This window comes from Corallococcus sp. AB032C (assembly GCF_003668935.1).
GTDB classification, from domain to species: Bacteria; Myxococcota; Myxococcia; order Myxococcales; family Myxococcaceae; genus Corallococcus; species Corallococcus exiguus.
Genome location: NZ_RAWP01000056.1, coordinates 1 through 56,696 on the forward strand (window position 1 = coordinate 1; position 56,696 = coordinate 56,696).

The window sequence follows — 56,696 nt, forward strand, 5'->3', positions numbered from 1 at the left end:
TTTGTATAAGAGACAGGCTTCGCGGACGGCCCCGCCGCCGCCCAATGACACGCCGCCGCCGGAGCCGTCCGCGAAGCCGCCGCCGCTCGTGGTGGGCATGACCATGTCGTCCACCACCAGCGCGGGCTCCTTCGCCGCGCCCGTGGGCAACACCGCCTACGGCAAGGCCAACGGCACCGCGAAGGCGCCCCAGGACGTGAAGGGCTACTCCGCGCCCAAGTACGTGCCCGTGTACCAGGTGGACACGGAGCCCTCCGTCGCGTCCGAGGTGAAGATTCCCTACCCGGACGAGGCGCGCCGCGCGGGCATCGAGGGCACCGTCACGCTCTCCATCACCATCGACGCGGAGGGCAAGGTGAGCAACGTGAAGGTCATCTCCGGGCCCGGCTACGGCCTCAACGAGGCCGCGCGTGACGCCATCCGCCGCTTCCGCTTCAAGCCGGCCATCAAGGGCGGCGAAGCGGTGGCCACGGAGATGAAGTACTCGTACACCTTCCTGCTGGACTGAAGGCACGCGCCCCGGAAGCTTCGGCCTGAGCCGTGGCTCCGGGGCGATGCGCCTACTGCGTCTTGAGCGCGCGGCGCATGATGTCGCGCAGCGCCGCCAGGTCCTCGTCCGGCATCGCGGCGATGAGGGGCGGCGGCGAGCTCAGCCGCGCCATCAGCCGGCCGCGCAGCTCCGCGCCGGCCTCCGTCAGCACCAGCATCTTCACGCGGCGGTCCTGCTCGCTGCTCTTGCGCTCCACCAGCCCGCGCGCCTCCAGCCGGTCCACCAGCCCCGTCACGTTGGAAGCGTCACACGACAGGTAGTTGGCGAGCGTGCTCATGGCGAGCGCTCCCTCGCCCAGCTGCCTCAACACGTGCGCCTGCACGGGAGACAGCTCGAACTCCGCCGCCAGCGCGGGGAAGTTGCGCATGTGCGTGTGCAGCAGCTCGAAGAGGAGCGTCCACGCCTGCTCCGGCAGCCCACTCCCACCCTCCGACAGGTCGGTGGTGGCCGTCGACCGGCGCATCACCTGCTCGCTAGGACCGTCGCTGAAGCCGTTCATAGTGAAGTTACGTTAAGTCATCGGACGCACATAAACAATTGACATCATCAACCATTGACCGCTACTACATTCCGCATATTCCAACATCCGACAGTGCGGAGTACTTTCACGAGGCCCTGGGGTCGGGTAGAGGACGCAACGCAGTCGTCCATTGGACGGATCCGCCTCGCGCTCCCGCGGGTCGGTGAGGAGGTCGAAGCGGTATGAGTACCTTTCTGGCGCTGTCCCTGTCGGCCACCCTGGCAGCGGCGCCCGTACTGACGCTGGATGAGGCACTGGAGTCCGCCCGCCAGCAGAACCTCGATTTGAAAATCGCCCAGGAGCGCTTCGAGCAGGCATCGCTCGCGACGCGCAAGGCCTGGTCGGGCTACCTGCCCACCATCACCGCTGGGGCCTCCATCACGCGCAACAACGTGGCGGCCATCATCCCGGCAGGCCCCATCGCTCCGGTGGACATCACCATCCAGCCGCTCATCCAGAAGGGTGCGCAGCTGGAGGCGCGGCAGGCCATCATCGCGCCTCAGCTGTGGGCGGGCATCGCGGCCTCCTACAAGTCCGTGCAGCTGGCGGAGCTGAACACGCAGACGGCGCGCCGGCAGGTGCTCTTCGGCGTGGCGCAGGCGTACTACGGCGCCGCGGCGCAGCAGGAAGCCCTGCGTGCGCAGGAGCGGCTGCTGGAGCTGAACCAGGCGCGGGAGAAGGACACCCAGGCCCGGTTCGACGCGGGCACGGTGACGCGCGTGGCGCTGCTTCGCGCCCAGTTGGACCGCTCGCGCGCGGAGCAGGACCTGGTGCGCGCGAAGAACGCGCTCGCGGGCCTGAAGCTGGCGCTGGGCACGCTCATCCAGCGCGAGCCGGAGTTCGACCTGGCCCCGCCGCCGGAGCCGACGGTGCCCGCGCAGGCGTCACCGGACGACCTGGTCAACCAGGCCATCCAGGAGCGCTCGGACGTGCAGGCCGCGGAAGTGGGCCTGAAGCTCAGCCGCATCAACAAGACGGGCGTCATCCTGAGCTACCTGCCCACGCTGGGCGTGACGGGCGCCTACCGCATCGCGAACGCGGCGGGCTTCACCGGCCAGAACGAGACCTGGGCCATCACCTTCGGCGCCAGCTGGACGCTGTTCGACGGCGGCCTGCGTGAGGCGAACCTCTCCGAGGCGTCGTCGCGCGTGCGTGAAGCCACCGTCACCCAGGTGCTGGCGCAGGCCCGCGTGAAGGAAGAGGTGCGTCGCTCCAAGCTGGACCTGGAGAACGCGCTGGCCAACCGCTCCAAGGCCGAGGAGGCCCTGGAGCTGGCGCGCGAGTCCAACCGCCTGACGGACGTGAGCTTCAAGGCGGGCGTCGCCACCTACCTGGAAGTCGCTGACGCCAACACCGCGCTCACCAACGCGGAAGTGGGCTTCGTGTCCGAGCGCCTCCAGGCCTCTCTCGCCGCGCTGCGCCTGCTCAACTCGCTGGGCTCCTTCGAGTCCGGTTCGGTGAAGAAGGAAGCGGCCGCCCTGGGCGCGGAGCCCGGCGCGGGCGCGCCGAAGTCGCAGCAGCCTGCCCAGGAGCAGCCGGCACCTCAGCAGCCCGCGCCCCAGCAGTAGGCGCGGGGTGACGTGCGATTCCCGGCGCCCGCTTCAGGGCGCCGGGTCCCCTGCCCTCCCGGGCGGGAAGCAGGTGCTTCGTTGTGGGGGTCCATCACCGGCCCCACCCTCCTCTGTAGGACCCGTTCCACGAGGAGGGAACCATGGCGGATGAATCCTGGGGCAACTGCAAGAACTGTCGGTTCTTCGCGGGCAACAGCGACGAGCCGAGCGAAGACGCGACGCAGAGCTGCAATCAGCCGGAGCTCCAGCAGTTCGCGCTCGTGGTCTCCGGCAACAGCGGCTGCAACGCCTACGAGGCCCGCACCGGCGAGACGGTGCCCGTCTACGAAGAGCCCGCGCCGATGCACTGAGGACTCGCGTGTCCCATCGGTCCTCGCGATGCCACGGCGGCCCTGTCGTTCAGGTGCCGGTGGCGTCGCGGACCTGGGGCAGCGCCGGTTCAGGCGGGTGCGCGTAGTAGATGCGCTCCATGAGCTTGCGCTGGTGCACGAGCGGCTTGTCGTACTTGTCCAGCCGCATGCCCTTGTGGCTGTAGGGCGTGTCCGCGACGGTGGAGATGAAGCGCGCGTCATCGCGCACCTCCCACCAGGTGAGCCCCAGCGCGGCCTTCGCCGCCACCGGCAGCAGGGGCCTCAGCGCGGGCACCGTCGTGCGCAGGAAGGAGAAGACGTGCAGGCGCGTGGTGCGCGCCGTCTCCGGCACGAAGAAGATATGCGCCTGCGTGATGAAGGGGCGCGGCGCTCCCGAGGGCTGGATCCAGCTGACGGTGTAGACGCTGCGCACCGGGTCGAAGCGCGTCACCCAGTCATTGCGGAAGAAGTCCCCCTTGCCCACCGCGAGCAGGCGCATGATGGGCGCGGGCCGCTGCGGGGCGCGGTAGTGCACCTCTGTGTGGTCGTCGTGGTTGTGCGCCTCGAACTCCACCGCGCCCGCCTGCGAGCCGCTCCACCCCAGCCGGGTGTGGACGAAGGGCGTGTGCTCGTCCTCGCTGAAGTTGTCGAGCGCCACGTGCAGCGGCGCCTGGAACAGCGTGGAGAACGTCCCGCCGAAGACGTAGTCGCCGCTGGCGAGCTCCGGCATCGCGGACTCGGGCGTGTCCGCGTGCGCGAGCCAGAGGTAGCCGTGGCGCTCCACCACCTGGAAGCTCTTCGCCTCGCAGTGGCGCAGCTCCGGCTGGCTGGGGTTGGTGCCGTGGCCTTTCGAGTCGAAGCGCCAGCCATGGTACGGGCACTGGAGCTGGCCCTCCTTCGTCACGAGGCCCTTCGACAGCGGCGCGAAGCGGTGCGGACACGCGTCCGACAGCGCCGCGGCCTTGCCGGAGGCGTCCCGGAAGAGCGCGTAGGCGTGGCCCGCAAGCTCCACCCGGACGGGCTGGCGGCGGAGCTGACGGGAGGGGAGCACCGGATGGAAATGCCTGACGACGTCGGGGGTAGGCTCCATGGCGCCAGCAGTATAGCGGGCTGTCGCGGTGGACCCCGGTGGGTCGCACGAAGACCTGAAGGTGTGGGAGGCCGGCCTCGCGGGTGGCATAGACTGCCCGGCCGTGAAAGCTCCCGTCCCTTCCCGCCGCCGTGCGCGCTGGTTCGCCGTGGCGACCATGGCCGTGCTGGTGGCGCTCGCCACGGGGGCATGGCTGTACGTGCGCGGCGCACTGCCGGCGCCGGTGCCCCCAGCAGCAGGGCCCTTCAGCTACACGGACTATGCGCAGGCGCTGAGCCACGTGCGCCCCAGCGGGGACCTGGACTTCGAGGGCCTCCGGCGTGACCGCGCGGTGCTGGAGCGCTTCGTCGCGTCGCTCGCGGCGGTGTCGCCACACCGGAAGCCGGAGCTCTTCCCGTCGCCCGAGGACGGGCTGGCGTACTGGATCAACGCGTACAACGCGCTGGTGCTCATGCAGCTCGTGGAGCGCTACCCGGCCGGCGTGGAGGCGTCCTGGTTCGGCCGCTTCTACTGGGGCCGCACGTGGCCGGTGGGCGGCGAGCGGCTGACGCTGTACGCCCTGGAGCAGCGCATCCTCCTGGGCGAGTACGCCGACCCGCGCGTGCACTTCGCCCTCTTCCGGGGGACGCGCGGCGGGCCCCGGCTGGACGGCGCCCCCTATCAGCCGGAGTTCCTGGACGCCCAGCTCAACGACGCCAGCCGCCAGTACGTGGGGGATGCGCGAAACGTGAAGCTGGAGGACAAGACCGTGCGACTGGCGCACCTGTTCGAGGACCGGAAGCAGGACTTCCTCAACGCGCTGCCGGAGGGCCGTGGCGGCAACGTGCTCCAGTTCGTCTGGGCCTTCCTGCCGGACACCTGCGAGGAGCGCCCGGGCTGCGACACGCGCGGCGACCTGGACCGAGCCTGCGGCCCCGACCTGGACAAGTGCCGCATCGCCTTCGTCCACGAGGACACCTCGCTGCCCGACGCCGCGAGCACCGCCGAGCGGCGCTGAGCTAGCGTCCCTCCATCGCGGACGAACACGCGGGAGGCAGCGGCGCATGACGATGGGAGCGGTGTGGCTGGCGACGTGGCTGGCGCTGGGGAGCGCGGACATGAAGTGGGAGCCGCAGGCGAGCGGGACGACGGTGCGGCTGCGCGGCGTGAGCGCGGTGGACAGCCGCGTCGCGTGGGCCAGCGGCGACAAGGGCACCGTCGTGCGCACCACGGATGGTGGAAAGACGTGGACGCGAGCCCCCGTGCCGGATGCGGACGGGTTGGACTTCCGCGACGTGGATGCCTTCAGCGACCGCACCGCCTACGTGCTTTCCATTGGCGCGGGTGACAAGTCGCGCATCTACAAGACGACGGACGGCGGCGCGCACTGGACGCTCCAGTTCACCAACACCGTGCCCGGGGCCTTCTTCAACGGCATGGCCTTCTGGGACGAACAGCACGGCATCGCGTTCAGCGACCCGGTGGACAGGCACTTCGTCGTCATCACCACGGAGGACGGCGGCGCGACGTGGAAGCCCGTGCCGCAAGGGGCACTGCCGGCCGCGCTCGAGGGTGAAGCGGGCTTCGCCGCCAGCGGCACGAGCATCGCGGTGTACGGCAAGTCCCACGTCTGGTTCGGGCTGGGGGGCTCCATCGCGCGCGTGCTGCACTCGGCGGACCGGGGCAAGACCTGGGGCATCGCGCCCACGCCGCTGGCCACGGGTGAAGGCGCGGGCGTGTTCTCGCTCTACTTCTGGAGCTCCATGGCGGGCGTCGCCGTGGGCGGCAACTACAAGCAGCCGGAGGTGGCCACCGGCAACGCGGCGCTCACGATGGACGCGGGCAAGCGCAAGTGGACCGTGCCGGGCACGCCGCCCGGGGGCTATCGCTCCTGCGTGGCCCCGTTCACGCCCGAGAAGAAGATGTGGCTCATCACCGTGGGGCCCACGGGTTCGGACGTGTCGAAGGACACGGGCAGGACGTGGGAGCCGCTGGACACCACCGGCTTCCACGCCGTGTCCACGCCGCCTCGCAAGCAGGACACCGCCTGGGCCGTGGGTGAGGAGGGCCGCATCTCGAAGCTCGTCTTCACGGCGCCGAAACAGCCGTAGCTCTGGAGAATGCGAGGCGCGGGGAGCCTCCTCCCCGCGCCGGGTGCTTCACTTCACCAGCAGCGCCGCGCCGATGATGCCGCTGTCATCGCCCAACTCCGCGTCGGCGATGAGCAGGCCCTCGCGCGACACGCGGGACGACCACTGCTGCACGCCGTCCAGCACCTGCCGCTTGATGCCCGGGCAGTGCGTCAGCACACCGCCGCCCAGCACCAGACGCGACGGGTTGAGCACCGTCACGTAGTTGGCCACCGCGAGCGCCAGGAACCGCGCCGCGCGGTCGTGGATCTCCTTGGCCTTCGCGTCCCCCGCCTCCGCCGCCGTCTCCAGCGTCACCGGGGTGATGGTGTCCGGGTCGTCGTGGGCCAGCGTCTCCAGCACGCGCGAGCCGCCGGACGCCAGGAGTTCCTTCGTCTGCGCGATGAGGTTGTGGCCGCCCGCGTACGCCTCCAGGCAGCCGTGCTCACCGCAGCCGCACAGCCGGCCGCCGGGCACCACCTTGATGTGGCCCAGCTCGCCCGCCACGCCGCCGCCGCCCTGCACCAGCCGCCCGTCCGCGATGATGGCGCTGCCCACGCCGGAGCCCACGAACACCACCAGGATGTCCTGCGCACCGCGACCCGCGCCCGCGTGCAGCTCGCCCCACGCCGCCGCGGACAGGTCGTTCACCACCTTCACGTCGAAGCCCAGCCGCTTCGTCAACATCGCCGCCAGCGGTACGTCGCGCCAGCCCAGGTTGGGCGCCACGGAGATGACGCCCGTGTCCTTGTGGATCTGCCCCGCCGCGCCCACGCCGCAGCCGTCCACCTTCACGCCGGACTGCTTCACCGCCTCTTCCGCCGCCTGGGCGATGGTCTCCACCACGCCCTGCGGCTTGCGGTCCTGCACCGCCACCTTGGCGCTCGCGAGGATTTCACCCTTCCCATCCACCACCGCGGCCCGGGCGAACGTCCCGCCCAGGTCGATTCCCAGCGTCGGCATGGCCAGCTCCCTCCCTTACGTGCGTGTGCTTCGCGTGGAGCGCGAAAGGCTCAGGCGCCGACTTCCTTCTGCGCCTGGGCGACCGTCTTCTCGATGAGCGCCTGGATCTCCTTCACGCGGGCCTCCGTGCTGGCCTCGTAGCGCAGCACCAGGATGGGCTGCGTGTTCGACGCGCGGATGAGGCCCCAGCCGTCCTCGAACGTCACGCGCACGCCGTCCACGTCCACCACCTTGTGGCCCGCGTCGCGGAGGATCTCCGTGGCGCGCTTCACCATGGCGAACTTCTTCTCCTCCGTCGTGTCGAAGCGCAGCTCGGGGCTGGCGAAGGTCTTCGGCACGTCGGAGAGCAGCTGCGACATGGACTGCTTCTCGTGCGTGAGAATCTCCAGCAGGCGCGCGGACGCGTACACCGCGTCGTCGAAGCCGAAGTAGCGGTGCTTGAAGAAGATGTGACCGCTCATCTCGCCGGCCAGCTCCGCGTGCTCCTCCTTCATCTTCGACTTGATGAGCGAGTGGCCCGCCTTCCACATGATGGGCCTGCCGCCGTGCTTCGCGATGTCGTCGTACATCGTGTAGCTGCACTTCACCTCGCCGATGATGGCCGCGCCCGGGGACTCCTTCAGCACGTAGCGGCTGAAGAGCACCATCAGCTGATCACCCCAGAGCACGTTGCCCTGGTCGTCGATGACGCCGATGCGGTCGCTGTCGCCGTCGTACGCGATGCCGACCTCCGCCTTCACTTCCTTCACCTTCTTGATGAGGTCCTGGAGGTTCTCCACCACCGTGGGGTCCGGGTGGTGGTTGGGGAAGTCCGCGTCCATCTCGCAGAACAGGGGCACCACGTCGAAGCCCATGCTCTCGAACAGGGGCACCGCGATGGCGCCGCCCGTGCCGTTGCCCGCGTCGATGACGATCTTCATCCCCTTGCGGCCCACCTTCACCGTCTGACGGATGAAGTGGTTGTAGGGCGTGATGATGTCGAAGGGCGTGACCTTGCCGGGCTTGTTCGAGGTCGCGAAGTCCTTGGCCTCGATGAGGCGGCGCAGCTCCTTGATTTCAGGGCCGTGGAAGGTCGTCTTGCCGGCGCCAATCTTGAAGCCGTTGAACTCCTTCGGGTTGTGGCTGCCGGTGATCATCGCCAGGCCGTCCACGGGCAGCGTGTTCGCCGCGAAGTAGGTCAGCGGCGTCGGGACCACGCCCACGTCGTAGACGTCCAGGCCGGTAGCGGTGAGGCCCTTCGCGAGCGCGTCGCGGAAGCGCGTGGAGGACTCGCGGCAGTCGCGGCCCACCGCGATGGAGGTGCCGCCCTTGCGGCGGATCATGGTGCCCAGGCCCAGGCCCAGGAGCTCCACCACCTCGATGGTGAGGTCCTTGTCCACCAGGCCTCGGATGTCGTACTCGCGGAAGATGTGCGCGTTCATGGCAGTGTCCCCACCCTCGACAGGAACCGGGAGGGCGTAGCGGAAGGCGTCGGACACTACACGAGCGGGCCCGGGGGCTGCACACACCCGAACGAGCCCGGCTGACTGTTGAACGCCCGGCCCCTCCAGGAAGGGCGGAACCTACCCCCGGCAGGGGCTGATGGCCCCCATCAGACCATGGCCCCTGGGGCCTGGGCCCCGGCGCCTACTGGTACCCGCCGCAGCAGCGACTGGTAGTGCTTCAGCCAGGACGTGTTCAGCGGGTCCAGCTTGAGGGCCTCCGCGTAGCGCTCCAGCGCGGCCGGGACAGCCCGTTGGACCTCCAACGCATGTCCCTGGGTGAAGAGGGCGCGGGCCTTCTTCTCCACCTCCGGACGGGCGGCGAGGAAGGCGCTGCGCAGGGCCTCCATGGTGGGCTCCGGGACGCCCGCGGCGACGCAGCGGGCAAGGCCGCCCACGTTGCCCCGGGTGGCGTCGTAGCCCACGCGGGAGAGCGGATCGCCGAGCATCCGCTGCGCGGCCAGCACGCGCACGCGCAGGGCATCCAGGGCCTGGCGCTGCACGGTGGGCACCGGACGGTGCTGGAAGGCGAGCAGGCGGCGCAGGGCGGCCTGGGCGCGGCGGTGGATGTCGCCAAAGTCGGCGTCGTGCTTCGCGCCCAGCAGCGTGTAGGGGTCCCGGGCGACGGCCTCCGCGCGGGACAGCATGCGGGCAAGCTCCCCATCGGGCGCGGGCTCCGCGTCCTCCATGAGGGCGCGGGAGAGCAGCCGGCCCAGCGCGGGGAACTCGTCGGAGAAGTGGACGAAGACGCCCGCGGGCACGTTCCAGGTGCGCGCCTCGTCGAAGGTGACGTGGCGGACGACGTCACAGGCGCCCAGGGCCGTCTCACCCCGGAAGGACACCTCCACTGTCAGCCGCGCGGCGAGCGGGGGCAGTGAGCCCTGGCACTCGGCGAAGAGACCTTCGGGGGCGACGTCGCTCACGGAGACGGACTGGAGGACTTCGCCCGGCTTCAGGCCCAGGCGCACGCGCAGGTCGGCGGGCGCGTCCGTGCGGGGCGCGGAGGCCTCCAGGGGCGGCAGGGCGTTCACCAGCGGAATGGGCGCGTCGTCATGGACGACGTCCACCAACGGAATGGGCGGAGGCGACAGAATGGACACGGGCTCCAGCGACGGCGCCAGGGTCATGAACGGGATGGCCGCGGCGCCCAGCGTGGACGTGGGGTTCATCGCGGGCTGCGCCGTGACATCCAGGGGCGAGGCCGGATCCACCAGCAGGATGGGCGCGGCTGCCTGAAGGGAGTTCAGCGTGACGATGCCGAGCTTCATCGTCTTGGCCGGCGCGTTGGGCACGAAGCCCTCGGCCGGCGGCTCCGGTTCAGCGGACCCCAGCAGCGCCACGGCGGAAGCCCAGAACGCGGCCACCTCCGCGCGCATGTCCCCCTCACCGGGGCGGGCGTTGGACGGCACGCCATGCGCCGCGCGCAACGCCGCATCCTCCACGGACGAGGCGGCCATGCCCCATTCGGGCACGTCCTCGACGATGTCGAAGTCGTCCGCCGCGTCGTGCGTCTCGGCAGGCTCCTTCGTCGTGGCGACCACCTCCACCGCATCGGACACATCCTCGGGAGCATCCGCGAACGCGTTGCGCACCGGCGCCTTCCGGCCCAGCGCCTCCGCGAGCGCGGCGCGGAAGGCCCACGCGCTGTCGAACCGCTCCTCCGGCTTCGCGGCCAGCGCGCGCAACAGCACGGTGGACAGCGCGGGCGGCACGTTCGGGTTGATGGCGTGCGGCGGGAACAGCGTCACATCCGCGGAGCGCCCCAGGCCGAACGGCAGCCGGCCCGTCACCAGCAGGTAGCCCGCCACGCCCATCGCATGCACATCCGCGCGAGGGCTCCGGTTCATCCCCTCGCACTGCTCGGGCGCCATGAACGTGGGCGAGCCCACCGTCACGCCCTGAGTGCGCTCCTCCGGCGACAGCGCCGCTTCCCGCACCGCGCCCGCGCCGAAGTCCCGCACCCGCACGCGCCGCTCGCCCTTCGCGTCGCGCGTGATGAACATCGAATCCAGCGTGAGGTCCCCATGCACCAGACCCCGCGCGTGCGCCGCCTCCAGCCCCGCGAGCGCCTGATCCAACACCTCGCCCACCTCGGCCGGAGACAGCGGCAGGGGCATCGCGCTGAGCGACTCGCCCTCCGGCGCCTCCAGCAGCACGCAGGGCAGTCCTTGCGGACCGGGGCGCACGTCCAGCACGCGCGCCACGTGGCGGTGCACGACGTTGCGCTGCGCCAGCGCCTCCGCGATGAACCTCGCGCGCACGGCGGGACGGGCCGCCAGGTGCGCGTGCAGCACCTTCACGGAGAAGCGGTGCCCGGTGGGCACGTACTCCGCCAGGTACACCGACGCCACCGCGCCCACCTCCAGCCGGCGCTTCAGCATCAGCGGCCCGTGCCGCTGACCCTCCAGCGAATCCCCCGACACCAGAGGCCGGGCAGCGACGGGGCACGCCTCCCCATCCCGGTGTTCGCCCACGCAGCGCTTGCAGCCCATCGCCATCCCCGCCTGTCGCCCCGGAAATGGGGCGGACCCGGGATGGACTTGCAACCCGCGCGCCTCGTGCCCGGGGCCCGCTTTCGTCCGGACCACGACACTCCAACACCCGCGAGTGCCAGCAAACCCCGCAAAACGAACCAGGGCCCCCTGTAGAAACGACAGGGAGCCCCGGGAAGAAATGTGTGGGGTGAAACAGGAGGCGAAGTCGCCTCCAGGCCTACAGCAGCTTGGTGCGCTTCCGGGCCTTGAGGGCCTCGACGACCTTGCGGACGTCCTGGCTCTTGTCCTTGGGGACCACGAGCACGGCGTCACCGGAGTCCACCACCACCACGTCGTGCATGCCCACGACGGACAGAGTGCGCTTGTCGGACAGCACCACGCAGTTGGTGCAGTCCACCAGCACCGCGTCACCGGAGACGACGTTGCCCTGCGCGTCGGCGGGGCGCACTTCGGGGATGGCTGCGAAGGAGCCCACGTCGGACCAGCCGAAGTCGCCGTCCAGCACCGCGATGTTCTCCGCCTTCTCCATCACGCCGTAGTCGATGGAGATGGAGGGCAGCTTGGGGAACACGCGCTTGAGCACGGCCGGGAAGGTGCGCTTGCCCGCGGCCTTCTGGAGCGCGTCCAGGCCCTTCTGCATCTCCGGCATGTGCTTCTGGAAGGCCGCCAGCATCACGTCCGCGCGGAAGACGAAGATGCCGCCGTTCCACAGGTAGTCGCCGCCGGCCAGGTACTCCTGCGCCGTCTTGAGGTCGGGCTTCTCCTTGAACGCCTTCACGCGGCGGCCGCCGCCGTCCAGCGCGGCACCGACCTGGATGTAGCCGTAGCCCGTCTCCGGGCGCGCGGGCTTGATGCCCAGCGTGACGATGTGGCCGCCTTCCGCGATGCGCGCCGCTTCCGCGAGCGTGCGCTGGAAGCCCTTCACGTCCGCGACGTGGTGATCCGACGGCAGCACCGCGAGCACGCCCTTGGGGTCGCGCGCGGCGACCTGGAGCGCGGCGAGCGCGATGGCGGGCGCGGTGTTGCGCGCCACGGGCTCCACCAGGAGGTTGCCCTTGGGCAGCCCCTTCACCAGCTTCAGCGCCGTCTTCGCGTGCACGGGGCCGCACACGATGAAGGTGTTCTTCACCGGCGCCAGGCCCTTGAGGCGCTGGGCGGTGTCGGTGAGCAGCGGCTGCTTGGAGGCCAGCGGGAGGAACTGCTTCGGACGGGCCTGGCGGGACAGCGGCCAGAAGCGGGTGCCGGAGCCTCCGGCCATGATGACGGGGTAGAGGGCCATATACGGGTGCGAGCTCCTAGGGGCGCACGCCGGCCCATGGCCTGGCGCGCACGGCGGCGCACCATAGCGCGTCGCGCCAGCGGAGGAAGGGGGCCCGGCCGCCTACCCTCCGAGGGATGGGGCGCGACAATGTGGGCAGAGTTTTGACCCGCCCCCGAAAAGCCAGTCTCATGCCTCGGCGTTGAGCCTCAAGCCCACATCCACCGGATGGACGCTGGCCTTCACCGTGCTGCTGGCGGTGGGGTTGTCCCTGGCGCCATTGCCGGAGAAGTTCCGCCCCCTCCCCAGCCTCCGTCAGGAAGGTTCGCTCGGGCCCAAGCTGGCGGCGCTCGTGCTGCCCGCGTCCCTGCGCGGAGTGAAGGCTCCGCGCCCGCCCTCGGACACCATGGTCCCGGACGCTCCGCCCACCGCGGTCGCGGAAGCGGACACCGCCGCCAACGATACGGATCCGAAGGCGGGCCCGCAGGTGGGGGAAGCCCCGGCCGTGCCCGGCATCGGACTGGAGGAGCTGAGCGCCCCCACGCTGGCGACCGCGCTGGAGCTGGAAGCGCTGCGCGAGCGGATGGGCGCGAAGCACGTGGACATCGAGCTCAACTGCCGGAAGACGCGCGCGGACGGAACGTGTGAAGAGGACGGCCTGGCGCCGTTCATGAAGGCGCTGGGAGATTTGCGCGCGGACGCGCGGCGCACGCCGGTGCGGGTGGTGCACCTGGGCGATTCGCTGATCGCCTCCGACTACATCACGGACGTGGTGCGCGACCGGCTCCAGGAGCGCTTTGGCTCGGGCGGTCCGGGCTTCCTCTACATCCACCGGCTGGCGAGCGCCGGCCGCGCCACGCGCGCGGGCACCGCGAGCACGGACGGCTGGAAGATGGAGCGGCTGGTGGACACGCACTGGCCCAAGGACCGCGTGGGCTGGACGGGCGTGGCCTTCTCCACGAGCGGCCCGGCGCAGGCCACGCGCTACTCCCTGGAGGGCGCGCGCGAAGCGGAGCTGTTCTTCCTGGCCCAGCCGGCCAACGGCGCCGTGCAGGTGGCGGTGGACGGCAAGAACACGCAGCGGATCCAGACGCGCGCGTTCGGTTCCAAGGCGGAAGCGGCCTTCGCGCGGCTCAGGATTCCCGAGGGCGCCAAGACGCTGACGCTCACCACGAGCGGCAAGACGGAGCTGCACGGCGTGTCGGTGGAGTCGGGCACGCCGGGCGTCGTCTACGACACGGTGGGCCTGTTGGGCGGCATGGCGGAGGTGTACCTGCGCGCGCAGCCCCAGGCGTTCCGTGCGCAGCTCAAGCACCGCAAGCCGTCGCTGGTGGTGTTGATGGTGGGCGGCAACGAGGCGTTCTTCCTCTCCCGCGACCGCACCACGCTGGACGAGGTCCGCTCGCAGATGAAGGAGCTGGTGTCGCGCGTGCGCACGTCGGTGCCGGACGCGGCGTGCCTGGTGATGTCGCCCATCGACGCGGGCGTGCGCACGCTGAGCGGCGAGCTGATCACCCGCCGGCACTCGGCGGAGGTGGCGGAGGTGTTCCGCGACGAGGCGCGCGCGGGAGGCTGCGCCTTCTACGACACGCTGGCGGCGATGGGCGGCGAGGGCTCCGCGCTCAAGTGGCTGGAGTCCGGCCTGATGCTGGAGGACTTGGTGCACCCGCGCGTGCGCGGCTCCAACCTGCTGGGCCACCTGTTCGACCTGGCGTTGCAGCGGGCCTTCGCGCGCACGCATCCGCCGCGAGTGCCGGGCACGGACACGACCGGCCTGCAGAACGCGGCCCCTTCGCTGCGCCGCACGTTCGAATCACTGGCCCGCCGGGAGTCCGGCGCGAAGCTGCGAGTGGGCATCGCGCAGCTGGGCGCGTCGCACACGGCGGCGCACTACTTCTCCGACAAGGTCCGCGACGCGCTGACGAAGCGCTTCGGTGACGCGGGCCGGGGCTTCATCGCGGCGGGCAAGCCGTCCTCCAGGTTGGAAGCGGCGCACGTGACGCGCACGCTGGACGGTGCGTGGACGGTGGAGGACGCGAAGAGCACACCTGGAGGCCTATGGGGGCTCACCGGCATCCGCGCGGTGGGAGCGCCCGGCGCGAGCCTGGGCATCTCCTTCTGCGAAGGCTGCGCGGAGGACAAGAACCGCCAGGGCCGGCTGGACCTGTACGCGCTGGACGCGCCAGGGGCCGCGGCGCCTGAAATCACGGTGGACGGCGAGGAGATTCCGCCGGAAGCACCGCCGCCGGAGCCGCTGACGCAGCCGACGGTGCGCATCCGTTCGTTCCCGGTGACGGGCGTGGCGCACTCGGTCCAGGTGAAGGTGCCGGAGGGTGGCGGGAGCGCGACGGTGCTGGGCGCGTCGCTGGAGTACGACGTGCCGGGGCTGGTCTACGACGCGCTGGGGTTGCCCGGGGCCACGGCCTTCACGGCGCGGGACATGGATGCGCAGGCGATGGACGCGCAGCTGACCGCGCGCCGGCCGGACCTGCTGGTGTTCTGGTACGGCACCAACGAGGCGGAGCTGCCGGGGCTGGACGCGAACGGGCTGCGCCAGGACTACGCGGCGTTGATTGCGCGCATGCGCAAGGCAACGGGCGCGGAGTGCCTGGTCATCGGGCCCACGGACCGGCTCCAGCAGGAAGCGAACGGCCAGTGGGACGAGGCGCCTTCGCTGGCGAAGGTGCTGAACACGTTGCCGCAGGTGGCGAAGGACGCCGGGTGTGCGTACTGGTCCGCGCGAGCGGCGATGGGCGGTGAGCGCTCCATGCAGCGCTGGCAGCGGCAGCCGGAGCCGCTGGGCCACGCGGACGGGGTGCACCTGACGCCGCAGGGGTACGCGGTGCTGGCGAACGCGTTCGTGAAGGACCTGATGGCAGCGTACGAGTCCACGAAGAAGGGCGGCGAGCCGACAGCCTCCGCCGCGGGAGCGCCCTGAGCCGTGCTGTCCCACAGCCTCCAGTACGTCGTCTTCGTCATCGTGGTGTTCGCGCTCTACTGGGCGATGCACCGGCATTACTGGCCGCGGATGCTGTTGCTGCTGGCGGCCAGCCTGCTGGTCTACGTGTCGTTCCTGCAGGTGCCGCTGAGCGCGTTCGTGGGCGGGATGCCCGTGGGCGAGCTGGTCGTGAAGCTGGTGCCGCTGTTCATCTTCCTGGCCGGCGTGACGGTGGATCACCTGCTGGTGAAGGGGATGGGAAGCACGGAGCGGCCGGGGCTGCGCAAGCTGCTGGTGGTGATGTCCATCGTCTCCAACCTGGGGTTGCTGGCGGGCTTCAAGTACCTGGAGCTGTTGCGCCGGACGGTGGCGGCGCTCTTGGGGCCGTGGGGCGTGGAGGTACGGCCGGAGCCCTTCCATTTCCTGTTGCCGGTGGGCCTGTCGTTCTTCGTGTTCCAGGCCATCAGCTACACGGTGGACGTGTACCGGGGGAAGGCGAGCTCCGAGCACTCGTTCGTGGAGCACCTGCTCTACATGTTGTTCTTCCCGCGTGTGCTGAGCGGGCCGATTGTCCGCGCGTCGGAGTTGATGGCGCACTTCCGGGAAGTGCCCACGCTGTCGTCGGATGACGGGAACAAGGCGTTGTTCCGCATTGCGGTGGGACTGGTGAAGAAGCTGGTCATCGCGGACGTGCTGGGCAGCGGCATCGTGGATCCGGTGTTCGGCAGTCCGCACGCGTACTCGTCGGCGGAGTGCGCGGTGGCGGCGGTCGCGTACACGTTGGAGCTGTACTACGACTTCTCGGGGTACTCGGACATCGCGATTGGTGTGGCGTCGCTGTTCGGCTTCAAGTTCCCGGAGAACTTCGCGAGGCCGTACCTGGCGAAGAACCTGTTCGAGTTCTGGAACCGCTGGCACATGAGCCTGTCGTCATGGCTGCGGGACTACCTGTACATCCCGCTGGGCGGCAACCGGCGGTCGAAGCCGCGAGTGTGCTTCAACCTGATGATGGTGATGGTGCTGGGAGGCCTGTGGCACGGGGCGGACTGGCGCTTCGCGGTCTGGGGCGCGGTGCACGGCGTGGCGTTGTGCGGGGTGCGGTGCTGGTGGTGGTTCAAGGGCAAGCAGCAGGAGCCGGGCCCGGCGCGCGTGGCCATCGGGATGCTGGCCACGTTCACGCTGGTGGTGTTGACGCGCGTGGTGTTCCGGGCGCCGGACATGGCGCACGCGGGTGAGTTCTACGCACGGATGCTGGCGGGAATCCCCGGCCTGGCGAACGTGGGCCCGCTGGTGTGGAGCATGCTGGCCATCGCGGTCATCGCGCACGCGGTGCCGATGAAGCTCTACGACACCGCGGCGCTCGTGTTCCTCAAGATGCCCGCTCCCGCGCGAGCGGTGGTGCTGGTGCTGTTGGGGTTGGGCATCCGCCAGCTGTCCACGCTGGAGACCCGGCCGTACGTGTACCTGCAATTCTGAGTAGGCTGGCGCCGGATGGGTTCTTTTCGGCGACAGCTCCTCTGGATTGGTATCGCGGGCCTGGGCATCGCGTGCGCTGGGGCTCAGCCTGCGAAGCCGGTCGAGCCCGTCATTCCCTGGCCTGGGGATGACCTGCAACCAATTGCGACCTTGGAAGGGCCCGCCATCCAGGCCGCCCATGCAGCCCTGGAAGAAGCGCTGAAGCAATTTCCGAAGGAGTCCAAGGGTCAGTGCGCCTTTTCCGCCCAGGCACTGGAAGTCGCCATCGGTCAGGAGGCGGGCTGGTACTTCGCTCGCGTCAATCGCCGCGTGGACAGGTGCCCCGGCTTCGGCCCAGGTGTCACGGGCCTCGAAACGGACTGGTTCGAGCTGTACGCGATCTCTCCTGACGGAGACATCACGCGATATCCGCACCAGCCCTGATTCACACATTCAGGGCATGGACGGATACCGCGCCAACACCTTTCCCTCGGGTGAGACGGCGTACAGTTCGAACACGTCGAACCCGAGCACGGTGCCGGGTGCCCATCCGCACTTGTCGGGCCGTGGGTTGATGCGGACGAAGTACATCCCTCGCTCTTCACCCACGATGACTTCCATCCCCTTCGCCGAGAAGGCACAGCTCTTGGCGTACTCCTTGGGGTACCGGGAGAGGACCCTCTGCAACGCGGCGTGCGCGGCCAGGACCGCGGGGCCGTCCAGGGTCGCCAGGGGCTGAAGGTTGTCAGGCCACTGGATGCCTTTTTCGACAGTAGGCGGGCGTGTCGCTCCTCCGTCCTGAAGGAGCGAGACACAGAGGAGCAAGTGATGCGGCTTCAGCACTGGAACCTCCACTGCGCCTCAGCGAGACGCGCGATCCCGCCGAGCCTACTCCACCGCTTCAGTTCGCCTGGAGGGTGAGCAAAGTCACCCGATTGTCGGGAGTCAGCCCCACGCGGTACCGCCACGTCGCGGCGCCGAACTGCACCAGGTATGTGTAGAGGCGGTCGTCGCCTCGCGTCTCACGGCTCGCCAGCACCAGCGGCCCCGCGGCCCCAAGCCCCTGCAACACGGACCGGAAGTACGGACCTGCCTCCTCGAAGTACCTGGCCGGCACGTAGGCGAACATCGACGGCTCCCAAGCCCCCTGGCGCGTCTTCTCCAGCAGCGCCGTGAGTTGTGCCGTCACCTCCGGCTCCGTGTCCGGAATGGGCTTGAGCGGCGGCACGGCGAGCGCCGGATTCACGATGGCCGCGATGCCCTCCACGAGCAGCGCCGGGTTCGACTTGTCCAGGTTCGCCAGCACCACGATGGACAGCTCATCCCCCAGGAAGCGTGAATAGGCCGTCCGGAATCCCTGCCACGAGCCCGTGTGCTTGTGCAGCGGCTGGCCGCTGCGCTCCAGCACCTCCCAGCCGAAGCCGTACGGCTGGCTGGCACCGCTGTTCAGCTTCACTGGCGACAACACCTCTCGCCAGCTGTCCTGCGTCAGGAGGGCCCGCTTCGCCACCGCCTCCTCCCAGGCCAGCATGTCCTTCAGCGAGAAGTAGAGCGCGCCGTCCCCCGTCGTGTTCAACGACTGCGACACCCACTGCTGGTTCTTCACCACGCCACCCACCAGCTCGTAGCCCGCCGCGCGGTTCGGGATGACGTCCGCCTCGCTGATGCCTCGCGCGGTCTTCATGCCCCCGGGCTTGAAGACCTGGCGCGCCAGGACCTCCTGATACGTCATGCCCGCGACGCGGTTCACCAGGAGGCCCAGCAGCACGTAGCCGGAGTTGCTGTAGTTCCACCGCAGCCCCGCCGGGAACTCCAGCGGCAGCTTGTAGATGAACTCCGCGAACTCCTGCTCCGTGTAGTCCTTGCGCTCGTCGAGCAGCCCCTCCAGGTCCTTGATGCCAGACGTGTGCGTCAGCAGGTGGCGCACCGTGATGGGCTTCCACGTCGCGGGTGCATCCGGGAAGTACTTCGTCACGCTGTCGGACAACGACACGCGCCCCGCCTCCACCTGGAGCATCAGCGCCGTCGCGGTGAACATCTTCCCCACCGACCCCGACTGGAAGAGCGTGTCCGTCCCCACCGGGACCTGGTGCTCCAGGTTCGCGAAGCCGTACCCCTTCGCCAGCACCACCCGGCCGTGGCTCACCACCCCCACCGCGAGCCCCGGCACGCCCAGCCGCTTCTGCTCCGCGCGCACGAACGCGTCGATGCGCTCGCGGAGCGAATCACGGGCCTGAGCGGGACGGGCCACCAGCAGGCCCATCAGGAAGACGACAGCCAACGTGAGCGGCTTCAGGGAATGGCGCATGGGGATTTCCGACATCCGGCCCTGCATGGGCCGGGCATGGCATCCCATCATGAGTCCCCAACCGCGCGAACGATGCACGCCCCGCGATATGAACAGCTCGCCATGAGCCGTGCGCCATCCGTGGGCCCTCCCCCGCCTCCGTTCCGCTTCCGCCGACGCCTGCTGGCGGTGATGCTGCTCGCGGGCCTCATCCCGTTGGCGTTGCTGGGCGCACTGGCCCAGGGCGTACTGGAGCGCGTGCTCTCCATCTCCATCGCTCCCGTGGAGGCCGTGCTCGACAACGTCTCCGATGAGCTGACCCGCCGGGGACTGCCGCCGGATGCGCTCGACGAGGCCCGGTTGAACCTGGCGCAGGCGGAGCTGGCGCGGCGGGCCCTGGTGCGCCGCGTGCCCGTGTTCATCGCCGGGGTGGGGGCTATCGCCGCCGTCGTGCTGGCCGTGTCCGCCGTGCTCCTGGGCCGCGTCCTCACGCGCCCCATGGCCACGCTGTTGGAAGGCATGCGGGCCTATTCACGCGGAGACCTGTCGGTCCGCCTGCCCGTCCCCGAGCCCGCTCGCGACGAACTCCAGTTCCTCCTGGGCCAGTTCAACCGCATGGGCCAGGAGCTGCTGGACCAGCGCGAACACCTCAAGGCCGCCGAGCAGATCGCCGCGTGGCAGGACGTGGCGCGGGCGCTCGCCCACGAGCTGAAGAACCCCCTGACCGCAATGAGGCTGTCGCTCGCGCGTCTGTCTCCGCAGGATGCGGGCACCCTGCCAGACCCGACGCGCCTCGCCGAAGCGGTGGCGCTCCTCCAGGAGGAGGTGGACCTGCTCATGCGCATGACCCAGAGCTTCTCCACCTTCGCGCGCCTGCCGGCCCCCCGCTTCCAGGACGTCGCGCTGCGTCCACTGCTCGCGGAGGTGTGCGCCCTGTACGCGGGCAACTCCCCGGTGCCCGTGGTGCTGGACCCTGGCGAAGAGGTGTCGCTGCGCGCGGACCCCGACGGACTGCGCCGCCTCTTCGGCAACCTGGTGAAGAACGCCACCGAGGCCTCTCCATCAACCGCCCCACCCGTCCACGTCGCGCTGCACGAAGCGGCGGACGGCCGCGTGCACGTCACCGTGAGTGACGGCGGCAGTGGCGTCCCGGGCGTGCTGGAGGGCCCTGTCCTCACCCGGGGGCTGTTCAGCACCAAGCCCGGTGGCAGCGGGCTGGGCCTGCCCATCGCGCAGAAGATCGCCCACGAGCACGGCGGCACCTTGAGATTGGAGCCGGGCGCCCAGGGTGGCACCCGGGCCCAGGTGGTGCTGCCTTCCGACGCCTCCCAGGTGGCCGCATGAAGACCGGAGCCCGCATCCTCATCGTCGACGACGACCCCGGCGTCCTGAGGGCCGTGCGTGGATTGCTCCAAGACGGAGGCTTCACCCCCGTGGAGGCCCGCTCCACGGCGGAGGCCGCGCGTTTGCTCGAAGCGCCGGACGCGCCTCCCGCGCTGATGCTGCTGGACCTGCGCATGCCGGGCGAGACAGGGCTGGAACTCCTGGCACGTCTGCCCAAGCCACTGCCCGTGCCGGTCGTGGTCCTATCCGGCGAGGCCTCGCCTTCCGAAGCAGTGCAGGCCCTGAAGCTGGGGGCCACGGACTTCGTGGAGAAGCCTCCGTCCCCCGAGCGGCTCCTCACGGCGCTGCACAACGCGCTGGCCCTGGGCGCGCTGCGCGAGGAGCGCGAGCGGTTGCTGGACGCGCTGGCCCAGCCGGGGAACCTGGTGGGCGAAAGCCCGGCCATGGAGTCCCTGCGCCAGCTCATCGCGCGCGTGGGTCCCAGCGACACGGCCGTGCTGATCACCGGCGAGACAGGCACCGGCAAGGAGCGCGTGGCGCAGGCGCTGCACAAGGCCTCCGGGCGCAAGGGCCGGCTGGTGGCGGTCAACTGCGCGGCCATCCCCTCAACGCTGCTGGAGAGCGAGCTGTTCGGCCACGAGCGAGGCGCCTTCTCCGGCGCGGTGGCGCGGCGCGCGGGCCGCTTCGAACAGGCGCAGGGCGGCACGCTGTTCCTCGACGAGTTGGGGGACATGCCGCTGGAGCTCCAGGCCAAGCTGCTGCGAGTCCTGGAAACACGTCAGGTGGAACGGCTGGGAGGCACGCTTCCGGTGGCGGTGGACGTGCGCATCCTCGCGGCCACGCACCAGGACCTGGGCCGCGCGGTGAAAGAGGGCCGCTTCCGGCAGGACCTCTTCTTCCGCCTCAACGTGCTGCCGCTGCACCTGCCGCCGCTGCGCGAACGCCCCGAGGACCTGTTGCCCCTCGCGCGCGTCTTCGCGGCGGAGCTCGCGGGTCCCAAGACGCCGCTCGTGCTCGCGCCAGGAGCGGAGGCCGCGCTGCGTGCCTACCCGTGGCCCGGCAACGTGCGTGAGTTGCGCAACGTCATCGAACGACTGAACCTGCTCCGAGGCGACGGTCCGCTGGAGCTGAGGCCAGACGCGGTGGCGACTCCCACGGGCACCGCGCCCGCGCCGCGCACGACGTTGGGGGACAAGAGCTACCGCGAGCACGTGGAGGACTTCGAGCGGGACCTCATCCGCGCCGCGCTCCGCGAGGGCGAAAGCATCGCCGGGGCCGCGCGCATCCTCCAGGTGGACCGAGGCAACCTCTACCGGCGCATCAAGGCCCTGGGCCTGCCCGTCTCTTCGTGAGCCGCGCGATGTCACGGCCACAACCGCCCGACACATCAGGATGTGTCCATGACATCCGCCCGGCTGCTCGCCCTCCGTCGTTCCGGGCACTTGCGGTGAGGCCGCACCTGGAACGGAGCATGCTCCTGCCGCCTTCCATGAACCGTCTCGCACTGGCGCTCTGCTTCGTCTCGCTCGCGGCCCTGGGCCAACCCTCACCGGATGCCGGTACCTCCGACGCGTCCGTGGCCCTCTCCCCGTCCACAGCACCACCGGAAGGCGAAGCCGCCTCGGAGGACTTGAGCTACCCGACGTGCCCGGAGGGCTTCGACAAGGATGATGACGACCTCTCGGACTCCACGGTCCTCGGAGCCCTGCAGGTCGAGGTCGACGGCCGGGGACTCACGCCTACGGGCCTGGAGTTTCGCGGGCTCCAGCGGCTCACGGATCCGCAGGTCCGCAAGCTCGTGGGTGCGCCTCCCGCGGAAGACTCGAGGCCCCTGACGGCCACGCAAGTGCAGTCCCTGCTGCATCGCCTGGCACGCACCGGCCTCTTCGCCCGCGTGGAGCCCCGCGTTCGCGTCAGTGATCAGGGCCCGGCCCTGCTCGAAGTGACCTTGCAGGAGAACCCCACGCTCACGTCGGTGGAGTTCGAAGGCCTCCAGGACCTCCGGCCCGACGAACTGTGGGGAGCGCTGTTCGAACTGTCCTCCCTCGCATCCGACGCGGACGATACCGAGGACGAGGTCACCACGCTGCGCGTCCACAAGCGCCACGGGACCCTGCGGGTCGTCAGCCCCTGCCCCGCGCCGCGCCCGCCCCGTCCGTGGCTGGCGCGACGGGAGGAGGGAGCGTTCCGCCCCGGCATCATGCTGGGAGGCCTGGACGCCGCGCTCGACCGGGTCCTCAAGACCCTTCGCGAGGACGACGGCTACCTGCTCGCGACGGTGTCCGCCACGCTGTCCCCCGAAGGCCGGCTGGTCGTGACGGTGGATGAAGGCCAGCTGGAGTCCGTGGAGGTGCGCGGCGTGGACGACGCGATGGCCACGCGCGTGCGTGAAGCCCTGGGCCTGGAGCCCGGCGACGTCTTCCTCCGGAGTGATGCCCGCCGCGCCATGGAGCGCATGGAGTCGCGGCTGCCCTTCCTGCGCGCGGTGGACAGCGAGGACCTCCAGGACGAACGCACGACCGTGCGCATCGTCGAGGAGCACGAGGCCGACGGAACGCGGCACTACCGCACGAAGGAGGAGCCCCGTCGCAAGTCGCGGCGCCACGAGCGCGTGGAGTTCGAGGTGGGCTGGAGCCGGATGTTCGGTGAGGTCGACGCCGGGAGCGACGGCCTCACGCTGGAGGGAAAGAAGCTGATCGTCCACGTGCGCCCGCGGCCTCCGGACCTGGACGTGGACCTGTTGCCCGTGCACACGCAGGTGACGGGCTTCGCCCCGGGACTCTCGGCGAGCCTGCGCATCTTCGACTCGCGGGACCGCGTGCACACGACGCTGGAGGGAGCCTTCTTCATCCCCCTGCGGCTGGGCGGACAGCGCATCCCGGGCGATCCGGAAGGCACCAGCAATCAGCGCCACGTCAACCTGCTGGGCGGTGCCAAGGTGCAGTTGCCCGCGCTGGGCATCGAGGAGCTCGGCGCGCAGGTGCACGACTTCATCGACACGTTGGACCGCTGGCGGCTGGGGGACTTCGACTCGTACTTCTACTCGTTCCTCATCAACCGGCCGGACCGGGACTACTTCCGCCGTCAGGGCTTCACGGCCTTCGCCACCTGGCGCTGGGCGGAGTCGTGGCTCGCGGGCGTGGAGGTGCGCGGTGACACGATGAGTTCGCTCCAGTCCTTCACGCCGCCGCTCAGCCTCTTCCGGAACGACGACCCGCCGTTCCCGAACGCGCCAGTGAACGAGGGCCGGTTCCGTTCAGCGGTGGTGCGGTTGGAGTACAGCGGCGCGGCGGAGCGTGGCACGCGCGTGGGCTCCCTCTTCCGCACGCCGGAGACGTCCCTCTTCGAGCGCCACAAGAACTGGAAGCGCGAGCCCGCGCTGCGCGGCTTCGTGACGCTGGAGGTGGGTGAAGGCCCGGGCGCGGGCGGCGCGGATGCGCGCTTCTGGAAGCTGGTGGGCGACGTCGCCATGGACGTGCCCATGAACTGGCACACGGGCCTGAACCTGCGCCTGCGAGCCGCGATGGGCCACGACCTGCCGCTCCAGAAACAGGAGGCGCTGGGAGGCTGGACCGCGCTGCGAGGCTTCGGCTTCAAGGAGTTCCGAGGCGGCGACAGCTCGGTGCTCGCGAGCGCCGAGTACCGCTGGCACGGCCTGGGCATCTTCGCGGACCTGGGCGCGGTGCATGCCGCGAACGCGTGGTCGGGTGCGCAGCTCGGCCTGGGTGGCAGCTTCCACTTCAGCGACGCCGTGCGCTTCGAGGCCGCCTGGCGCATCGACGAAAAGGCCCAGCTCACGCCCGAAGCGCGCCTGCTGTTCAACCGGACCTTCTGAGCCATGGGAAGGCACGCAACAAAGAGCAGGCGCGGAGCGGCGCTCGTCGTCGCGGCGAGCCTGCTCGCGTCCGGAGCGCACGCGGAAGAGGCGTCCGCGGCCTGCACCGCGACGCTCTCCGGAAAGCGCGTGATGGTCCGGCCGGAGGCACGCGCCTTCATCTCCCCGGAGCTGGACCGGCTGGTGCGGCTGGGACTCGCGGGAAAGCTGGAGGTGGAGCTGACACTCTGGCGGCGCCGCTCCTTCTGGTTCGACGCGCACCTGGACAGCGCACGAATCACCCAGGTGCTCGCGTTCACCCGCGAGGGTTACGTGCTGGACGGGCGCGAGCTGACGGGAGGCGTGGGCACGCTGGAGCTGGAGCGCGTGGCCTGGACGCTGGATGCGAGGCCCGGAGCGGACGAGCACTTCGTCGTGCAGGTGGAGGTGCGGCTCCAGGTCGTGACGGCCGCGAGCCTGGGCCGCATGGCGCGGTGGCTCACCCAGGGTGAGGCCTCGTCCTCCGGCGCGCCAGTCCTGGGGAGCCTGCTGCGCTCCGTGGCGGAAGACCTCGCGAGACAGGCCACCGGTCGCTGCGACGTGAGCCGCCAGCCCTGACGCGGCACTCAGCCCCGCCGCGCCACCAGCGCCACCAGCGCGATGCGCTCCACGCCCGCGTATGGCGCCTTCTCCATCTCCTCGCCGAACACGTCCGGATCCAGCTCCTCGTAGCGAACCTCCGCGAGCGGCGCGGCTCGCCACACCGGCTCCAGCGCGGTGCGCAGCAGATCCTCGCCGTCCACCACCGGCGCGCCCGTGTAGAGCACCAGCGTGCCGCCCGGCTCCAGGCGCTCCACGCCTTCACGCACGATGCGCACGGACAACTCCGTGCCGTGCGTGCCGCCACCATCCCGGTACGTGCGCTTGTCCGTATCCGCCAGGTACGGCGGGTTCGCCATGATCAGATCGAACCGGCCGGACACGTCTCGCAGCAGGTCCGAGTGCACCGCCTGGGCTCCCTGCGCGCCATTCAGCCTCGCGTTCACCCGCGAGAACTCCAGCGCCAACGGGTTCAGGTCCGCGAGCACCACCTCCGCGCTCCGCCCCGCCACCGACAGGCCTCCGGCTCCGGAGCCACACCCCAGGTCCACCACTCGCCGGAAGCTGCCCGGCACCCGCTGGAGCAACGCGCAGAACCGGTAGGTGTCCGGTCCGAAGAACACCGCGTCCTGCTCCGACGTGGGCCACGCGGAATGGACATACAGCCCCGCCCCCAGGCTGGAGAACCGCACCCGGCTCCGGTGCGTCCCGTCCTTGCAGTCCACCAGCGCGCCCGCCTCCTCCAGCAGCGCCACCATCCGAGGCTCCAGCACGCCCGGCCCGAAGGGACGGCTCCACCCGAACACGTCCCGGACCGAATGGGCCTGCTTCGCCCCCGGCCGCGCATTCACCCGCCGGTGCGTCTCCGGAGTCACCGTGGTGAAGACGTACCCCCTGGCGCGCAGGACCTCTCCCAGCGCCACCAGCGCGGCCTCCCTCACCTCCATGCCCCCGGCCCCATTGCCACCGTCCACGTCCCGCCCTTTCAAAGGGTTTCCCCCTGAACGTGGGACCGGCCCTCCAGGGCGACAAGGCACCTTCCGCCAGGGCCGCCCGCCAGCACGGACTTCGCGGCTCAGCGGTCAGCAGGCGAGGGAGCGTCCAGCAGGTCGTGGATGCCTGGCACCTCCACCACGAACTGCAGGAAGTTGCGCAGGATGCGCCCCGTGGCGCCCCAGATGACGTGCTCGCCGTGCGTGTAGAAGTGCACGTCGTGCTCCATCCCCTCCCACGTGTGCCGCTCCACACGGAGGATGGAGGGGTCCAGCAGGCGCACCAGCGGCACCTCCAGCACCAGGTCCACCTCCGCCGGGTTGGGCACGTACTTCCCATCCCCCGGGATGACGCCCACGTAGGGACGGATGCGGTACGCGGACGTGGTGGGCGTCTCGTCCAGCAGACCCAGCACGCGCACGTGGGTGCGCGCGACGCCCAGCTCCTCGTCCGTCTCGCGCAGCGCGGTCTCCAGCGGGGTGACGTCCCGAGCCTCCTGGCCTCCGCCCGGGAACGCGTACTGCCCCGCGTGCGTGCGCAGGGTGGCGGGCCTCCGCGTGAAGACGACGTGGGGCACGCCGTCCCGCTCGAAGAGGGGCACCAGCACCGCGGCCTCTCGCAGCGCCCGGCCCTTCCACTCGAACGTCCGCGCCGGCCTCGCCGTCAGCCGCGTCTCCAGCGCATCGAACAGGGCCTGCACGCGCACGACCTCCCCCTTCCTCAGTCAGTGATCTGCTTCTCCACCGGCGGCTTCGTCGGAGCATCCGGCGTCGCCAGGTTCTCCACGCCGGACATCGGCTTGAGGATGTTCGCCTGCAACAGCCCCAGCAGCAGCAGCCCCAGCGCGATGCGGTACACCACGAACACCAAGGTGGTGCGCCGCTTCAGGAAGCTCAACAGCCACGCGATGGCCGCCATGCCCGACACAAAGGCCACCAGCGTCCCCACCACCAGCGCCATCGTCGACGGACGCTGCGTCGCCTCCAGCAGGTGCTTCAACTCGAAGATGCCCGCCAGCGTCGTCGCCGGGATGGACAACAGGAACGAGTAGCGCGCCGCGTCCTCGCGCTTGAGCCCCAGCGACAGACCGCCCGTGAGCGTCGTGCCGGACCGGGACGACCCCGGCACCAGCGCCAGCGCCTGCCACAGGCCGATGATGATGCCGTCCCTCCACGTCATGTCCGCCACGGTGCGCTGGTGCGACGCGCGCTTCTCCACGACGAACAGCACGATGGCCAGCACGATGAGGCTGCCCGCGATGACGTAGAGCGAACGGAACTGCGTCTCGATGACCTTCTTGAACGCGAGTCCGCAGATGCCGATGGGCAGCGTGCCCACGCCCACGAACCACGCGAGCCGCGCCTCCAGCGTGCCGAAGGGGTCCCGCTTCACCAACCCCACGACGAACGCCGTCACCAGCGCGACGATGTCCTTGCGGAAGTAGATGAGCACCGCGGCCACCGTGCCCAGCTGGATGATGGCCGAGTACGCAGCACCCGGATCCGGCCAGCCGAACAGCTCCGGCGCGATGCGCAGGTGCGCGGTGGAGCTGATGGGCAGGAACTCCGTGAGACCCTGGACCAGACCCAGGACGATGGCTTCGAGCAGGCTCATAGGGGACGTGGCCGCCAGGGATATGCCCTGCCCCCCTGCCCCGCAAGCGCGAAGGTGCCCCACACCGGAGCCCAGGTCCGCCACCCGACCGTCCAGCCTGGGAAGCCGGAAGGGGGAACCCGGGTAGGCTTGGCCCCGCCATGCCCCCCGTCCCCCTGTGTCCCTGCTCCTCTGGCCAGCGCTACAAGCAGTGCTGCGCCCCCTTCCACAAAGGCGAGGCCGAAGCCCCGGACGCCGAGCGCCTGATGCGCAGCCGCTACAGCGCCTTCGCCCAACGCGACGCCGCCTACCTCTGGAAGACCCTCCACCCCGACCACCCGATGCGGGCCCGTCCAGAAGCGGACGTCGTGCGCGAGCTGCGCGCCTTCGCCCAGGCCCACCAGTACCCGGGGCTGGCGGTGTTGGGCCACCAGCCTCCGGACACCACGGGGCTCGCCCGCGTCCTCTTCTTCGCCAAGGTGTTCGAGAAGGGGAAGGACCAGTCCTTCGTGGAGCGCTCGGACTTCCGCCACGACGGCACCGGCTGGCGCTACCTGGACGGCGTCCTCAAGCTGCCCCGCGAGCTGAAGGTCCCGCCCGAGTCCCTCACGCTGGAAACCTTCCCCACGGACTGACGGCGCGGCCGCGAAAATCCCCCGTCAGGATTTTCGCGGCATTTGCGTCCCTGGAGGTGCTGCCCGGCCGGAGAGGCCCTACACGCTCTGGTAAAGCTCCACCACAATGGGGCTCGCGGTTCGAATCCGCCTTGGCCTGAAACGCCACCCAATCGTGGCTTCTCCACTCGGGCAGCACCCTTTTCCTCCCTCCGTCACCCTCGGGACCGCGCGTCCCTGTCGAGTGACGAGAGGTCCCGGTCATCGCCGTCACCGCCCGGTGCGCCATCCGCGCCCAGTGACACGATGGCCGGCACGCCCCTGTCCAGCGTGTACACGTAGTCATTGCCCCACGGGTCGCGCGGCAGCTCCGGGAGGATGCTCTCCTCCACCAGCACGCGCAGCCCGGAGGTGGTGTCCGGCAGCCGGCCCTTCTTCATCGCGTACAGCTGGAGTCCCTGCCCCAGCGAACCGAAGTCCAGGCCCACGCGCTGCTGCTTCGCCTGGCCGAACTGACTCATCACCGACACGCCCACCGCGGCGGCGATGAGGCCCAGGATGGTGATGACGACCATGATTTCAATCAGCGTCATGCCGCGCTGACGTCGCTTCTTCCTGTCCATGTCTGTCTTTCTGGCACGCGGACCGGCACGGGCCGGGGTCAGCGTGTCCCTACCGGAAGGCCCCTCTGCCTTCCGGGATGACTGCCATTGCAACCCGCGGGCCCACGTCACTCCACCAGGAGGACGCGAGAGGAATGGTCCGCGTCCGGGCCTTCGCCGTCCGGGATGCCGTCACGGCCATAGGACAGGATGACCGGCGTGCCCTCCTCCAAGCGGTACACATAGTCATGGCCCCAGGGGTCCACGGGGATGCGCTCCAGGAGGCGTTCCTCCACGAGCGCGGAGAGCCCCACCGATGGCGGCGGCACGTGTCCCGCCCGCTCCGCGTACCGAGTCACCGCCTTCAGCAGGTGCCGCATGTCCAGGGCCACCATCCGCAGCTGCGCCCCTCGCTCCAGGTTCATCATGGACAGCGCCAGCACGGCGTAGCCGATGAGGACCAGCGCCACGAAGACAAGCAACCTGCTGTAGGTCTTGAGCCAGGGACGGAGGCCAATTCGAGAGGGCATGTCTGTCTTTCTGGCGCGAACGTCGTGTGCGACGCGCCACCGTGTCGTGTCACCGCGCGCACCAGGCGCGGCCTCACGGCGCCACCGTGCAATCGCCGCACCCACCCCACCCCCTTGCGCGCGAGGCGCCTGCCGCGATACACGCCCGCCTCGAATCGACTTTGCGAATCAATCTCAATTATCCAGCCGAAACGGTAATCCGTGAACGGCCGGCGAGGCGGGTCCATGCGGGGACACAAGGCGATGTGGAGTGCGTGGGTGGCGGCGATGCTGCTGCTCGGAGCGTGCGGTGACGACGACCCGACGCCCCAGCCCTCGGGCAACACGGATGCGGGTGTGACCGTGGACGCGGGCACGCAGACGGACGCGGGCACGCAGGCCGCGGCGCCCACGGTGTCCTTCACCTCGCCCACGGAGGGCGCCCAGGTGGAGGCGTTCCCGGTGCAGGTGCAGGCGGTGGTTCACGCCGAGGGAGGGCTCGCGACGCTGACGGTCACGCCCAACAGCGGCGCCGCCACGGATGTCACCGTCACGCAGGGCCAGACGGAGCAGGCGGTGACGGTGCCCGTGGAGCCGGTGGCGGGCGGGAACACCGTCGTCCTGCGCGCGGTGGACGCGGCGGGCCAGGCCACGGAAGCAACGCTGCACTTCACCTACGTCGCGCCCACCGTCGACACGCAGGCCCCGACGCTGGCGCTCACCAGCCCCACCGAGGGCCAGGACCTCACCGTGTACCAGGTGAACGTCACGGGCCGGGCCACGGACAACGTCGCGGTCACGGGCCTCACATGGCAGCTCAACGGCGGCGCGGAGGAGTCCGTCACCGTGACGCCGGACGCGGACGGCGCCTTCGCCTTCAAGCTCACGCCCGGGCGCGGCGACAACACGCTCGTCCTGAAGGCGCGCGACGAGGCGGGCAACACCACCGAGCAGCAGGCCCACTTCCGCTTCGGCCGGTGGGTGAGCGGCGGCGGCTCGCACTCGGTGCTGCTGCGTGATGGGAAGGTGTACGCCTGGGGGAACAACAACCTGGGACAGCTGGGCGTGGGTCAGCCCGGGCCGGAGCTGGGTTACTCCCCTTCACCGCTGCTCGTGGCGGGGCTGCCCACGGTGAGCGCGGTGGCGTTCGGCCAGAACAGCTCGCTCGTGGTCGGGACGGACGGCACGGTGTGGACGTGGGGTGACAACAAGAACGCGCAGCTGGGCCTGGGCGTCCCCGGCTCCGAGACGCAGGACACCGCGACGCGCTGGGCTCCGGTGCGCGTGCCTTCGCTGACGGACGCGGTGACGGCGGTCCGGGGCTTCACGCACGTGCTGGTGCTCGCGGAGGACCGGACGGTGTGGTCCTTCGGCGCCAACAACGCGGGGCAGCTCGGTGAAGGCTCGACGAAGGCCGCTTCCGACGTGCCGGTGAAGGTGGTGGAGCTGACGAACGTCATCCAGGTGGCCGCCGGCTCGGAGCACTCCGCGGCACTGCGCGCGGACGGCACGGTGTGGACGTGGGGGCGCAACAGCTCCGGCAACCTGGGCCTGGGCACCAAGGACGGCGACTCGCACGCGCGGCCCGCGCAGGTGCCGGGGCTCACGGACGTGGTGGACATCGCGGCGGGCAAGGACCACACGCTCGCGCTGCGCGCGAATGGCAGCGTCGTCGCCTGGGGTCTGGGCCTCAATGGACAGCTGGGTCAGGGCCAGAGCGGCGCGGATGGCACCAGCGCCGTGCCGGTGGCGGTGCTGAACCTCACGAACGCCACGGCGGTGGTGGCCAACGGCACCATCAGCTTCGCGCTCCGCGCGGACGGCACCGTGGTGGGCTGGGGCCAGAACTCCACCGGCTCGCTGGGCACGGGCGACAAGGTGTCGCTCTCGTCGCCCTCGACGCCCGTGGTGGGGCTCACGAACGTGAAGACGTTCGGCTCGGGCGCGCTCCACGCGGTGAGCATCCGGAGCGATGGCTCCATCTACGGCTGGGGATGGAACTTCAAGGGCAGCGTGGGCGGGGGCCCCGCCGCGAAGGAGTCGTGGGCGTACTCGGAGCCCATCCAGGTGACGCTGCCGTGAGAAGCACCGCGCTCCTGCTGCTGGCGCTGTGCGCGTGCGGCGAGTCCTCCCCGAAGCCCGGGGAGGACCCCGGCGTCACGCCCGTCGACACCGAAGCGCCGGTGTTGCGCATCGACAAGCCCGTGCCGGGCCAGCGGCTCGTCGTGAGCCGCCTGCGCATCGCGGGGGACGTGGGAGACGCCACGCGGGTACAGGTGTGGCTGGATGACGGAATCTCCCGGACGCTCTCCGTCGCCGGCTCCACGCTGGCGATGGAGCTGCTCGTGCCGCCTGGCTCGCACGTGCTGCATGTGTCAGCCACGGATGACGCGGGCAACACGGCGACGCAGGACGTGCCGTTCTCCTCGGGACCGGAGCTGGGGGCAGGCCTCAGCCACACGGGCGTGCTGCATCAGGGGCGCTTCGCTTCATGGGGCGACAATGGGTCGGGCCAGCGCTGCGACGTGACTCCGGACGAACGGCCCGTGCCGGCGTTCGCCCTGGAGGACCAGCAGCCCATCGGCATGGTGTCCGCCATGGACACGACCGCGTGGATTGGCTCGGACGGGCGCGCGTGGCTGTGCGGCGCGCTGGCGTCCCAGCTCGACGCGGGTGGCCTGGTGGCGGGCAGCGCCCACCGGATTGAAGGCGTGAAGGACGTGGTGGGCGTGGCGCTGGGCACGGGGCACGCGTTGCTGCTCGATGCGAGCGGCCAGGTCTGGGCCTTTGGCATCAACGCGCGCGGACAGCTGGGACTGGGTGAGGAAGGCGGAGCGGTGACGGAGCCCACCGTGGTGCCGGACCTCACCGACGTGGTGCAGGTGGTCGCGGGCAGCGAACACTCCGCGGCGCTGCACCGTGACGGCACCGTGTCCGTGTGGGGCTACAACCGGGACGGCGTGCTGGGCACGGGCGAGACGGAGGCGCGCGTGCAGGCCGCTCCCGAGCGCGTGCCGCACCTGGAGCAGGTGGAGCAACTGGCCTCCGGGCGCAGCCACCTGCTCGCGCTGATCAAGGACGGGACGGCGCGCGCGTGGGGCACGGGGACGTCGGGACAGCTGGGCCACGGTGACGCGGGCTTTGGCTCGGGCCGCGCGCAGCCCACGCCGGTGCTGGAGCTCACGGGGGCCACGGCGGTGGTGGCCGCGAACAACTCCAGCTGGGCCCTGCGCGGCGATGGCACGGCCTGGGCGTGGGGACTCAACACCACGGGGCAGCTGGGCGTGGGGGACACGAGCCAGCGGGTCAAACCCGCGCGCGTGGCCACGGAATTGCCGGTCGTGGAGCTTGCCGCGGGAGCCCAGCACGCGCTCGTCCGCACGCGCGACGAACGTGTGCTCATCTGGGGCAGCAACCTCAGCGCACAGCTGGGTCTGGGTGAAGGCACGCCTTCACATGTCTCCACGCCCCGCGCCGTGAACCTGCCTTGACCGCCATGCGCGACAAGGGCGCGGGCGCGCGAGGGAAGCCCGCTGTTCCAGGAACCCACTCCGGCGCGTCCTCATGCGCGCCGGCAGCCCGTCCGCCATGAACATGCGATCCGGAATCACAGTGCCCGCGTGCATGCTCGTCATGACGCTCGCGTCCTGCGGGCAGTCGTCCACCCCGCGTCCGGACGACCCGCCCATCGACACACCGGAAGAGGTGCCGCTGGAGGTCGCGCCGTTCGACCCGGACGAGACGCGGTCCGGTGGTGCCACCACGGTGGCCCACGCCGGTCCCGAAGCCTTCGTGCAGTCCCTCGCCAACATCACGATGGAGCACCGGTCGCGCTTCCTGCTGGGCGAGGCCAACTTCGAGGTGGACTGGGTCCCCGCGCCATCGAGCCAGCGCGACCGTGACGGCCTGGGCCCGCTCTTCCACGCCACCTCGTGTCTCGCATGCCACGTCGCCAATGGCCGGGGCGCTCCTGTCGCCGGCAACACGAAGGCCCCCGCGTCCCTGCTCGTGCGCCTCTCCGTGCCCGGCACCGGCCTCCACGGCGAGCCCGTGCCGGAGCCCACCTACGGCGACCAGTTCCAGCCTCGCGCCATCGACGGCGTCCCCGCCGAAGGCCAGGTGCAGGTGACCTACGCGTCCCTGCCCGCCCTGTCCCTCCGGGGCGAAGGCAGCGTGACGCTCCAGTCACCGAGCTACGAGTTGGTGGACCTGGGCTACGGCCCGCTCGCGCCCGACGTTCGGCTGTCCCCACGCATCGCGCAGCCCATGGTGGGCCTGGGCCTGCTCGCGGCCATCCCGGACGCAACGCTGCTCGCCTGGGCCGACCCCGACGACCGTGATGGCGACGGCATCCGGGGCCGCCCCAACCGCGTCTGGAACGCGAAGGAAGGGCGCGAAGTACTGGGCCGCTTCGGATGGAAGGCCAATCAACCGGACCTGGAGCACCAGGCCGCGGGCGCGCTGCTGGGCGACATGGGACTCACGTCCACGCTGTTCCCCCAACCTCCGTGCACCGCCGCGCAGTCGCAGTGCCTCAAGGGCGCCACCGGTGGCGAGCCCGAAGTGGACGCCGCCAACCTCGCCTCCCTCTCCGACTACTCGCACCTCATCGCCGTGCCCGCGCGACGTGGCGCGGACCGCGAGGACGTGCGCACGGGCAAGGCCGCTTTCCTGCGCGCGGGCTGCGACCGCTGCCACCGCCCCAGCACCACCACTGGAGAACTGCCCGGCTTCCCGGAGCTGTCGAACCAGCGCATCTGGCCGTACACGGACCTGCTGCTGCACGACCTGGGCGAAGCGCTCGCGGACGGACGCACGGACTACCTGGCCACCGGCACCGAGTGGCGCACCCCGCCCCTCTGGGGTCTGGGGCTCACCGCCACCGTGAACGGCCACACACGCCTGCTGCATGACGGCCGCGCGCGCTCCGTGCTGGAGGCCATCCTCTGGCACGGCGGCGAAGCCCAGGCCTCGCGCGAGGCCGTGCAGCGCATGTCTCCCAAGGAACGCGCCGCGCTGCTCACATTCCTGGACTCGCTCTGACTCACGTCGTCAGGTGCGGCAGGGGACGCAGGTGGTAGCGGGCCTCGAACGCGTTGAAGAGGTCCAGGTACTGCTCCAGGTAGCGCGTGAGCAGGAAGCGGCGGCGCACCGTCTCGTGCGCGTGGTGCCCCAGCTGGTTGCGCAGCTTCGGGCTCCGGAGCAGTTGCACCATGCGCGCGGCGCACTGGTCCACCGAGTCCACCAGGAAGCCGTTGTGCCCGTCCTCAATCTGATGACGGATGCCGCCCACGTTCCCTCCGATGACGGGCGTGCCCTTCCACATCGCCTCCGCCACCGTGAGCCCGAAGCCCTCGCGCAGTGACTTCTGCACCACCACCGCCGCACGGCGCTGGAGCGCGTTCACCAGCGCCGTGTCCTCCTGGCTGAGGACGATGAGCCGCTCGTCCTTGTGCCGCATCACCTGCTCGTAGACCTGCTGCCCCTCCGGGTCGTCCGACGCCATGTTGCCCAGCAGCACCAGCGTGCACGGCATCTCCTTGCGCGCGATCCGCCACGCGGCCACCACGCCCTCCGGGTCCTTCCACCGGTCGAAGCGCGACACCTGCACCACCAGCGGCAGGTCCGTGGGGATGCGGTGGTGCTGGAGCCGCTCTTCAATCTCCGCCTCATTCATCTCCCGGTTCTTGATGGAGAACGGGTCGATGGCAGGCATGAAGAACACCTGCGGGGTGGACAGCTCGCGCGCGTACTCCGGGATGCTCAACACCGTCGCGTCGTACTGCTCCACGAACGGCTTCAAGTACGCCCACAGCGACGGCTCCGGATTCGACAGGTCCACGTGGCAACGCCAGATCCACGGCCCGCGCTTGCGGCTGTACCGCACGATGGGCAACGGCTGCGGATCGTGGATGACGACCCGGTCGTGGTCCAACCGGTTGCGCACCGCGTTCTCGTAGACGACCTCTTCGTAGATGGTCGCCTTCATCGACGTCAGGTGGATGTCCGCGCCCTGCAGCGCGTTGTGCATCTTCTTCGTGATGCTGAAGAAGTCCGGCGGACCCTGGATGGCCCGCCACTCGGTGGCCATGCCCACGCTGTTCATCAGCAGCGTCAGCGGTGACAGCAGCTCCGCCACCCCGCCGCCGTAGTACGTGGAGTTGACGTGCACGACCCGCAGGTCCTGCAGCGGGCGCGCCTTCTCCAGGATGCGCTCCACCACCTCCGCGCCCACGTAGCGCTCGTAGTTCTCGACCTGGACGAGGGGGTAGGGGTCTCCGGGATTCTTCGCCATACCCTTGTGTGTGTCCGCCCGTCGGCAGGTGCCACCCGCGCGCCCCCAGCCGCTCGCACGCCTGCCCGCCGCGGCTCCTCTTCAGGCCTCCTCCGGCGCATGCGACACCACCCAGAGCGGCGTGTCCCCACACTGCACCAGCAGCTCGTCCCCCTGCCGGGCCAGCAGCGTGCCCGGCTCCGCGCAAGGTTCCTCGCCCCGCCACATCCGCGTGCGTTGGACGCGAACCCAGCGGCCATCAAGCCGGGCCCTCGCATTGCCCCTGCCCTCACGCCACCCGGCGAAGCGGCACGCGCGCACCTTCAAGTGCACGGAGCGCGCGCTGTCGCGCCAGTCGATGTCCCGATAGGCCGGCTCGAAGAAGGGCGCGAAGGTCGCGTCCGCCTCCGCCTGCCGCTCGCCCGCGTCTCCCCGCGCCACGCGCTCCACCACCCCGGGCAGCAGCCTGCGCGCCGCGAGCATCAGCTTCTCGAAGACCACCTCCTCCGTGTCCTCGTCCTGCACCAGGAACGTCCCCTGCGCGAGCACGGCTCCGGTGTCGAAGCTCGCGTCCATGCGGTGGAAGGTGAGCCCCAGCTCGCGAGCGTCCTCGCGCAGCGCCCACCCCAGCGGACAGGGCCCACGGTATCGAGGAAGAAGGGACGGGTGCACGTTCACCGCCCCCAGCCGCGCCAGCGCCAACGCCTCCGGCGGCAGCCTCCACGGGAAGAAGAAGCACAGCAGGAGGTCCGGCTTCAGGCCCGCCAACCGGGGCGTCAGGTGTGCCCGTTCGCTCACCAGCAGCACGTCCACTGACGGCGGCGCGGCCTCGAAGAGCCGCCCCAGCTCCGCCCAGCCCTCCATGTCCAGCGGGCGCAGGCCCCGGATGCCCGCCGGCACCACCAGCGCCACCACGTCATGCCCCTGGGCCCTCAGCGCCAACGTGAAGTCGTGCGCCACCGCGGGGGCCACGGTGAGCAGCACGATGCGCCAGCCAGGCGCGGCACCCGGAGTCGGCATGGCCGTGTCCTAACAATTCACCCACCGTGTGCGCCCGGCCAACGCACGCGCCATGCCTGGAAATGAAAACGCGCTCGCCCCGGGAAGGGACGAGCGCGTGGGCTCAACCGGAGTGCTTCCGGTGCGTCAGACCGCCTTCAGGCGGGGCGTGCGCGTCTTGGGAGCGGGGGCGGCGACCGCCTCACGGAGCGCGTCCTTCTTGTCCGTGCGCTCCCAGGTGAACTCCTTCTCCGCGCGGCCGAAGTGACCGTACGCGGCGGTCTTCTGGTAGATGGGCCGCAGCAGGTCCAGGTGCTCGGTGATTTCGCGCGGGCGCAGGCCGAACGTCTGGCGCACGGCGCGGGCAATCTGCTCCTCCGGCACCGTGGACGTCCCGAAGGTCTCCACCATCACGCTGACAGGCTCCGCCACGCCGATGGCGTAGGACACCTGCACCTCGCAACGACGGGCCAGGCCCGCCGCCACGACGTTCTTCGCGATGTAGCGGCCCATGTACGCGGCCGAGCGGTCCACCTTGGACGGGTCCTTGCCGCTGAACGCGCCGCCACCGTGACGGCCCATGCCGCCGTAGGTGTCGACGATGATCTTCCGGCCCGTGAGGCCCGAGTCGCCCATGGGGCCGCCGATGACGAAGCGGCCCGTGGGGTTGATGAAGAACTTGGTCTTGTTGTCGATGAGCTTCTTCGGCAGGACCTTCAGGATGACGTCCTCGCGGATGGCCTCCTGGATCTTCTTGTTGGAGACGTCATCCGAGTGCTGCGTGGACAGCACCACCGCGTCGATGCGGACCGGCTTGCCGTCCTTGTACTCCACCGTCACCTGGCTCTTGCCGTCCGGGCGAATCCACGGGTGGTTCTTGCGGCGCACCTCCGCCAGGCGGCGGGTCAGCGCGTGCGCGTAGTGGATGGGCGCGGGCATCAGCTCCGGCGTCTCGTCGCACGCGTAGCCGAACATCATGCCCTGGTCGCCGGCGCCCTGGTCCTTCTTGTTGTCCACGCCCCGGGCGATGTCCTGGCTCTGGCCCTCGATGGCCACCATGACGCCGCACGTGTGGCCGTCATAGCCCATGGAGCTATCGGTGTAGCCAATGCGCGTGATGGTCGAGCGGACGATCTTCGGGATGTCCACGTAGCAATTCGTCGTCACCTCGCCAGCGACGATGGCGAGGCCCGTCTTCACGAGCGTCTCCACGGCGACACGCGCCTGCGGATCCTTGGCGATGATGGCATCGAGCACACCGTCGGAGATCTGGTCGGCGATCTTGTCCGGGTGGCCCTCGGTGACGGATTCAGACGTGAACAGGAAGTCGGTAGGCATGTCTTCTCGGGCTTCGCGCTAATTCGGTGACGCAGCGCAGGGGGCGGACACTAAACGTGCGGTCCCAGCAGAGTCAAACCTGTCGATACAAGGGTTTATTCGGCGAAAGCGACCTTCAGACAGGCGGACCCGATGCCGCGGGTGTGCCTGCCCGCTGGATGAATTTATTGGTTCGCGCCGCGTTCCCCTGGGCTACAGGACCCGCGCCCTTCTTCTGGAGGTCACAGACCCATATGAACGCCATCGCCCGCCTTCGCACCCTTCCCTTCCTGGTTGCCCTCGCCTTCGCCGTGCCCGCGCTCGCCGCGCCCAAGGCTTCCGAAGCCATCACCAAGCCGGTGAAGACCGTGGTGCAGTCCGTGCGCTACGAGAAGGACCTCAAGGCCCTGGAGAACCTGGGCAGCGACCAGCAGGGACTCTTCCTGCTGGGTGACGAGTGGACCAAGGCCACGGACGCCCAGCGCAAGGAGTTCACCCAGCTCTTCCAGAACCTGTTCGCGAAGATCGCCTTCCCCAAGGTGCGCGAGAACTTCAAGAACCTGGACTCCATCACCTACGACGAGCCGCAGGTGACGGGCGACAAGGCGCTCGTGGGCTCCACCATCTTCATCAACCACCCGCTGAAGAAGCAGGAGATGAAGCTCAAGTACGCCGTGGAGAAGGTGAGCGGCGGCTGGAAGGTCGTGGACGTGTCCGTGCTGGGCGACTCCATGCTCACCGGCATCCGCGATGACCAGGTCCGCCCCCTCTTCAAGGAGGGCGGCTGGGACGGCCTGCTCGGCGCCATGCGCGCGAAGAACAACGAACTGGGTTCGGTGAAGGTGAAGTAATCCAGTCAGTTGTCGCCTGGGCCGCCAGGCAAACAGGCCCTCGCCGTTCCTCCGGGTTCCGGGGGAGGCGCGGGCCGGTTAGGCTGGGGCGTTCCTCCTCCCCCGGAGCGCCTGGCGAATGACTGTTTCGACCCCCGCCCCGCGGCTGCTGCTCCGGGGTGTGCCGTCCGACCGTGAGATGGACGCGTTCTGCGTCCAGTACGCGCCCCGGGCCCCCGGCCATCCCGCGGTCCGGGACCTGCTCCGGCTGCTGTCGGAGGTCCCCGATGACGGCCTGGAGCCGCGCCTGGAGTGGGTGGAGCGGTGGATCCACTGGATGCGCGACCGCATCCCCGCCCACGGCCTCACGGACGCGGACGACCCCGCACTGTCCCCCTCGAACTCCCGGCTGTCCCTGCTGGTGCGCGTGCTGGAGGGCGAGGGCGCCCTGCGCGCGTCCGTCACCCGGCTGGTGGCGGGGGTGTGCGCGAGCAGCCGGGGGCTGAAGCTCTTCGCCCAGGTGGGCTTGAGCGCGGGCAACGGCTTCTTCTCCGAGCTGACGGACCGCCTCGTGCGCGGCGTGCTGCCCACGCCCCCCGAGCCGGGCAAGCTGTCGGAGCTGCTCCTGCGCCTGTTCCCGGTGCCGGAGGACGCGGAGTGGCTGGGCGCGCTGTCCCCCATGCTGCTGGCGCGGCTGACGGCGCTGGTGGGCGAGCCGCCCCCACCGGAGCCCACCCCGTCCGCGCGTGTGCGTGGGGACCTGATGGACGCGCTGCTGCTGTTGGGCGTGCAGGTGGCGGCGCTGGGGCTGGCGGAGGACGTGCGCGACCGCACCCCGGACATGGCCTTCCGCGCGTCGCCCTTCCTGAGGCTGCGGCTGGTGTGCGACGCGGTGCTGGCGCGCGACGGGGCCCAGGAGGCGCTGGCGGACCTGGTCCGCGTGGTGGAGGACTGCCGCGGCGTGGTGCGCACCGTCACCCGGCACCTGGAGGACTCCGGCGTCAGCGTGGACCTGGTGTACCGGCTGGAGCGCATCCAGCGCGGCCTGGACCGGATGGAGGCCGTCGCGCGGGTGCTGGGCGCGCCCCGCGGCGAGCCCCGCTGGCGCGAGGCGCTGGCGCTCCTGTCGGACCTGCTGCGGCTCGCGCACGCGGACCGCTCCGTCCGCGCGCTGGTGCGGCGCAACTCGCGGCTGATGGCGCGAAAAATCATCGAGCGCACCGGCAACACCGGCGAGCACTACATCACCTCCACCCCCGCCGAGTTCCACCACATGGTGCACTCGGCCGCGGGCGGCGGGTTCCTCACCGCGTTCGCCGCCGCGCTGAAGTTCGTCGTCACGGGCCTGCCGCTGGCCCCCTTCTTCGCGGGTCTCTTCGTCGCGCTCAACTACGCGGGCGCCTTCGTGATGATGCAGCTGTTGGGCCTCACGCTGGCCACCAAGCAGCCGTCCATGACGGCCTCCACGCTGGCGGCGGCGGTGGGCGAGGACACCGGCCCGGACAGCCGCGCCCGGCGCATGGAGCGCCTGACGGCGCTGGTGCCGCGCGTCACCCGCTCACAGCTGGCGGCCATCCTGGGCAACCTGGGCTGCGTGCTGCCCGTCGCGGTGGCGCTCGCGCTGGGCTTCCAGGCCCTCACCGGCCACGCGTTCCTGTCCCAGGAGAAGGCCCGCCACGTCGTGGACACGCTCCACCCGTGGAAGAGCGCCACGCTCCTCTACGCCGCGCTCACCGGCGTGCTGCTGTGGGCGTCCAGCGTGGCCGCGGGCTGGTTCGAGAACTTCATCGTCTACCGCCGCCTGCCGGAGGCGCTGGCCCACCACCGGGTGCTGCGCGTGCTCGTGGGCGTGAAGGGCGCGCGCAAGGTGGCGGACGCGCTCGAGCACCACGCCGCGGGCGTGGGGGGCAGCATCACCCTGGGCGTGCTGCTGACGGTGGCGCCGGGCGTGGGCAGCTTCTTCGGCATCCCCATGGACGTGCGCCACGTCACCTTCTCCTTCGGCTCGCTGGCCCTGGCCGGCTGCGCGCTGGGCACCTCCGCCGTGATGGAGCCGGGCTTCCTGGCGGCCGTGGCGGGCGTGCTGGTGGTCGGCATCGTCAACTTCGGCGTGTCCTTCTCGCTGGCCCTCGGCGTGGCCCTGCGCGCCCGCGACGTCCCGGTGCGCGAGGGTGCCCGCTTCCTGGGCGCCGTGTCCCTGCGCTTCCTGCGAAACCCGCTCCCCTTCCTCCTCCCGCCCCGCGACGAGCCCGTCCCGGGTGCGACCGAAGGGCAGGTCCTCCCCCTGGCCGGGCCTCCGGCACAGTGAAGGAGCCCGGGTTATTCCCAGGGGGTGGGAGGCCCTGTCTCGCGCGGTGGTGGGGCGGACAGGCACCCCGGGCTTTGCTTCCGGGCGGGGACGTTCGGCGATAGGGTCCCGCGCCCATGAGCGGCAATCCTTCGTCCCATCCCCCACCCCGCCTCGCCCTTGCCTACGCCGAGATGCTGGTCCGGCGTCCCGGCACCGTCATGACCGTGCTGCTGTTGCTGCTCGGCATTTCGTTGTGGGGCACGTCGAAGCTGACCATCAATTCGAACCAGCTGGACCTCATCTCCCAGGACCTGCAGGAGGTGAAGGACGTCAAGCGGGTCATCGACATGGTGGGCGGCAGCGGCTTCTTCATGGTCGCGCTGCGCGGCGATGACGAGGCCACGCTCAAGAAGGTCGCGGACGATCTGGCCGTGATGGTGGGCAACGACAAGGAGCACGCGCGCTCCCTCACCTACAAGATCCCCGTCGAGTTCGTTCAGAACAACATGGTGCTGTTCGTGAAGACGGAGGACCTGGCCGAGGGCAAGCGCCGCATCATGGCGTTCCTCAAGGATCAGATCCGCCGCGCGAACCCCTTCTACATTGAAATCAAGAAGACGGAGCCGGTGAAGCTGGACCTGCAGGACCTGGTCGACAAGTACTCCAGCGTTGGCAACAAGAGCATCGCGGACGACTACTACATCTCCCAGGACCGCAAGCTGCTGCTGCTCCTCATCAAGCCGATGTGGGACACCAACCAGATTGGCCAGACGAAGCTGTACGTGGACAAGCTGCGCGTGGACCTGGAGCAGTACTCCAAGAGCAACGCCGCGGGCGTGCAGCTGGTGGAGGACTACTACAAGATGGGCGACAAGAAGACGGTCGCCTATGGCTTCACGGGTTCCTACAAGACGGCGGTGGACGACTCGTACGCCATCGAGGACTCGCTCCAGCCGGTCACCATCATCGCGCTCCTCGCCATCTTCATCATCACCATCGCGTTCTTCCGCAAGTGGGCGCCCACGCTCATCGTGGTGAGCGGCACGGTGGTGGGCACGCTGTACACGCTGGGCTTCACCTACGCGACGCTGGGTGAGCTCAACATGATCACCTCCATCCTGGGCGGCATCATGTTGGGGTTCGGCATCGACTACGGCATCCACTTCATCTTCCGCACGCGCCTGGAGCTGGGCGCGGGCAAGCGCTACGACGTGGCCATCCGCGACGCGGTCATCAACGCGGGCCGGCCCGCGCTGGTGTCCGCGGTGGTGGTGGCGGGCTCCTTCTACGTGCTGATGGTGAGTGAGTTCCGCGGCTTCTCCCAGTTCGGCCTCCTGGCCGGCACGGGCACGCTGCTCCTGGGCTTCACGCTGTTCTCCTGGTGCCCGGCGATCCTGGCCATCGCGGGCCGCAAGAACCCGGAGCTGCCGCAGAAGCTCATTGGCGTGATGAAGCCGCCGCCCACGAACAACGCGACCGGCAAGGAGCTGCGCATCCCGCGCCCCGGCCTGGTGCTGGCGGTGGGCTGCGTGATTGTCGCGGTGGTGTGCGGCGCGGCCATCCCGTGGAAGAGCGGCGAGCCCCCGGCGAACGCGGGCTTCTTCGCGCGGCTGCCGTACGGCGTGCGCTTCAACTACAACACCCGCGCGCTGATGCCGGCGAACCAGCCGTCCGTGCTGCTCCAGGATGAAATCAACGAGCGCTTCAAGATCGCCAGCGACCCGCTGGCCATCTACACGAAGGACCTGGCGGAGACGGAGGCCCTCTACAAGGAGCTGACGGCCGACCCGAAGAAGCGTCCGGCCATCGCGCAGGTGATGAGCCTGTTCACCTTCGTGCCGCCGGAAGGCATCTCCCAGGCGAACACCAAGATCCTGGAGGAGTGGCAGGAGGAGCTGAAGGACATCGACGTGAAGGCGCTGCCGCCGGAGACGCAGGAGAAGGCGGCCCTGTTCTTCAAGATGCTGGAGGCGCGGCCCTTCGACGTGCACCACGTGCCGGAAATCTACGCCTCGCAGTTCCGCCACCTGCCCACCACGAGCCCGGAGAACCACGGCTACCTCACGTTCATCTACCCGAGCGTGGACCTGTGGGACGGCAAGCAGATGCTCCAGTTCGCGGACCAGACCAGCTCCATCAAGGGCATGGTGACGCCGGGCAAGTTCACGGAAGGCGGCCCCACGGGCGCGCCGGTGGAGAAGGAGTTCCGCGCGGCGGGCGCCACCCAGCTGTACGCGTCGCTGGCGCGCATGGTGCTCAAGGACGCCAAGCTCACGGTCATCCTCACCGCGCTGTGGATTCTGGTGATGCACTTCGCGGACTTCCGCAACGCGAAGCTGGCGCTGGCGTCGGTGATTCCGCTGACGGTGGGCCTGGCGATGATGATGGGCTTCATGGCGCTGTTCGACCTGCGCCTGAACTTCATGAACATCATCATCCTGCCCATCCTCCTGGGCTTCGGCGTGAGCCACGGCCTCTACCTGCTGCACCGCTTCCTGGAGGGCACGTCGCCCCTGGTGGCGCTGCGCAGCGTGGGCGCGGCGGTGGTGTCCTCCACGCTGACGGCGGTGGCGGCCTTCGCGGCGCTGCTGGTGGCCAGCCACAACGGCCTGCGGTCCATGGGCCTCGTGGCCTGCATCGGCCTCATCACCACGCTGCTGGTGTCCTTCACGGTGCTGGCGGCGGTGATGCAGCTCATGCACGACAAGCGGCAGAAGGACGCGGGACGTTCGCAAGAGGGCGGTTCCGCCCCGGGCGGCGACTCGTCCTCCACACGCGCCGCCTGACAGCGCGGAGGAAGCGCTTAATATCCGCGCCGGACCTTTCGGCCCCGCCTTCCCCCAAGGGAAGCGCGGGGCCGTTCTTTTCTTCGGGAGCTTCAAGCCATGGGGACGTTCAAGCGGGTGGGAGCGGTGCTGGGTCTGATGGTGCTCACGGGTTGCGCGAGCACGGTGAAGAGCCAGCGGCTGCGTCCCGACTACGCGACGGTGGACCGGCAGCAGGTGAAGCGGCTGGCGGTGGTGACGCAGCCGTTCCCGCCGGGCCAGCAGTACGTGGGCGACCTGTGGAGCCTCATCGCCCGGCAGTGGCTGAACCAGAACCGGGACTACCTGGTGAAGGCCAACACGTCCCTCTCCGAGCGCCGCACGGACCTCACCTTCCAGGACCAGTGCGTGGAGGGCATCGAGGGCGTGCTCTGGCTGGACCCCACGGTGAAGCGCGTGGGTGACGGCGCGGAGGTGGCGGTGAAGGCGCAGCTCATCCGCTGCCGCGACGGCGAGGAGGTCTGGGCCGCGGAGGCCGGCGGCAGCTGGGACTCCGAGGACAAGAAGTACGTGGAGCGCAAGGAGCAGTACGTGACGGAGCTGAGCAAGGACGTGGAGCCCTACGTGGTGCCGTCCTACAAGCTGCTGGTGGCCACGCTGGACACGCTGCCCAATCCCGAACTGAACGACGCGGACAAGAACGAGAAGATCGACCTGGGCGAGTAGCGTCGCCCAGGTGGAACCTCAGGTCCTCATCTGGCGGTTGGTGCTGGCCACGCTGCTGGGCGGCGTGCTGGGCCTGGAACGCGAGGCGCGCAACCAGGCCGCGGGGCTGCGCACGCACACGTTGGTGGCGCTGGGGGCGTGCTGCTTCACGCTCTCCAGCGTGTACACGGAGGAGTTGCTCCGGATGGGCGCGAACCCCAGCGGCACGCAGACGGACATCAGCCGCATCGCCAGCCAGATTGTCGTGGGCATCGGCTTCCTGGGCGCGGGCGTCATCCTGCGCCACGGGACCTCCGTGAGAGGGCTCACCACGGCGGCGAACCTCTGGGTGACGGCGGCGGTGGGCCTGGCCTGCGGGCTGGGCCTCTACGTGGCCGCCAGCGCCACCGTGGCCCTGGCCCTGCTGTCCCTGGTGGTGCTGCGCCCCGTCTCCCGCCTGCTGACGCCCGAGGAGGGACGGCACGGCAAGCGACACGAGCAGCCGCCAGAAGGCAAGAACAGCGAGGACGGGCCCCCCACGGGTGAAGAGGGGTCCCGTCCCCAGTGACGTGCGGGGTGCGTGCGGCCACCCGCCAGCCGGCCCCTACTCCAGGGGCACCAGCGCGCCCGTCAGGTCGTGCGTGTAGGCCACCGGCCGGTGCGCCCTGTCCGGGTGGCAGTGGTCGTCCTCCAGCTCCAGCGCGCCCTCGGCCAGCATGGCGCCCGGGAGACTGGCCAGGTCCCGGCGCAGGTAGACGTCGTCCCCGTCCAGGTCCGCGACGTCGGAGAAGCGCACCGGGTATTCCCGCTCGAAGATGCGCCCCGTGCCGATGGTGAAGCCGCGCGGGTCCACCGCGACGATGCCGCCGAGCGCTTCGCCGTCCCGGTCCCGCACCGTCATGCCCCGCTGAATGTCCGTTGGCTTGAACACGCTGCTGCCTCCTGCACTCGTGTCCGGCGAACGTGCGCACTCCGCCTGGGAACGACGACCCCCTCCCCTCGCATTCATGCGGGGGAGCAGGGCCTACACGGACTCAGGTTCAGGATCATGCGCCGGCGACAGCAGCGAGCCTTCCTGGCCGCCGCCGAAGCGCCGGTCCATCTCCGTGCGCACGAAGCGCTCGATCTCCTCCGCGGTGGTCAGCTCCATGGCGCCCTGGAGCATCTCCACCGCTTCACTCCGGCTCACCCGGCGCATCATCCGCTTCACCACCGGAATCTGCCCGGACGTCATGGACAGCTCGTCGAAGCCCAGCGCCAGGAGCACCAGGGTGAAGAGCGGATCTCCCGCCATCTCGCCGCACATGGAGACGGGGATGTTGGCGGCCTTCGCCGCGTCCACGATGCCCTGGAGCATGCGCAGCACCGACAGGTGCAGCGGCCGGTAGAGGTACGCGACCTCGCGGTTCTGGCGGTCGATGGCCAGCGAGTACTGGATGAGGTCGTTCGTCCCGATGGAGAAGAAGTCCGCCTCCTGCGCCAGCCGGTCCGCGATGGTCGCCGCGCTGGGCGTCTCCACCATGATGCCCACCGGGAAGCGCTTGCCCACCGGCACTCCCGCGCGCCCCAGCGCCGTGCGGCACGCCTCCAGCTCGGTGCGCGCCTCCCGCAGCTCACTGACGCCGCAGATGAGCGGGAACATCAGCCGCAGGTTGCCGTGCACGCTGGCGCGCAACAGGGCGCGCAGCTGGACGCGGAACAGCTCCCGGTTGGACAGGCAGTAGCGGATGGCCCGCAGGCCCATGGCCGGGTTGGGCTCCTTCTCGTGCTTCGTCTTGCCCGGCACCTTGTCGCCGCCCAGGTCCAGCGTGCGGATGGTGACGGGACGGCCCCCCATGGCCTCCAGCACCTGCTTGTAGGCGCGGTAGTGCTCCTCTTCCGTGGGCGCCGTCTTGCGGTCCAGGAACATGAACTCCGTGCGGTACAGGCCAATGCCCTCCGCGCCGTGAGCCAGGAGCGAGGGGATCTCCTCCAGGAACTCCATGTTGCCGTTGAGCCGGATGCGGAAGCCGTCCGTGCTCACCGCGGGCTGGTCCTTCGTGGCCAGCGCCAGCTGCTCGCTCTCCAGGTAGCGGCGCTGCTCCTCCCGGAACAGCGCGAGCTGGTCCTCCGTGGGGTTCACCAGCACCACGCCGCGCGTGCCGTCCATGGCCACCAGGTCGCCCGGCGAAATCTGCTCGCTCGCGCGCCCCGCCCCCACCACCGCGGGCGTCTCCCGCGCGCGAGCGACGATGGCGGTGTGGCTGGTCTGCCCGCCCAGGTCGGTGACGAAGCCCGCCACGCGGCCGCTGCGAGCCATCATCGCAGCGTCCGCGGGCGGCAGGTCATGCGCGACGACAATTGCCTCCGCCGGCACCTCCACGTCCTCATCCACCACCTGGCCCATCAGGTTGCGGATGATGCGGTCGGCCACGTAGTCCACGTCCGAGCGGCGCTCGCGGAAGTACTCGTCCGGGATGTTGTCGAAGAGGTGCTTGATCTTGCGGGCCGTGCGCCGCACTGCCCACTCCGCGTTGATGCGGTCCTCGACGATGAGGCGGTTGACCTCGTCCACGAGCATGGGGTCGTGGAGCATCAGCCGGTGCGCTTCCAGGATGAGGGCGTGGTCGCTGCCCTCCGTGCGCGTAATCTGGTCCTTCAGCTCCGCGAGCTGGCGGTCGGACAGGTCGATGGCGGTCTTCATCCGCATCCGCTCGGGCTCCACCTCCGCGTCCGCCAGGCGCAGCTTGGGCGTGCGGATGCGCTTCCTGTCCAGGATGAAGGCATGGCCCACCGCCACGCCCGGAGAGGCGCCGATGCCCGTCAACCTGAGTGTAGGGGTGGCCTGGCTGCTCACGGTTCTCCTGACCTCACGGGGAGTCTAACTCCCCTTTCGACGCTTACTGCGCTTCGCCAAACCGGTCCTCGATGAGCTTTTTCAATTCGGACAAGCAGGCCTCGGCGTCCTCGCCCTTGCAGGTGAGGGTCACCTGGGTGCCCTGGGCCGCCGCGAGCATCAGCACGCCCATGATGGACTTGGCGTTGGCGCGCTGTCCGGAGGCCTTGATGAAGACCTCGCTCTTGAAGCGGTTGGCCACCTTGACCATCTGCGCCGCGGCCCGGGCGTGCAGCCCCAGCGCGTTGATGATCTCGAAGGTTCCCTCGGCTTCACTGGCCATCGTGCGACTCCCGCTTCACTCGACTGTTCGTACTCACAGAAAGGCACCCGCCGCGCAGGCCAATCCCGCCGCGACGTAGAGGACCACGTAGGTGGGGACGCGCCGGTTGACGAGCACGTACGCCAACACGCCCACCGCCAGGCACCCTACCGCCAGGAACGGCGCCCAGGTCCCGCCCGCCGTCGCCCCGAAGCTCAACGCCAGCCACGCGGCCAGGCCGCCCGCGCTCGCCGCCGCCACGCCCCTCAGCCGGGCGCCCTTGGCGGGAAGGTTCACCCGCGCCACGGCCTCCACCAACCGGTCTCCCAGATTCAGGCCCAGCCAGTACAGCCGGATTCGCAGCAGCAGGTGCACCAGGTTGTACAGCACCAGGAAGAGCGCCACCGCCCAGACGCCCAACAGCGGCACCATGGCCGCGCACAGGCCGCCCACCGCGGGCTTGAGCGACAGCCAGAAGAACCCGTCCCCCAGCGCCGCGAGCGGCCCCATCAGCGCCGCCTTGAAGCCCACCACCCGATCCGGCGTCTCTTCCCCTCGGGCAATCTTCTGCTCGTGGTTCACCACGCCGCCCACGATGGCCGCCGCCACGTACGGGTGCGTGTTGAAGAAGACCAGGTGCCGGCGCACCGCCGCCTCGCGCAGCGGGCCCGGTGGGTACAGCTTCGCCAGGGCCGGGTAGACGGCGTACGCGAGCCCCAGGTTCTGCATGCCCTTGGGGTTCCACGACGCCTGGAGGAAGAGCGAGCGCAGGAACACGCGCAACAGCGTGCCCCGGGACAGCCGCACGGGCGGCGTGAAGGCGGGCGCGGCGGCGCGCGCGGAAGGCACGGGCGTGGACGTGGGCGTCGTGGTCAAGGCCGGTGCTCCTGCAACTGCGCCAGCACCACCGCCGCGGTGACGGCCGCCGCGGCCAGGCCCGCGTACAGGGGCGCGCGCTTCGCGTGGCTGGACTGCGCGGCGATGGCCGCCGCCACGGACGCCATGGCCGGGTACGCCCACGCCAGGCCCCGCACCAGCGGGTGCGGCAGCGCCACCATCAGCGGCTCCAGGAAGAAGCCGGCCAGCGCGCACGCGCCGGTGATGGCGCCGTAGGACACGAAGTGCGGCCACATGCCCCACAGGTTCTGCCGCATGGCGCGGTTGAGGTTGCCGGCCTCCGCGGACGACAGCGCCACGCGCGCGAGCCGGGCGGAGTAGCCCTCCAGCAGCCGGTCCAGCCTCCGCCCCACCCGTCCCAGCCCGATGAAGAGCAGCACGGCCAGCGACCAGATGGCCGGCGTGGAGCCCGCGCCGGTGGCGGCGGTGAGAGTGGCGGCGGCGGCGGCGGTGCCGGTGGCCGCGAGCGTGTCGTTCTCAGGGAGGGAGGCGCCCAGGTTGGCGGTGCCCAGGTAGAACAGCTCCAGCAGCATGCCGACGGACAGGCCCCCGGCCACGTCGCCCAACAGGGCGCCCATGAACGTGGCGGCCACCAGGGGCCGGGACAGCATGGCCTGGAGGAACGCCTTGCGCTCCACGGCCACCAGGCCCCCCCAGAGACACGCGAGCGCCACCTGGGTCCAGCCAACGTTCACCGGCTCACCCGGCCTTCGACCAGCGCTCGGTCAAATCCGGCAGGTCCACGGACTTCTCCGCGGGCACGGCGCGCGCCTCCACGCGCACGCCCTGGGCGGAGAGCTGCTGGAGGGCCTGCAGCTCCCCTTCCGCCAGGAAGACGGACGGCGACACCTGCCGCCTTCCGGTGCCGAAGTGCACGTTGCCCAGGTTGAGCTGGTCCATGACCAGCCCGTGCTGGAAGGCGAAGGGTACGGAGGCCACATCCCTCAGGAGCACCAGGGTGCGTACGCCGTCCTTGGACAGGGCGGCGAAGTCCACCTGGGCCAGGGGGAGGATCAGCACCTCGATGGCGCTCTGCACGGCGAGCGCCATGGCGGCACGGATGAGGGGACTGGAGGCCGCCTCATCGTCCGCCACCACCACACGCGACACCTTGAGGTGGGGGAGCCAGGCTTCGACGACCTGACCATGGATGAGGCGGTTGTCGACGCGGACCAGGGTGATCACGTCAGTCTCGAATCGCCGACCCGTGCGGGTCCGTCATGTTCGCGGCTGCTGCTGGGCCTCGCGAAGCAGGGCGGATGCACAGGTGATGTTGCGCTGGCCGTACGACGCCAGCTGGTTGGCCATGTCCGACAGGGCCATCTGCTCCGAACGGAGCGAGTTGGCCTTCAGCAGCATGGGCAGATTGACGCCGGCCAGGACTTCCAGATTCATCCGCTGACACATCATCAGCGATTCCTTGCAGGGGGTACCTCCGAAGAGGTCGGCCATGATGATGACGCCGTCCCCTTCATCCACGGCCTTCACCGCCTGCTTCATCTTGGCGCGAAGGTCCTCCACTGGGGCCCCCGGCTCGATGCTGCAGGTAGCTACCGCGGGCAGCTTGCCCACGATCTGTTCAGCGGTAGCGACAAGCTCATCCGCGAGACGCCCGTGCGATGCGATGACGAGGCCGACCATTGATCACCCCTGAGCCACTTCCCGGGAGAATTTGCGTCCTACGCTCATCAACGACCGGACGCAACTCCGGTGAAGCATTCCGCCTGCACCTGGGAACCGCTTCCCCAACGACTTCGCTTCGAAGGTAAGGCGACTGCGCCCACCATGCCTGGAATTTCAGGTCCGGGGAAGGGACACGGTGTCGTCTGCCGGACGGGGAGCCGGGCGCGGTCTCCCCACGCTCTAGGAGATGCGCGGTGTGGCCCCGCGGTGCGTGCCCTGCGGGGCGAGCCCGGCGCCCCCGCTCGGTGGGTAGGAAGGCGACCGGGCCATCACACGGGAGCTGCTGTATCACCTGGGAATCCCGGGAGGGCCCGCGAGGTCCAACGGTACTCGGGGCATACCGGATTCTTGGGACCTGTCGCATCGGGTGCGGTGTCTCAGTGGACGACCAGCCGAGCCCTCTGCTCGGCGGGACGGATGCGAGCGGTGGCGCCGGCACCGAAGGTGAGGAAGTCCTCCTCCATGCCGTCGCTGAAGATGACGCCGCCCTGGGGCATGCGGGACTCGAGCACCAGCTCCGCCTGGGCGGTGACGAAGCCGCCGACGATGTCCGCGCCGGAGTGACGGCTGACGAAGGGCTCGCGCACGACGAAGGCGAGCCGCGCGTCCTCCCAGCCGAGCGTCCAGGGCTTCCCCGGCGTGCCGCCCGTGCAGCGGGTGAGCCCCTGCGCGAGCGCGAACACGGACGACAGCCACCCGCTGGAGCCCGCGCCGGTGGACACGAGCACACCACTGGAGGACTGCGACTCCTCCTTGCCGCCGTAGCGGACCTGGTAGCGGGCGGACACATGCGTGCGCGCGCCGATGAACAGGTCGTTGAAGGCGAGCAGCCGCTGTCCGTCCTGGAGCCGCGCCTCCGCCAGCTGCACCTGGCGCATCCTCGCGCGGCCCTCCAGGGTCCGCTGCACGGCGCTCCGGGCCTCGCGCGGGAGGAAGGGCAGGAGCACGCCGTCGAAGCGCGTCGGGTCTGGGTTCACGCCCACGAGCGGCTGGCTGCCCACGTACTTGGCCACGTTGGCGACGAGCCCGTCCTGCCCTATCGCCACCACCACCTCCTTGCCGGTGAAGAGGAAGGTGGGCACGAGCGAGCGGTCCACCTGCTGCACCGGCAGGCCCACGTCCAGCTGCGAGCGAAGGGCGTCCACCGCGCGGCGGTAGGTGTCGTCCTCCGCCTCGAACCCGTTGAAGTCCTGGCCGTTGTGCTCCACGTAGAACTTCGCCTGCTTCTTGGTGTTGAAGCGGACCACCAGGTCCGCCAGCCGCGTCTTGCGCGTGACGAGGACGACCTTCTCGAACATGGCGTGCCTCCCTCCCGGGACTTCAGCGGTCGCGGGGGTCGAAGTTGTGGACGTCCGGGCGGCCGGGCTTGGGCGGCTTGGGGCTCGGCGGACCGGCGTTTGACGGCAGCAGCGAGCGCAGCAGGTCCGGCGACACGTTGAGCTCGCCGATGCGCTCCGCGTTCTCGCCCATCTCGCGGAAGGCCAGGGCGATATTCAGCGCCGGGTCGGCGCCGTTGGCGGACGTGGCCAACAGCGTCTTCCAGTCCATGCTTCGCACCGGCTCCAGCGTCTTCTCCAGGGTGTACGCGCGCGCGTCCGCGGACTGGCGCTCGTTCTGGACCCAGCGCTCCATGAGGGCGGCGCGCTGCTCCTCCACCGCGATGTCCGCGGCCATCTTCGCCTCGCGAATCTGGCGCTGGCGCTCCTCCACCACCAACTCCGTGGCCAGCTCGCTCTCCTTGATGCGGCGCTCCTGCTCCACGGCCGCGTTGCGGCGGGCGTAGATGGCCTCGTCCGCTTCACGCTGGAGCCCTTCGCGCGCGGCGGCTTCCAGCGCGCGCGCCATCTCCGGCGTGGGCTGGATGGAGAGCACGGAGAAGGCCATCACGTGCACGCCCAGCGCCTTCACGGACTCCGCCTCCGCCAGCGCCGCGAGCACCCGGGCCTCCAGCATGTCGGACTGCACCAGCACCTCGCGCAGGCTCAGGGACTGCACCACCGCGCGGGCGCGCACCTGCGCGGCCTGCACCAGCCGGTCCGACAGCTTCTCCGGGTCGTCGGAGCGGTGACGCCCCGCCGGGGTGATGGAGTAGTCCAAGAGCCCTGCCAGCCTCCGCGCGTCCTCCACCCGGTATGTCAGCTGCCCCTGGATGGTCACCGGCTGGAAGTCGCGGGTGACCTCGTTGAAGGCGAACGGGACGTCCGCGCTCGACAGGGGCACCGCCACCAGCGTCGTCGCCGGCTTCCAATAGAGGAACGACAGGCCCGCGCCCTCCCGGACCACCTCGCCGTCCCGGTACTGCATCACGTACGTGGTCGGCGTCGACTTCATGTACCCAATGAACATCCGCGCATCCCCCTCACCTGCTGCGTCTGGTTTGTGTAACCTGGACACCATCTTAGTGTTGTCTGTACACGTTCGCAACAACGTGTGCGGGAAAGCGGTGTAGGTGGCGTGGATGCCGGTGGACGGGGTGGGCCTGGGCGTCCTTGAATCGGGGGCATGACGCGCAAGCTCGGGGAGCAGTTGATCCTGGATGGAGTGCTGACGCCGGAGGTGTTGTCCCGGGCGCTCGCGCGGCAGAAGGAGACGGGGCTGAAGCTGGGCGAGTGCCTGGTGCGGCTGGGCGTGGACGAGACGCCGGTGTTGCGGCTGTTGGCGCAGGAGTTGAAGACGCGCTTCGTGTCCACGGAGAAGCTGGCGCAGGCGAAGGTGGACGCGGCGCTGTTGGAGCGGGTGCCGGTGCGGCTGGCGGAGGGCTTCGACTTCATGCCGCTGCGGTTGGTGCAGGACGCGCTGTACGTGGCCATCTCCGAGCCGCAGCGGCAGCGGGCGTTGGAGGAGATCGCGAAGACGGTGGGCGTGGCGCAGGTGTTGCCGTTCGTGGCGGTGCGCAGGTCCATCCGCGCGGCCATCCGGAAGCACTACTACGCGGACACGCACGCCTTCGAGCACCCGCCGGAGGACCTGGCCTGTCCGCACTGTGGAGCGTCGTGCAAGCCGGGGGACTTCCAGTGCGCGCGCTGTGAGCTGCTGCTCGTGCGGAGCGTGGAGGACCTGCCGCCCCGGGACAACGTGTCGCTGGTGCGCGCGCTGCTCACGAGGCCGGAGCAGACGGGAGCGCGGGGCGTGCCCCGTCCGCCGCAGCAGGAGGCGACGCGGGTGGTGTCGTTCCAGGCGCAGGCCCAGCCGAAGACGAAGGGGCCTCCGGTGCGGCCGGTCATCGTGGCGGGGCTGGACCTGGTGAACCGGCCGCTGAGCCCGTTCGAGGCGTACGTGCTGTCGTTCGTGGACGGGCGCACGGCGCTGGCGGACATGGCGATGATCACCCAGGTGACGGAGCTGGAGCTGCGCGCGGTGTTCGAGTCGCTGTCGGAGCGCGGCGTGACGAAGCTGGTGGGCACGCTGGCGTCGGCGGAAGTGGCGTTCACGGGGGATGGCGTGCCCGCGTTCTCGCGCGAGCCGAAGACCGTGCCTCCGGCCGCGGCCGCGAAGGTGGCGGCGGCTCCAGCGGCCCGTGCCCAGGCTCCACGACAGGCGCCGATGCCTTCGGTCTCGCTGGCAGCCGCGCTGGCGGCGAAGTCTCCTTCCGTCGCGCCAGCTCCGGTGGCCAGGAAGGAGGACGCGCAGGAAGAGGTGCTCCAGCGTGTCGTGCGGCTGGAGCAGGCGGGGAAGATGGCGGAGGCGCTGGACCTGCTGGAGCGCAGCATCGGGCTCCTGCCGAAGCCCGCGCCGCTCTACAACCGCATGGGGATGATCATCCTGAACCACCAGCGCGATTACGAACGCGCCAGTGCGTTCTTCAAGATGGCATCGGACCTGGAGCCGGAGAACAGCGTCTACACGATGAACCTGTACTCCGTGCTGGCGCTCAATGCCGAAGCCACGAACGCTGGGCAGAAGAAGCCCCGGCGCTGAGCGGCCTCGGCCTGGAGGACCTCCGGATAGGGACCAGGAAGAACCGGAGAGGTGGGCTGAAGTCACTAATCCTTTGGAGTGGTGTCTCTGCAGCACCAGGAGCGTGGGCGCCTACCATCCTTGCCTTGCAGCACTCTTTTGGCCCACCCTTGTCATGCCATTCCCATTGCGGAGGCGCGCGTGCCAGGGACTCATATAGTCAATGAAGCAGACGGCTTGAGTTCGCTATGGCTCATTGCCAACCACTACCGAATCCAACTGACTGCGCTCGAACAGCGGAACTCACTCATCATGAGTCGAGTCCCACTGGGACATCCGCGCCGTGGATGGTTGAAGGTGGGAGATAAGGTCCACATCCCCCTGGCTCCGGCGGCTGTCCGTGCCACAAAGCACAGTCAGCAACCCCCAAACGCCCTCCTGGATGAAGACAAGTGGAGGGCCTTCTTTTTTGTCGTCGTGGATGTCACCACCTCCTCCGGGAAGGTGGTGAGAAAGGTGCTGGAGTTTCCGGGCCCCAGTCAGGCGCAGTACGCCCTGGCGAAGCCGGAGATTTTTGGCATGCAACCTCCCAACCCCAATGCTCCCTTCTCAATTGGAGAGCACGCGTTGGGACACAACCAAAGCAAGTTTCTTTCGGCGAGTACGCAGAGAGGTGGTGCTCCCAATATCGCAGGCCGACCTACTTACATCGACATCAAGAAGGCAACAGCCGCCGGGGTGAAGTTCCACTCAACAGAGGCCATCCTGGAGGACCTGGCGCTGCTTGAAAAAGCCCATCCACATTGGCGTCCCCGCATTGAAAAGCTCAGAAAAGCAATTGTGATGGAAGGTGAGGTCCTACTGGAAGGAAGCGTGCCCGCCTCAGCCATCCAGCGGACGCATCACGCGATGACCGCGGCTCGAAGCTTGAAAGCAATCCAGGTCATTGGCATGGCATTCACGGTCTATGACGTCGGCAAGGCCACGGCGAAATCCGTGAAGCAGGGCTCCATCAAGCCCATCACCGCAGAGGGGATTCGGCAGGTCGGAGGATGGGCTGCGGCCGTCGCGGGGATGAAGGTTGGCGCGTTGACCGGTGCCGCGCTGGGAGTTGAAACGGGCCCGGGAGCCATTCTCACCGGATTCGCGGGCGCACTAATCGTTGGAACGGCAGGGTACTTCGGAGCAGACTGGGTCGCGGACTTCATCGACGAGAATTAGCGGCCTGCCCCTTGGGGATCATGAATCTGGACCGACAGATCCACCGCGTCTTCGGGCTCGAGAAATCTTCGGTCCCCGTGCGACAGCAGTCCCTGCCCGTGAGCGATACGAGCCTGGCATTCATGGGCTATCCCATGCTGCGGCAGGCGGAGGTGTTCCTTTCCGTCCCTGCACTGGAGCGCTGGCGGACGGAACAGTCTCTGGCGTTCCCCCAGGAGTGCTGCGTCTGTCTGCGGGCAGTGCAGCGCTTCCTGCCAGTCCATGCTGCCCCAGGATGGATGGGCCTCCTTCGCCGGAAGCAGATCCTGGCGGCGGTTCCCCATTGTGAGGAGCATGGGCGCCAGGACGAAGCGCGGCTCCTGGTCCAGGTGAACACCTGGAGCGAGTGGGTCTGCCAGGTTGCACTGATCGGGCAGAACGAAGCGTTTCTCCTCAAGACCCGGGAGCTCAACCAGACCGGGGATATGGCGCCCCCCTGGAAGGCATTTCCCGGGTACGAGCCCATGTCTTCAGGATGGCGACAGGGCAATGGGGAATATTGGTTTGCTCACGTCTGGTCTTCGTTCTGGCAGCGCTTGTCACCTGCGGAGCGACAGCAATACAACCAGCGATGGGCGGCTCCAACAGACTGGCACTCACGGCTGATGGACCGTCCCTGAGCCACGCCCCGGCGCTGAAGGTGCCCTCATGCCCTCCCCTTCCGAGTCGTACCTGCTGGACTTCCATGCGCGCCTCGCGGGCGTGACGTCGCGATGGTTCGGGCACGCGCCCGTGCAGCGGGATGAGGAGACGGCGCCTTCAACCTATGCGCTGCTGGAGGCGGTCGTGCCTCTCGATGCACGGCCCCTGGCGGTGCTCGATCTGGCTTGTGGAGATGGCTACCTCCTGGAGCTGCTTGCCCGGAGGAATCAGTCCGGGCTGTCTTTGATGGGGCTCGACATGAGCGAGCACGAGCTTGTCGCGGCACGGGCGCGGTTGAACGACGCCGCGACCCTGTTCCAGGGACGCGCGCAGTCGCTTCCGTTCGGCGATGCCAGTGTCGATGTGGTGCTGAGCCACCTGGCGCTCATGCTGATGGACGACGTGGAGACCGTGCTCGCGGAGCTGCGGCGCGTGCTGAAGCCGGGCGGACGGGTGTCCATCGTCGTGGGTGGAGACCTGGTGCCGGGCAACGCGCTGGAGGTGTTCGCCGGACTCATGAAGAGCGCGGTGGCGGTTCCTCCCACGCGGCTGGGCGATCCGAGGGTCCGATCCAGCGATGGGTTGCGAGAACTCTTCGCCGGGGGCTTCGTGGACGTCACGGTGCAGTCCCTCTCCGTGCTGGGCGATGGCGCACCGAGCGAGGTCTGGGAGTCGCTGCTCACGACATACGACGCGGACCGTCTGTCCCCGGCTGCACAGGCGTTGCTCAAGGCCTCGTTCCTCCAGGCCGTGGAACCGCTGCGACGCTCGGATGGCAGCATCCCGTTGCGCTGGGGAATGCGGCAACTGACAGCGACCCGAGAGGCTCGCGCGACATGACCCTTCCCAAGAAGGGCACCCGCCG

The 56,696-nt window shown here is 69.8% G+C and carries 51 protein-coding genes (1 of these 51 running past the window's edge); 26 read left to right on the plus strand and 25 right to left on the minus strand.

The genetic code is table 11. The features are described from left to right. Window positions 1-508, plus strand: a 508-nt coding sequence (locus tag D7X99_RS23640; RefSeq protein WP_147476240.1) for an energy transducer TonB, incomplete at its 5' end; no start/stop codon positions are given. Window positions 509-560: 52 nt separating this feature from the next. Here the strand turns inward: D7X99_RS23640 and D7X99_RS23645 are convergent. Then, the gene (locus D7X99_RS23645; protein WP_233605153.1) at window positions 561-1,013 is read right to left on the minus strand and encodes a MarR family winged helix-turn-helix transcriptional regulator; all 453 of its coding nucleotides are present in this window, start codon (window positions 1,011-1,013) and stop codon (window positions 561-563) included. Between the two features lie 239 nt (window positions 1,014-1,252). Here D7X99_RS23645 and D7X99_RS23650 point away from each other — a divergent pair, with 239 nt between their 5' ends. Further along, window positions 1,253-2,638, plus strand: coding sequence for a TolC family protein (locus D7X99_RS23650; protein WP_121779758.1), 1,386 nt, complete (start codon window positions 1,253-1,255; stop codon window positions 2,636-2,638). 143 nt (window positions 2,639-2,781) lie between these two features. Continuing rightward, window positions 2,782-2,991, plus strand: coding sequence for a hypothetical protein (locus D7X99_RS23655; RefSeq protein WP_121779759.1), 210 nt, complete (start codon window positions 2,782-2,784; stop codon window positions 2,989-2,991). Window positions 2,992-3,040: 49 nt separating this feature from the next. Here the strand turns inward: D7X99_RS23655 and D7X99_RS23660 are convergent, their stop codons facing one another. Continuing rightward, entirely contained in the window at window positions 3,041-4,042 is a 1,002-nt protein-coding gene (locus D7X99_RS23660) for a Rieske 2Fe-2S domain-containing protein (protein WP_233613649.1), read from the minus strand. A 142-nt stretch (window positions 4,043-4,184) separates the two neighbouring features. On the opposite strand from D7X99_RS23660, the gene D7X99_RS23665 reads away from it, so the two are divergent. Then, window positions 4,185-5,078 carry a DUF547 domain-containing protein gene (locus tag D7X99_RS23665; protein WP_233613651.1) on the plus strand — a complete coding sequence of 298 codons (894 nt, stop codon included), beginning with the start codon at window positions 4,185-4,187 and terminating at the stop codon, window positions 5,076-5,078. Between the two features lie 46 nt (window positions 5,079-5,124). Then, window positions 5,125-6,171, plus strand: a complete 1,047-nt coding sequence (locus D7X99_RS23670) for an oxidoreductase (RefSeq protein ID WP_121779761.1) — start codon at window positions 5,125-5,127, stop codon at window positions 6,169-6,171. A gap of 48 nt (window positions 6,172-6,219) precedes the next feature. Here D7X99_RS23670 and D7X99_RS23675 read toward each other — a convergent pair whose 3' ends face one another. From D7X99_RS23675 to D7X99_RS23690, 4 genes are all read right to left on the minus strand, one after another. Continuing rightward, entirely contained in the window at window positions 6,220-7,152 is a 933-nt protein-coding gene (locus D7X99_RS23675; RefSeq protein WP_121779762.1) for an ROK family protein, read from the minus strand. Between the two features lie 50 nt (window positions 7,153-7,202). Continuing rightward, a complete protein-coding gene (locus D7X99_RS23680) occupies window positions 7,203-8,573 on the minus strand; it encodes a phosphomannomutase/phosphoglucomutase (protein WP_121754814.1) in 1,371 nt (456 codons plus the stop codon). A 170-nt stretch (window positions 8,574-8,743) separates the two neighbouring features. Continuing rightward, on the minus strand, window positions 8,744-11,125 hold the full coding sequence (locus D7X99_RS43855; RefSeq protein WP_233613660.1) for a serine/threonine-protein kinase: 2,382 nt from the start codon (window positions 11,123-11,125) through the stop codon (window positions 8,744-8,746). A 220-nt stretch (window positions 11,126-11,345) separates the two neighbouring features. Then, window positions 11,346-12,407, minus strand: coding sequence for a mannose-1-phosphate guanylyltransferase (locus D7X99_RS23690; protein ID WP_121779763.1), 1,062 nt, complete (start codon window positions 12,405-12,407; stop codon window positions 11,346-11,348). 181 nt (window positions 12,408-12,588) lie between these two features. On the opposite strand from D7X99_RS23690, the gene D7X99_RS23695 reads away from it, so the two are divergent. The 3 genes from D7X99_RS23695 to D7X99_RS23705 are packed head-to-tail and all read left to right on the plus strand — an operon-like array spanning window position 12,589 to window position 17,223. After that, on the plus strand, window positions 12,589-15,324 hold the full coding sequence (locus D7X99_RS23695) for a GDSL-type esterase/lipase family protein (protein ID WP_121779764.1): 2,736 nt from the start codon (window positions 12,589-12,591) through the stop codon (window positions 15,322-15,324). A gap of 3 nt (window positions 15,325-15,327) precedes the next feature. After that, window positions 15,328-16,800: an MBOAT family protein gene (locus tag D7X99_RS23700; RefSeq protein WP_121779765.1), complete on the plus strand. Its 1,473-nt coding sequence runs from the start codon at window positions 15,328-15,330 to the stop codon at window positions 16,798-16,800. A gap of 15 nt (window positions 16,801-16,815) precedes the next feature. Continuing rightward, window positions 16,816-17,223 carry a hypothetical protein gene (locus tag D7X99_RS23705; protein WP_233613662.1) on the plus strand — a complete coding sequence of 136 codons (408 nt, stop codon included), beginning with the start codon at window positions 16,816-16,818 and terminating at the stop codon, window positions 17,221-17,223. A 9-nt stretch (window positions 17,224-17,232) separates the two neighbouring features. On the opposite strand, the gene D7X99_RS23710 is transcribed toward D7X99_RS23705, so the two are convergent. Beyond that, complete coding sequence (locus D7X99_RS23710) at window positions 17,233-17,604, minus strand: hypothetical protein (RefSeq protein ID WP_233613664.1); 372 nt, start codon at window positions 17,602-17,604, stop codon at window positions 17,233-17,235. A 76-nt stretch (window positions 17,605-17,680) separates the two neighbouring features. Then, the gene (locus D7X99_RS23715; protein ID WP_121779798.1) at window positions 17,681-19,087 is read right to left on the minus strand and encodes a serine hydrolase; all 1,407 of its coding nucleotides are present in this window, start codon (window positions 19,085-19,087) and stop codon (window positions 17,681-17,683) included. A gap of 102 nt (window positions 19,088-19,189) precedes the next feature. Between D7X99_RS23715 and D7X99_RS23720 the strand changes: the two genes are divergently transcribed. The 4 genes from D7X99_RS23720 to D7X99_RS23735 all read left to right on the plus strand — a co-directional run bounded on the left by D7X99_RS23720 (window position 19,190) and on the right by D7X99_RS23735 (window position 24,842). Further along, window positions 19,190-20,410, plus strand: coding sequence for an ATP-binding protein (locus D7X99_RS23720; RefSeq protein ID WP_216671937.1), 1,221 nt, complete (start codon window positions 19,190-19,192; stop codon window positions 20,408-20,410). Next, window positions 20,407-21,762 carry a sigma-54 dependent transcriptional regulator gene (locus D7X99_RS23725; protein WP_121779766.1) on the plus strand — a complete coding sequence of 452 codons (1,356 nt, stop codon included), beginning with the start codon at window positions 20,407-20,409 and terminating at the stop codon, window positions 21,760-21,762. Before D7X99_RS23720 ends, D7X99_RS23725 begins: the two co-directional genes overlap by 4 nt. A gap of 119 nt (window positions 21,763-21,881) precedes the next feature. Next, window positions 21,882-24,245 (plus strand): hypothetical protein, encoded by a 2,364-nt coding sequence (locus D7X99_RS23730; RefSeq protein WP_121779767.1) that lies wholly within the window; start codon window positions 21,882-21,884, stop codon window positions 24,243-24,245. Window positions 24,246-24,248: 3 nt separating this feature from the next. After that, the gene (locus D7X99_RS23735) at window positions 24,249-24,842 is read left to right on the plus strand and encodes a hypothetical protein (RefSeq protein ID WP_121779768.1); all 594 of its coding nucleotides are present in this window, start codon (window positions 24,249-24,251) and stop codon (window positions 24,840-24,842) included. An 8-nt stretch (window positions 24,843-24,850) separates the two neighbouring features. Here D7X99_RS23735 and D7X99_RS23740 read toward each other — a convergent pair whose 3' ends face one another. The 3 genes from D7X99_RS23740 to D7X99_RS23750 form a co-directional block, all read right to left on the minus strand. Beyond that, window positions 24,851-25,771, minus strand: a complete 921-nt coding sequence (locus tag D7X99_RS23740; protein WP_121753264.1) for a methyltransferase — start codon at window positions 25,769-25,771, stop codon at window positions 24,851-24,853. Window positions 25,772-25,899: 128 nt separating this feature from the next. Then, a complete protein-coding gene (locus tag D7X99_RS23745; protein ID WP_120578426.1) occupies window positions 25,900-26,523 on the minus strand; it encodes a CoA pyrophosphatase in 624 nt (207 codons plus the stop codon). A 14-nt stretch (window positions 26,524-26,537) separates the two neighbouring features. Beyond that, window positions 26,538-27,431 carry an undecaprenyl-diphosphate phosphatase gene (locus tag D7X99_RS23750; protein ID WP_121779769.1) on the minus strand — a complete coding sequence of 298 codons (894 nt, stop codon included), beginning with the start codon at window positions 27,429-27,431 and terminating at the stop codon, window positions 26,538-26,540. A gap of 140 nt (window positions 27,432-27,571) precedes the next feature. Between D7X99_RS23750 and D7X99_RS23755 the strand changes: the two genes are divergently transcribed. Continuing rightward, a complete protein-coding gene (locus tag D7X99_RS23755) occupies window positions 27,572-28,045 on the plus strand; it encodes a YchJ family protein (protein ID WP_121779770.1) in 474 nt (157 codons plus the stop codon). Between the two features lie 194 nt (window positions 28,046-28,239). On the opposite strand, the gene D7X99_RS23760 is transcribed toward D7X99_RS23755, so the two are convergent. Together D7X99_RS23760 and D7X99_RS23765 are read right to left on the minus strand one after the other, a co-directional pair. Next, entirely contained in the window at window positions 28,240-28,647 is a 408-nt protein-coding gene (locus D7X99_RS23760; RefSeq protein ID WP_120579881.1) for a type II secretion system protein GspG, read from the minus strand. Between the two features lie 107 nt (window positions 28,648-28,754). Next, a complete protein-coding gene (locus D7X99_RS23765) occupies window positions 28,755-29,156 on the minus strand; it encodes a type II secretion system protein GspG (RefSeq protein WP_121779771.1) in 402 nt (133 codons plus the stop codon). Window positions 29,157-29,381: 225 nt separating this feature from the next. Between D7X99_RS23765 and D7X99_RS23770 the strand changes: the two genes are divergently transcribed. From D7X99_RS23770 to D7X99_RS23780, 3 genes are all read left to right on the plus strand, one after another. After that, window positions 29,382-31,217, plus strand: coding sequence for an Ig-like domain-containing protein (locus D7X99_RS23770; protein ID WP_147476241.1), 1,836 nt, complete (start codon window positions 29,382-29,384; stop codon window positions 31,215-31,217). Further along, entirely contained in the window at window positions 31,214-32,626 is a 1,413-nt protein-coding gene (locus D7X99_RS23775; RefSeq protein ID WP_158627059.1) for a hypothetical protein, read from the plus strand. Before D7X99_RS23770 ends, D7X99_RS23775 begins: the two co-directional genes overlap by 4 nt. Before the next feature lie 97 nt (window positions 32,627-32,723). Next, window positions 32,724-34,178 carry a di-heme oxidoredictase family protein gene (locus tag D7X99_RS23780; RefSeq protein WP_304997758.1) on the plus strand — a complete coding sequence of 485 codons (1,455 nt, stop codon included), beginning with the start codon at window positions 32,724-32,726 and terminating at the stop codon, window positions 34,176-34,178. Window position 34,179: 1 nt separating this feature from the next. On the opposite strand, the gene D7X99_RS23785 is transcribed toward D7X99_RS23780, so the two are convergent. From D7X99_RS23785 to metK, 3 genes are all read right to left on the minus strand, one after another. Continuing rightward, window positions 34,180-35,430 carry a glycosyltransferase gene (locus D7X99_RS23785; RefSeq protein WP_121779774.1) on the minus strand — a complete coding sequence of 417 codons (1,251 nt, stop codon included), beginning with the start codon at window positions 35,428-35,430 and terminating at the stop codon, window positions 34,180-34,182. An 81-nt stretch (window positions 35,431-35,511) separates the two neighbouring features. Next, window positions 35,512-36,429 carry a methionyl-tRNA formyltransferase gene (locus D7X99_RS23790; protein ID WP_121779775.1) on the minus strand — a complete coding sequence of 306 codons (918 nt, stop codon included), beginning with the start codon at window positions 36,427-36,429 and terminating at the stop codon, window positions 35,512-35,514. 126 nt (window positions 36,430-36,555) lie between these two features. After that, window positions 36,556-37,746 carry a methionine adenosyltransferase gene (gene metK, locus D7X99_RS23795; RefSeq protein ID WP_120594773.1) on the minus strand — a complete coding sequence of 397 codons (1,191 nt, stop codon included), beginning with the start codon at window positions 37,744-37,746 and terminating at the stop codon, window positions 36,556-36,558. Between the two features lie 233 nt (window positions 37,747-37,979). On the opposite strand from metK, the gene D7X99_RS23800 reads away from it, so the two are divergent. The 5 genes from D7X99_RS23800 (at window position 37,980) to D7X99_RS23820 (ending at window position 44,883) form a co-directional block, all read left to right on the plus strand. Then, window positions 37,980-38,576 (plus strand): ABC transporter substrate-binding protein, encoded by a 597-nt coding sequence (locus D7X99_RS23800; RefSeq protein ID WP_121779776.1) that lies wholly within the window; start codon window positions 37,980-37,982, stop codon window positions 38,574-38,576. A gap of 118 nt (window positions 38,577-38,694) precedes the next feature. Further along, window positions 38,695-40,863, plus strand: coding sequence for a site-specific recombinase (locus D7X99_RS23805; protein WP_121779777.1), 2,169 nt, complete (start codon window positions 38,695-38,697; stop codon window positions 40,861-40,863). A gap of 116 nt (window positions 40,864-40,979) precedes the next feature. Beyond that, the gene (locus tag D7X99_RS23810) at window positions 40,980-43,631 is read left to right on the plus strand and encodes an RND family transporter (RefSeq protein WP_121779778.1); all 2,652 of its coding nucleotides are present in this window, start codon (window positions 40,980-40,982) and stop codon (window positions 43,629-43,631) included. A gap of 99 nt (window positions 43,632-43,730) precedes the next feature. Further along, on the plus strand, window positions 43,731-44,336 hold the full coding sequence (locus D7X99_RS23815) for an MXAN_6521/LA_1396 family lipoprotein (protein ID WP_121779779.1): 606 nt from the start codon (window positions 43,731-43,733) through the stop codon (window positions 44,334-44,336). 10 nt (window positions 44,337-44,346) lie between these two features. Then, a complete protein-coding gene (locus tag D7X99_RS23820) occupies window positions 44,347-44,883 on the plus strand; it encodes an MgtC/SapB family protein (protein ID WP_121779780.1) in 537 nt (178 codons plus the stop codon). Window positions 44,884-44,919: 36 nt separating this feature from the next. Here the strand turns inward: D7X99_RS23820 and D7X99_RS23825 are convergent, their stop codons facing one another. From D7X99_RS23825 to D7X99_RS23865, 9 genes are all read right to left on the minus strand, one after another. Then, window positions 44,920-45,246, minus strand: a complete 327-nt coding sequence (locus D7X99_RS23825) for a hypothetical protein (protein ID WP_121779781.1) — start codon at window positions 45,244-45,246, stop codon at window positions 44,920-44,922. A gap of 93 nt (window positions 45,247-45,339) precedes the next feature. Continuing rightward, entirely contained in the window at window positions 45,340-47,151 is a 1,812-nt protein-coding gene (gene ptsP, locus D7X99_RS23830) for a phosphoenolpyruvate--protein phosphotransferase (protein ID WP_121779782.1), read from the minus strand. Between the two features lie 43 nt (window positions 47,152-47,194). Next, window positions 47,195-47,473 (minus strand): HPr family phosphocarrier protein, encoded by a 279-nt coding sequence (locus D7X99_RS23835; protein WP_120561227.1) that lies wholly within the window; start codon window positions 47,471-47,473, stop codon window positions 47,195-47,197. Window positions 47,474-47,506: 33 nt separating this feature from the next. Further along, on the minus strand, window positions 47,507-48,259 hold the full coding sequence (locus D7X99_RS23840) for a PTS system mannose/fructose/sorbose family transporter subunit IID (RefSeq protein ID WP_120561717.1): 753 nt from the start codon (window positions 48,257-48,259) through the stop codon (window positions 47,507-47,509). A gap of 65 nt (window positions 48,260-48,324) precedes the next feature. After that, the gene (locus D7X99_RS23845) at window positions 48,325-49,044 is read right to left on the minus strand and encodes a PTS sugar transporter subunit IIC (protein ID WP_121779783.1); all 720 of its coding nucleotides are present in this window, start codon (window positions 49,042-49,044) and stop codon (window positions 48,325-48,327) included. 4 nt (window positions 49,045-49,048) lie between these two features. Then, window positions 49,049-49,534: a PTS sugar transporter subunit IIB gene (locus D7X99_RS23850; RefSeq protein ID WP_120561225.1), complete on the minus strand. Its 486-nt coding sequence runs from the start codon at window positions 49,532-49,534 to the stop codon at window positions 49,049-49,051. A gap of 33 nt (window positions 49,535-49,567) precedes the next feature. Further along, window positions 49,568-49,990: a PTS sugar transporter subunit IIA gene (locus D7X99_RS23855; protein ID WP_121779784.1), complete on the minus strand. Its 423-nt coding sequence runs from the start codon at window positions 49,988-49,990 to the stop codon at window positions 49,568-49,570. 419 nt (window positions 49,991-50,409) lie between these two features. Further along, window positions 50,410-51,330, minus strand: coding sequence for an NAD+ kinase (locus D7X99_RS23860; RefSeq protein ID WP_121779785.1), 921 nt, complete (start codon window positions 51,328-51,330; stop codon window positions 50,410-50,412). A 22-nt stretch (window positions 51,331-51,352) separates the two neighbouring features. Continuing rightward, window positions 51,353-52,378 carry an SPFH domain-containing protein gene (locus D7X99_RS23865; RefSeq protein WP_121779786.1) on the minus strand — a complete coding sequence of 342 codons (1,026 nt, stop codon included), beginning with the start codon at window positions 52,376-52,378 and terminating at the stop codon, window positions 51,353-51,355. 156 nt (window positions 52,379-52,534) lie between these two features. On the opposite strand from D7X99_RS23865, the gene D7X99_RS23870 reads away from it, so the two are divergent. The 5 genes from D7X99_RS23870 to D7X99_RS23890 all read left to right on the plus strand — a co-directional run. After that, window positions 52,535-53,950 carry a general secretion pathway protein GspE gene (locus tag D7X99_RS23870; RefSeq protein WP_121779787.1) on the plus strand — a complete coding sequence of 472 codons (1,416 nt, stop codon included), beginning with the start codon at window positions 52,535-52,537 and terminating at the stop codon, window positions 53,948-53,950. A gap of 336 nt (window positions 53,951-54,286) precedes the next feature. Beyond that, window positions 54,287-55,150 (plus strand): glycine zipper family protein, encoded by an 864-nt coding sequence (locus D7X99_RS42395; RefSeq protein WP_147476243.1) that lies wholly within the window; start codon window positions 54,287-54,289, stop codon window positions 55,148-55,150. Between the two features lie 20 nt (window positions 55,151-55,170). Beyond that, window positions 55,171-55,809: a hypothetical protein gene (locus D7X99_RS23880; protein WP_147476244.1), complete on the plus strand. Its 639-nt coding sequence runs from the start codon at window positions 55,171-55,173 to the stop codon at window positions 55,807-55,809. A 28-nt stretch (window positions 55,810-55,837) separates the two neighbouring features. Continuing rightward, window positions 55,838-56,671 (plus strand): class I SAM-dependent methyltransferase, encoded by an 834-nt coding sequence (locus D7X99_RS23885; protein ID WP_121779790.1) that lies wholly within the window; start codon window positions 55,838-55,840, stop codon window positions 56,669-56,671. Then, a protein-coding gene (locus tag D7X99_RS23890) for a hypothetical protein (RefSeq protein ID WP_121779791.1) crosses the window boundary here: on the plus strand, window positions 56,668-56,696 show its start. The gene runs 421 nt beyond the window's last position; 29 of the gene's 450 nt are visible here — the first part of the coding sequence; it begins with the start codon at window positions 56,668-56,670; its stop codon lies beyond the right edge, outside the window. The genes D7X99_RS23885 and D7X99_RS23890 overlap by 4 nt, the downstream gene beginning before the upstream one ends.

Excerpts from the sequence above, each read along its gene's own strand:
- D7X99_RS23860 (WP_121779785.1), bottom strand. The coding sequence starts at position 51,330 with ATGTTCGAGAAGGTCGTCCTCGTCACGCGCAAGACGCGGCTGGCGGAC.
- D7X99_RS23670 (WP_121779761.1), top strand. The coding sequence starts at position 5,125 with ATGACGATGGGAGCGGTGTGGCTGGCGACGTGGCTGGCGCTGGGGAGC.
- D7X99_RS23810 (WP_121779778.1), top strand. The coding sequence starts at position 40,980 with ATGAGCGGCAATCCTTCGTCCCATCCCCCACCCCGCCTCGCCCTTGCC.
- D7X99_RS23675 (WP_121779762.1), bottom strand. The coding sequence starts at position 7,152 with ATGCCGACGCTGGGAATCGACCTGGGCGGGACGTTCGCCCGGGCCGCG.
- D7X99_RS23655 (WP_121779759.1), top strand. The coding sequence starts at position 2,782 with ATGGCGGATGAATCCTGGGGCAACTGCAAGAACTGTCGGTTCTTCGCG.
- D7X99_RS23885 (WP_121779790.1), top strand. The coding sequence starts at position 55,838 with ATGCCCTCCCCTTCCGAGTCGTACCTGCTGGACTTCCATGCGCGCCTC.
- D7X99_RS23855 (WP_121779784.1), bottom strand. The coding sequence starts at position 49,990 with ATGGTCGGCCTCGTCATCGCATCGCACGGGCGTCTCGCGGATGAGCTT.
- D7X99_RS23770 (WP_147476241.1), top strand. The coding sequence starts at position 29,382 with ATGCGGGGACACAAGGCGATGTGGAGTGCGTGGGTGGCGGCGATGCTG.
- D7X99_RS23780 (WP_304997758.1), top strand. The coding sequence starts at position 32,724 with ATGAACATGCGATCCGGAATCACAGTGCCCGCGTGCATGCTCGTCATG.
- D7X99_RS23680 (WP_121754814.1), bottom strand. The coding sequence starts at position 8,573 with ATGAACGCGCACATCTTCCGCGAGTACGACATCCGAGGCCTGGTGGAC.
- D7X99_RS23760 (WP_120579881.1), bottom strand. The coding sequence starts at position 28,647 with ATGGACAGGAAGAAGCGACGTCAGCGCGGCATGACGCTGATTGAAATC.
- D7X99_RS23790 (WP_121779775.1), bottom strand. The coding sequence starts at position 36,429 with ATGCCGACTCCGGGTGCCGCGCCTGGCTGGCGCATCGTGCTGCTCACC.
- metK (WP_120594773.1), bottom strand. The coding sequence starts at position 37,746 with ATGCCTACCGACTTCCTGTTCACGTCTGAATCCGTCACCGAGGGCCAC.
- D7X99_RS23800 (WP_121779776.1), top strand. The coding sequence starts at position 37,980 with ATGAACGCCATCGCCCGCCTTCGCACCCTTCCCTTCCTGGTTGCCCTC.
- D7X99_RS23715 (WP_121779798.1), bottom strand. The coding sequence starts at position 19,087 with ATGCGCCATTCCCTGAAGCCGCTCACGTTGGCTGTCGTCTTCCTGATG.
- D7X99_RS23645 (WP_233605153.1), bottom strand. The coding sequence starts at position 1,013 with ATGCGCCGGTCGACGGCCACCACCGACCTGTCGGAGGGTGGGAGTGGG.
- D7X99_RS23730 (WP_121779767.1), top strand. The coding sequence starts at position 21,882 with ATGCTCCTGCCGCCTTCCATGAACCGTCTCGCACTGGCGCTCTGCTTC.
- D7X99_RS23650 (WP_121779758.1), top strand. The coding sequence starts at position 1,253 with ATGAGTACCTTTCTGGCGCTGTCCCTGTCGGCCACCCTGGCAGCGGCG.
- D7X99_RS23815 (WP_121779779.1), top strand. The coding sequence starts at position 43,731 with ATGGGGACGTTCAAGCGGGTGGGAGCGGTGCTGGGTCTGATGGTGCTC.
- D7X99_RS23765 (WP_121779771.1), bottom strand. The coding sequence starts at position 29,156 with ATGCCCTCTCGAATTGGCCTCCGTCCCTGGCTCAAGACCTACAGCAGG.
- D7X99_RS23705 (WP_233613662.1), top strand. The coding sequence starts at position 16,816 with ATGGGTTCTTTTCGGCGACAGCTCCTCTGGATTGGTATCGCGGGCCTG.
- D7X99_RS23835 (WP_120561227.1), bottom strand. The coding sequence starts at position 47,473 with ATGGCCAGTGAAGCCGAGGGAACCTTCGAGATCATCAACGCGCTGGGG.
- D7X99_RS23755 (WP_121779770.1), top strand. The coding sequence starts at position 27,572 with ATGCCCCCCGTCCCCCTGTGTCCCTGCTCCTCTGGCCAGCGCTACAAG.
- D7X99_RS23805 (WP_121779777.1), top strand. The coding sequence starts at position 38,695 with ATGACTGTTTCGACCCCCGCCCCGCGGCTGCTGCTCCGGGGTGTGCCG.
- D7X99_RS23880 (WP_147476244.1), top strand. The coding sequence starts at position 55,171 with ATGAATCTGGACCGACAGATCCACCGCGTCTTCGGGCTCGAGAAATCT.
- D7X99_RS23735 (WP_121779768.1), top strand. The coding sequence starts at position 24,249 with ATGGGAAGGCACGCAACAAAGAGCAGGCGCGGAGCGGCGCTCGTCGTC.
- D7X99_RS23690 (WP_121779763.1), bottom strand. The coding sequence starts at position 12,407 with ATGGCCCTCTACCCCGTCATCATGGCCGGAGGCTCCGGCACCCGCTTC.
- D7X99_RS23720 (WP_216671937.1), top strand. The coding sequence starts at position 19,190 with ATGAGCCGTGCGCCATCCGTGGGCCCTCCCCCGCCTCCGTTCCGCTTC.
- D7X99_RS43855 (WP_233613660.1), bottom strand. The coding sequence starts at position 11,125 with ATGGGCTGCAAGCGCTGCGTGGGCGAACACCGGGATGGGGAGGCGTGC.
- D7X99_RS23870 (WP_121779787.1), top strand. The coding sequence starts at position 52,535 with ATGACGCGCAAGCTCGGGGAGCAGTTGATCCTGGATGGAGTGCTGACG.
- D7X99_RS23785 (WP_121779774.1), bottom strand. The coding sequence starts at position 35,430 with ATGGCGAAGAATCCCGGAGACCCCTACCCCCTCGTCCAGGTCGAGAAC.
- D7X99_RS23725 (WP_121779766.1), top strand. The coding sequence starts at position 20,407 with ATGAAGACCGGAGCCCGCATCCTCATCGTCGACGACGACCCCGGCGTC.
- D7X99_RS23740 (WP_121753264.1), bottom strand. The coding sequence starts at position 25,771 with ATGGAGGTGAGGGAGGCCGCGCTGGTGGCGCTGGGAGAGGTCCTGCGC.
- D7X99_RS23750 (WP_121779769.1), bottom strand. The coding sequence starts at position 27,431 with ATGAGCCTGCTCGAAGCCATCGTCCTGGGTCTGGTCCAGGGTCTCACG.
- D7X99_RS23865 (WP_121779786.1), bottom strand. The coding sequence starts at position 52,378 with ATGTTCATTGGGTACATGAAGTCGACGCCGACCACGTACGTGATGCAG.